Source organism: Pseudomonas sp. GW821-FHT04D07 (assembly GCF_059420225.1).
Genome location: NZ_JBWKTH010000018.1, coordinates 9,155 through 65,484 on the forward strand (window position 1 = coordinate 9,155; position 56,330 = coordinate 65,484).

Consider the following 56,330-nt stretch of genomic DNA (forward strand, 5'->3'; position numbering starts at 1 on the left):
CTCCCGCCCCCCCCCCCCCCCCCCCCCCCCCCCCCCCCCCCCCCCCCCCCCCCCCCCCCCCCCCCCCGCTCCCACAGGTTCAGTGGTGTGCTCAGGATTTCAGCTGAGCACTCAAGATTGCTGTGGCAGTCTCAGGATTTCGGCGTGGATTCCGTTTCCGGACCGCCGCCCGCCGTCACCACCTGCACACTCAACCGCGGCGTCGCCAGATCCAGCCCGGCCTCGTCCATGGTGCGCTTGAGCGCCAGGTTGAAGGCGCGGGAAACCTCCCACTGCTTGATCGGCGCGGTCTTGAACCGAGCACGCAGGATCGCGCTGCCGGACTCGAAACTCTCCACCCCCTGGATCTCCAGCGGCGACCAGATATTGCGCCGTTGCAGCGGGTCGGTGCGCATCTTCTGGCCAACATCGCGCATCAGCTTGATCGCATTGTCGATCGGCATGTTGAACGGGATCGCCACCCGGAAGATCGCGTAGCCGAACTCCCGCGAGTAGTTCTTGATGCTCTTGATCTCGCTGAACGGAATGGTATGGACGATGCCGTCGATATCCCGCAACCGCACCGTGCGGATGGTCAGGCCTTCCACCGTGCCGAGGTGGCCGCCGACGTCGACGTAGTCGTCGATGGCCAGCGAATCCTCGATGATGATGAACAGGCCGGTGATCAGGTCCGCCACCAGCGACTGCGCACCGAAACCGATGGCCAAACCGATCACACCGGCACCGGCCAGCAGGGGCGTGACGTTCATGCCCATGTTCGCCAGGGCGACGATCAGCGCGATGATGAAGATCGCCACGAACAGCACGTTGCGGATCAGCGGCATCATGGTCTGTGCCCGGGCATTCGCCAGGCCTTTGCGCGAGCGGGTCAGGGCGTGGTGCACGGCGGTGTCGCTGAGAATCCACACCAGCCAGGCGAAGATCAGCGTGCCGCCGAGGCTGAACAGCTTGACGCTGACCTCATGGCCCTCGCCCTCGGTGAAGCGGATCAGCGACATACCCCAGACCCGCAGACCCAGTTCGATAAACACCAGCCACACCGCCAGGTGCACCAGGGTGTAGCCGAAATTGGTCAGGCGCTCGGAGTATAGGGCGTGGCGCTTGTGCCCACGGTGGGGCTTGAGGGCGTGACGGCGTACCAGTCCGTTGAGCACCATGCACAACACCACCAGCACGGTGCAGATCAGCGACTGGCGCAGGGCGGTGCTGGTATCGCCGGCGGAGATGAAGGTGGCGAACAGCGAGATCGCCACCAGGATCAGCGCCGGGACGAACCAGAAGGTGCCGAGGATCGCCAGGGTGTCGCTCAGGGCGCGGCGGTTCAGGCGCCGGGACAGCGGCTGGTTGCGGATCAGGTGGGCGACGGGGCGACGGAAGCGCAGGATGAATAGGCCGCTGGACAGCGCCGCCATGACATTGGCAAAGGTCGCGGCGGTGTGCGCCAGGTGGCTGCCGAGGCCGGCGATCATCCGTGGGTCGCTGAGGGCCTCGCCAAAGGCGGCGAAACTGCCGATCAGCCACAGCGGTCGGAAGGCTTGGCGCCGCAGGATGTACAGGGCCTGATGGCGATGCTGGCCGTCGAGCACGGAGAAGGCGATCACGCAGATGGCCGAGAAGCAGGTGCCGACCACCAGGGCATAGGCCAGCACCATCGCCAGGTTCTTGCCCAGGGACGAGGGCAGGGCGTAGCTCATGTACACGGTGATGATCAGGGCGATCAGCCAGGGCCCGAGCTTGCGCAGGGCGAAACGCAGCAGGTCGACGGTACGCGGGTGTTGTGGCAGCTCTTCGCTGAGGCCGAAGCGCAGGCGCACTTGGCGTCCGAGCCAGATCATGGCCCAGGCAAGGAAACTCCAGAGCGCCAGGATCAGGGCGAAGGCCAAGACCATTGGCACCCACTCGCTGGCCGGTAGCATCAGGTCCAGCAGTTCGCCCTTGGCCAGGTCGAATTCTTCCGACCAGCGATTGATCGGGCTGTCGTCCCCGGAAAACTGTTTTTCGAAGCCGGCGAGGGTACTGCCGATCAGCCCCAGCACGCCTTCCTCGGTGGCCGGTTGGGCTTTTTTGGTGCTGTCGCGCAGCTTCTTCAGGTCGCTGAGCAGCTTGGCGCGTTGCTGGTCGTTTTCCAGGTTCTTGATCACTTCATCCAGCGATTGCGCCAGGGGCTCGCTGGGGGCCGGCTGGGTTTTTTCCGCGCTGGCCAGCAGGCTCGGCAGGCCGGCCGCATTGGCGCTGAGCAGCGGCAGGAGGGTCAGCAGACAGATGAAGAAAACGGCAGGCAAGGCGAGGAGACGGGCAAACACTGGGCAGTCAACCATGGACAATACGGGTCGACGAAGTGTACGTCAGGCTTGGGGGCAATGCATTTAATCGCTCAGTTGGGCGAGGATCTTGTAGACCACGGTGCCGAGGATGAACAGCATGCCGACCCAGATCAGCAGGACCCCGGCGTTGCGCTCGCGAAAGTTGAAGCCGATGGCCAACATCAACATACCGCCCACGATGGGAATGAGCATGGTGTGGAAAGCGAAGGGTGTGATCATGACGACGACCTGGTCGGGGGGATACCTTGAGTCTAGGTCGGATTGGCGGGGGTGGGGTCGATGTGTAGCAGGGAGGATTGACGACGTTTAAAACTGTGGGAGCCGGCTTGCCGGCGATGAGGCCTTCAAGAACGATGCAAGCTTCAAGGGCCTCATCGCTGGCAAGCCAGCTCCTACACAGGTGTTGTGTTGTTTTCAGGTCCTATGGCAGCTCGCGGCTGGCGTAGAACGCGCTCAACACTTTCACCAGATGCGCCAGGTCGTGGCTGCCGGCCAACTCGCGGATCGAGTGCATGGCGAAGGTCGGCAGGCCGATATCCACCGTACGCACCCCCAGGTGGCTGGCGGTGATCGGGCCGATGGTCGAGCCACAGCCCATGTCGCTGCGCACCACGAAGCTTTGCACCGGCACTTCCTCGGCCATGCACAGGTGGCGGAAGAACCCGGCGGTTTCGCTGTTGGTGGCGTAGCGCTGGTTGCTGTTGACCTTGATCACCGGACCGGCATTGAGCTTGGGGCCATGGTTGGCGTCGTGCTTGTCGGCATAGTTGGGATGCACGCCGTGGGCATTGTCCGCCGAAACCAGCAGGGATTTCTGGATGGTCCGTACGAACTCATCACCTTCCGGCAGCAGGCGGCGCAGGGTCTGTTCCAGCATCGGGCCGTCGGCGCCGCAGGCGGAGCAGGAACCGACCTCTTCGTGGTCGTTGCAGACCAGCACGCAGGTTTCCTCGCTGTCGGCGCTGAGCAGCGCTTGCAGGCCGGCGTAGCAGGACAGCAGGTTGTCCAGGCGCGCGCCGGCGATAAAGTCGCCGTTCAGGCCGATGACCGCGGCGGCCTGGGTGTCGTAGAAGCTCAGCTCGTAATCGAGCACCACATCGGCATTCAGGCCGTGTTCGCGAGCCAGTTGTTCGGTCAGTACGGCGCGGAAGTCGACCCGTTCGTCACCGGCGAACTGGGCCAGGATCGGCGGCAGCTCGTTCTGCGCATTGATCGCCCAGCCCTGGTTGGCCTCGCGGTTGAGGTGGATCGCCAGGTTGGGGATGGTGGCGATGGGCAGCTTGAAGTCGATCAGTTGGCTTTCGACCTTGCCGTCGCGGCGGAAGGTCACGCGCCCGGCCAGCGACAGGTCGCGGTCGAACCAGGGGGCGAGCAGGGCGCCGCCGTAGACTTCGACCCCCAGTTGCCAGAAGCCCTGGCGTTGCAGCTCCGGTTGCGGCTTGACCCGCAGGCACGGGCTGTCGGTGTGGGCGCCGACCAGGCGGATGCCGCCCAGCAACGGCGAGGCACGGCCGAGCTTGATGGCGATAATCGAAGAGTCATTGCGGGTGACGTAGTAGCGACCGTTGGCCTCGGTGTGCCAGGTCTCGCGCTCGTCGAGACGCTGGTAACCCGCCGCTTCCAGGCGCTGAACCAGGCTGGAAGTGGCATGGAACGGGGTGGGGGAGGCCTTGAGGAAGTCGATCAGGCCTTGGTTCAACTCTTCGCGCATAAGTAGCTCCAGACAGCAGTGTCAGGAGTTTACCGTATCTTGTAGGAGCCAGCTTGTCGGCGATGAGGGCCTTGAGGTGTGCATTGTTCTCACGGGCCCCATCGCCGGCAAGCCAGCTCCTACAGAGGCCGGGGCAATGCCGGGAGTTTGTGCCGGGTTGCCGAAGCAGGACTTGCCCCGATGCCACTCCCAGTGTCTCAGAACGGGGCCGGGCACTCGAAGCGCAGGCGTTCGCCGCTTTGCGGGTGGGTGAAGCTCAGCATGCTCGCATGCAGGCACAGCCGGGGCCAGGCGGCCAGCGCCTGAGGATGGGCGTACAGGCCATCGCCGAGCAACGGGTGACCGATGGACAGCATATGCACCCGCAACTGGTGTGAACGCCCGGTGATCGGGGTCAGTTCCACCCTGCACCAGTCGCCGCAACGCTCCAGGACTTTCCAGAAGGTCAGCGCGTGTTTGCCGAACTCGTGGTCGACCACGTGGCGTGGCTTGGTCGGCGGGTCGTAGCGCAGGGGCAGGTCGATGCTGCCGCTGTCCAACTCCGGTTGGCCCCAGCAGAGTGCGGTGTAGGCCTTTTCGGTTTCCCGGTCGTGGAACTGTCGCGACAGTTCGCGATGGCTATCCGGGTCGCGGGCCAGCAGGATGATCCCGGAGGTTTCCCAGTCCAGCCGGTGGACGATCCGGGCTTCGGGGTAGCCGTTTTCCTGCAGACGGGTAATCAGGCAGTCCTTGTTGTCATCAGCCCGGCCGGGGACGGAGAGCAACAGGGTCGGTTTGTCCACCACCAGTACGGCGGCGTCCTGATGGAGGATGCGGATATTGGACAGCGGCATTAAAACAGTCTCGTAACAAACGCCAACGGCGGCCCGCACCCCGCGCCTTCCTGTAGGAGCAGAGCTTGCTCGCGAATGGATTTCACAGCCGACTCAAGTGTCGACTGATTGATCGCTTTCGCGAGCAAGCTCTGCTCCTACAAAAAGCACAGGCTCCGGGCCGCCGTGGCTCCGGCCGGATCGATCAACGATCGGGCAGGGTGATATTGAGTTCCAGGATCGAGCAGCTGCCCTGGTTTTCCAGCGCCACGTGTACGTCGTCGGATCCGATATTGACGTACTTGCGGATCACTTCCACCAGTTCCTTCTGCAAGGCCGGCAGGTAATCCGGGGTGCTGCGTTGGCCGCGTTCGTGCGCCACGATGATCTGCAGACGCTCTTTCGCGACCGACGCGGTGCTTACTTTTTTGCTGGCACGAAAGAAGTCAAAAAGGTTCATTGCTTAGTTGCCTCCAAACAGGCGCTCGAAGAGTCCTTTCTTCTTCACATCGAGAAAACGATGTTCCACGGTCTTGCCCAGCAGACGGTCGACCGCGTCGCTGTAGGCCTGGCCCGCATCGCTCTGGTCATCGAGAATCACCGGCACGCCCTGGTTGGAGGCCTTGAGCACCGCCTGGGATTCGGGGATCACGCCGAGCAGGGTCACCGCGAGGATTTCCTTGACGTCTTCGACGCCGAGCATCTCGCCGTTGCTGACGCGCGCGGGGTTGTAGCGGGTCAGCAGCAGGTGTTCCTTGATCGGCTCTTCGTTGTTCTCGGCGCGGCGCGACTTGCTCGCCAGCAGGCCGAGCATACGGTCGGAGTCACGTACCGAGGACACTTCGGGGTTGGTCACGACGATGGCTTCGTCGGCGAAGTACATGGCCAGGTGGGCACCGGTTTCGATACCCGCCGGGGAGTCGCAGACGACGAACTCGAAGTCCGCCTTGAGCGCCATCAGGACTTTTTCCACGCCTTCCTTGGTCAGCGCGTCCTTGTCCCGGGTCTGGCTGGCGGCCAGCACGTAGAGGTTTTCCAGGCGCTTGTCCTTGATCAGGGCTTGCTGCAGGTTGGCTTCGCCCTGGACAACGTTGACGAAGTCATACACCACGCGACGCTCACAGCCCATGATCAGGTCGAGGTTACGCAGGCCGACGTCGAAGTCGACGATCACTGTCTTGTGGCCCCGCAGCGCGAGGCCGGTACCGATGGCGGCGCTGGTGGTGGTCTTACCCACACCACCCTTGCCGGATGTAACCACGAGAATCTTGGCCAAGGTGTATCACCCCTAAGGAATAAAGGACTTTCAGCCCCTGAAGAACGTCACTAAAAAAATAACTGTAGTCGTGTAGCGTCGGTTGGGAATCGAGGAAAAGTCTGAAGTACCTCGGGTTTTTCTTACCTTTCGCGATTTCCCACACCATTCGAGCTGTTTTCGCTACGAGAAGGCGACATTTTGGAAATGGCGGCAAGTATCCGTTAAAGCCGGATGATGTTCAACACGTCGCCGGACAAGCTGACTTGAACACCGGCGCCCCACAATGGATCGCGGCGCAAATCTTCGGAGACCTTGTACTGGCCGGCGATCGAGATCAGCTCGGCGCTCAGTTGCTGGCAGAAAATCCGCGCCTTGGTGTCCCCCTTGATGCCGGCCAGGGCGCGACCGCGCATGGGGCCATAAACATGGATGTTGCCATCGGCCAGAAGTTCCGCGCCGGGGCTGACGGAAGCGATGACCACCAGGTCGCCGCCCTGGGCGTAGACCTGCTGGCCACCGCGTACGGGCGAGGTGATGATTTTCGTCGGTTTGATGGTCGGCTCGGGTGGTTTTTCCGGCGCTTTCTTTTCCAGACCTTCCGTCGGGTCGACCGGCCGTTCGCGGGCGCCGGACGGTGGCAGCACCGGCAGGTCAATGGCAATCGCGGCGGCAATGTCTTCGATACGGTTGGCGCGGATCGCCAGGGTGCGCAGGCCGTGTTGACGGCAGACGCGCATCAGCCCGGGCAGGTCGATCGGTCCCTGGCCGTCCGGCAGTTTGTCCAGCGCCAGTACCAGCGGGGTGTTGCTGAAGAAGTTCGGGGCCTGGGCGACCTTGGCCGCCAGTTGCCGATCGAGGGCGTCGAGGTTGTTCTGCGCCAGTTCCAGCACCGTGATGGCGAGCATGCTGCCCTTCAGCTGGAACACGGGATCCTGGTCTAGCAGTTCGGTTTGGCTCATGGTCGGCATAACGCAGCTTGTCACTAAAAGTGCCGAGACTTATAACGAGAACGCCCTCAGGCCGCAAGCCGCCGCGAACCGTTGTAGAATGCGCGGCCCTGTTGTCTGTCCGGAATCACCCATGGATCGCCCGCGTTTTCGAGCTGCTTTTCTTCATCCCCGTTACTGGCTGCTATGGCTGGGGTTGGGTTTGCTGTGGCTGATTGTCCAGTTGCCCTACGGCTGCTTGCTGTCACTCGGGCGTTTGCTCGGTGCGGTGATGTACCGGGTGTCCGCCGACCGACGGACGATTGCCGCGCGCAATCTGCAATTGTGTTTTCCGGCATTGTCCGACGCCGAGCGTGACCAACTGCTACGCAAGAATCTCGCCTCCACCGGGATCGCCTTCTTCGAAATGGCCATGAGTTGGTGGTGGCCCAAGCCGCGCCTGGCGCGCCTGGCCCATATCGAAGGCCTTGAACATCTGCAACAGGCCCAGCGCGAAGGCAAGGGCGTGATCCTGATGGCCCTGCATTTCACCACCCTGGAAATCGGTGCGGCCTTGCTCGGCCAGCGGCACACCATCGACGGTATGTACCGTGAGCACAGCAATGCGCTGTTCGATTTTATCCAGCGCCGTGGCCGCGAGCGGCACAACCTGGATTCCCTGGCGGTCGAGCGCGATGACGTGCGCGGCATGCTCAAGTTACTGCGCGCCGGTCGGGCGATCTGGTACGCGCCGGACCAGGACTACGGGATCAAGCAGAGTGTGTTCGTGCCGTTGTTCGGCATCCCGGCGGCGACGGTCACCGCCACCAGCAAGTTCGCCCGCCTGGGCAAGGCGCTGGTGGTACCCTTTACCCAGGAGCGCCTGGCCGACGGCCGTGGCTATCGGCTGGTGATTCATCCACCGCTGAGGGACTTCCCGGGGGAAACCGAAGAGGTCGACTGCCTGCGGATCAACCAGTGGGTCGAGGTGGTTCTACGCCAATGCCCGGAGCAGTACCTCTGGGCTCATCGCCGCTTCAAGAGCCGACCGCCGGGTGAACCCAAGCTCTACGAAAAGCGCCGATAAACCTGCCCGGGTGTTGCGGCGGGGACCGGGGGTGGTGTATCAGGAAGTTTCCTGATTGACGGAGTGTCGCGATGAGCCCAGCTGAACCGGTCACCGGTCTGATTCTCTCCGGAGGGGGCGCGCGCGCGGCCTATCAGGTGGGGGTGCTGGCGGCGATTGCCGAGCTGTTGCCGCCGGGAGCAGTCAATCCATTTCCAGTGATCGTCGGCACGTCGGCCGGCGCGATCAATGCGGTCAGCCTGGCCAGCGGGGCGATGGACTTTACCGCGGCGATCGAACGCCTGACCGCGTTCTGGCAGGGCTTTCGCAGCCACCTGGTGTTGCGCAGCGACTGGCCGGGAGTGATCCGCCAGGCCAGCCGTTTTGTCGGCCACAGCCTGCTGGGCCTGGGCACGCAGGTCCCGGTGGCGCTGCTCGACAGTTCACCCTTGCGCGATCTGCTCAATGACAAGTTGCACCTGCCGGGTATCGACCATGCCATCGAGCAACAGCGTTTGCACGCCGTGGCAATCACCGCGTTTGGCTATGAGTCCGGCCAGGCGGTGACCTTCTATCAGGGGAAGGGCGCCATTGACTCCTGGTTGCGCCATCGGCGGGTCGGTGTGCCGACCCGGTTGAGCGTCGAGCATTTGCTGGCCAGTTCGGCGATACCGCTGCTGTTTGCTCCGGTCAAGCTCGGCCAGGAGTATTTCGGTGACGGTGCGGTGCGCCAGTCGGCGCCGATCAGTCCGGCGTTGCATCTGGGGGCGACCCGGGTGTTGGTGGTGGGGGTCAGCGGCAACCCGCGGGGTGTCGACACCGCCACCGAGCGGACTTATAGCGGGCAGCAGCCGAGTCTGGCGCAGATCGGTGGGCATATGCTCAACAGCACCTTCATCGACAGCCTGGAAAGCGATATTGAGTTGTTGCAGCGCTTGAATCAGTTCAGCCGGCTGTTGCCGCCCCAACCGAGTAGCTTGGGCTTGGCGCCGGTGGATGTGCTGGTGATCGCGCCGAGTCAGCCGATCGATGAAATCGCCGCACGCCATCGGCATGAATTGCCGGCGGCGTTGCGCTTTTTCCTGCGTGGGCCGGGGGCGACCCGGACCAGTGGCGCGGGGGTGTTGAGTTACCTGTTGTTCGAGGCGTCTTATTGCAGCGAACTGATCGAGCTGGGGCGTCGCGATGCGCTGGCCAAGCGCGAGGAGCTGTGCCGGTTCTTGGGGTTGCCGCAGGTTTCGCTGCTGGCGCAGACGGCGTCGGCGCTGACCTGAGAACACCACACAATCCTTGTGGAGCTGGCTTGTCGAGACGCCGCATCGCAGCGATGGGGCCCTTGAGTCTTGTGGCGTCCAGGTGGACGCCATCGTCAGCAAGCTGGCTCCTACAAGGGACCGTGTTCAGTCTGTGTCTTGGGCCGGCAGCAGATTCGCCGCCAGATAGCGGGCCACCGACTCCTCGCTGCAACTGCCCAGGGTTTCATGCCCCGGCAGGGCCTGGAACACCTTGGCGTGAGCCGTCCCCATCACCAGGCCCTTGCCGATGCTCGAGAGCATCTCGACATCGTTCATCCCGTCGCCGAACGCGATGCATTGGCTCAGCGGCACTTGCAGGAAATCCGCGAGTTTCTTCAGGGCACTGCCCTTGGATACGCTGGCGGCCATCATTTCCAGGCACCAGGGCGAGGAAAAGGTGCTGTGCACCTGATCGCCGACCCGGGCCTTGAGCTGTTCATCGAGACTCGCCAGGGCTTCGTGGTCGTGGTCCTGGTGGATAAAGAAGATCTTCTCCACCACCTCGATCGGGAACTCGTCGATCCCCGCGACCGTGGGCGGGAAGCCCAGGTTCTGCTTGAACTGCTTCAGTTGCTGGCTATCGGCGTTGGTGAACCAGCGGGATTGGCAATACAGGTTGGTCACCAGCTTCGGGTCGTGGCGGGTGGCGTCCAGCAGTGTCCGCACGACCTGCGGTGGCAGGTGCTCGCTGGTGTCGAAGGTCTTGCAGGCACTGCTGATCCGCGCGCCGTTGGCGGTGATCAGGTGAACCGGCAAACCATAGGGCCGCAGGATCGCCTCGACATCGGGCTGGCTGCGCCCGGTGGCGATGACCACGTGCTTGCCGGCCTTCAGCAGACGCTGGAGCACCCCATGCGAATAGTCGCCGATGCGGTCGTTCGGTAACAGCAGGGTGCCGTCCAGGTCGGTAGCGATCAGCTGGTACATGCTTGAGTCCTTGTTGAGCCTGTTTATCGACAATCCCGAGAGCACCGCGTCCCTGTAGGCGCCAGCTTGCTGGCGATGGTCGTCAACGATAACCCGACAAACCTGACGCCCCGCGGTGCCTCGGCCACCATCGCCAGCAAGCTGGCTCCTACAGGGGGAGATGCACGCCGTCCCGATAATCTCCGGGCTTATTCGGCGATCTGCAACTTGCGCGCCTCGGTGTACACGTAGCGGACTTTCTCGTATTCGAACGGCGAGTTCAACTGGCCATAACGGAAGCTGGTGGTGTAGCGCTTGTCGATGGCCTCCAGCAGATAGATTTCCGGATGGTCCGAGCTGACCTGCGAAACATTGAGGAAGTTGATCTGTGATTCGGCGGCGAAGTCGAATACCAGGCCACCGGTATCGCGCAGGTTCGACGGTCCGAAGAACGGCAGCACCAGGTACGCCCCGCCCGGCACGCCATAGAAACCGAGGGTCTGGCCGAAGTCTTCGGTCTGCCGTGGCAGGCCCATCCTGGTCGCTGGATCCCACAGGCCGGCGACGCCGATGGTGGTGTTGAGCAACAGGCGCCCGGTGGTTTCCAGTGCCCGCTTGCCCTTGAACTGGAACAGGCTGTTGAGCAGGTTGGAAACATCTCCCAGGTTACTGAAGAAGTGGCTCACGCCCTCGCGCAGGAAGGTTGGCGTGACGTAGCGGTAACCATCGACCGCTGGCAGAAACACCCATTCGTCGAAGCGGTAGTTGAAGTGGTAGACCCGGCGGTTCCAGGACTCCAACGGGTCGTAGACACTCAGGGCGTTGAGGGTCGAGCGTTCGAATTCACGCTGGTCCAGGCCCGGGTTGAACTTGAGCTTTTTCAACGGTTCGGTGAAGCCGTCCGCGTCCGGCACCACGGAGTCGTGGGCTTTGCTGTTGTCGGCCAGGGCAGGGGTTGCGCAGAGCAAGGCGGCGAGCAACAAAAGAGATTTAGCCACGGAAGAACTCCAGCATGGCGTCGGCGTTGACGCGGTAATTGAGGTTGCCGCAGTGGCCGCCATGGGGGTAGACCGTCAGGCGATTGCCAAAGGTGCTGCGCAGGAAACCGAGGTCGCCAGGGCCGAGGATGACGTCGTCGGCGTTGTGCATCACGGCGATTTTCGGGCTGTCGTGCAGGTAGTCCTTGAGCGCGTAGAGGCTGACCTGGTCGATCAGTTGCAGCAGGCTGCCGCCGTCGCTGCGGGCCCGCCACATCGGAATCACCTGCTCGGTCAGGTAGCAGTCGAAATCGCATTGCAGGGCACGCTTGAACATTGGCGTAAGGCTGGTGCCTTCGCTGATCGGGTACTTCGGTGGGGTGATCAGGCCGCGGCGGTTGATCAGGTCCGAGGTGAAGGCGATGTCCGCCGCCGAAAAGCGGAAGGTGGTGCCGATCAGCATGGCCATCTGTTCGTTGCTCAGATGTTGCTTGGAGTGTTGGAAGTCGTAGAGCAGGGCGTCGTTGAGGTCGATGTAGCCCTTCTGCTGGAAGTAACGGGTCAGCTTGGCCAGCACCAGTTCATAGAAGGAGGTGGTATTGGTGATGCCCTTGACCTCGGTCTGGACCAGCTTGTCCAGGTTGGTGACCGAGGTGTAGAGGTTGACCGGCGGATTGAGCAGCAGGACTTTCTTGAAGTTGAAGCTGCGCCGGGTTTCATCCAGTTTGCTGACAAAGGCCGCGTCGAGGGCGCCGAGGCTGTAGCCGGTGAGGTAGTACTCGGTCACCGGCAATTTCGGTTGCTGGGCACGCACCGCCTGCATGACCCGGTACATGTCCTCGGCGTCTTCCTGGCTGATGCCGGGGGTGGCGAAGCGCGAGGCGGCGCTCATGAAGTCGAAGCTGGTGGGCGACGACAACTGCACGACGTGGTAGCCGGCCTGGTAATAGAGCTTCTTCAGGTATTCGTTGATGCTGCTGTCATAGCGTGCGCCGGTGCCGGAGATCAGGAAGATCAGCGGCGCCGGGTGATCCTGCCGGGCCAGGCGGTAGGTGAGTTTTTTTACCGCCCAGAAATTGTCTGGGAGGATGAAGTCGCGTTCGGGGCGCAGCTTGAGGTTGTAGTCGGCTTGGTGGATGTCGTCGTCATCGGGCAGTGTTGGACGCAGGGCCGGTGGCGTGGTGGCGATGGTCGCTTCGAATGGGTTGGTCAACGGGTAGCCATAGCTGGCGGCGTCGACATCGACTGCCAGGGCGGACGCACTCAAAATGAGACCGCCGATAAAGGCAGCGAGGCGTAGAGAACGGAGCATGACTACATCCCTTTGAAGGAAAGCACTGAATGAGGTTCGCAGGCTATGACCACCGGGGTACTGCCGAAGTGCCATGTTCCGACACTAAAAAAGCATTTTAGACGGGGTTGCCAGGGATATTTCCTTGGCAACGATACACTTTGCCGCAGTTTGCCGAGCAGTTAAGTGTGGCGAACGCTTGCATAGGTGGTTGTGGCGATTATGCTGGTCGCCGTTTTCGCTTATCGGAGTTGTCCATGTCTCGCCGTTTGCCGCTGGTCCTGCTGCTTATTCTCCTGCCGTTGTGGCTGGCTGCCAGTTATGGCGTGCGCTACGGGTTGATGGAGGACGGGCAGTGGGTCGGGGTGTGCGTGGATGAGGCATTGCGTTGGCAGTGCCAGGCGCGTTCCAGCCTGGGCTGGTTGATCCACTTCAAGGCGCTGGGCTGGACGGCGTTGGTCGCGGCGCTGCTGGCGTTTGTCGCGCCGGGGCGTTTGGGCCGAGGCTTGGCGGTATTGGCGCTGCTGGCCGGATTTCCGGCGCTGGCGTTGTACAACACCAGCCTGGCGGTGTTTGCGTTGGTGATTGCGGGGTTGCGGTTGGTGCGGGCGGCTTGATGGCGCGGTAGAGACCGTCTTGACCTTTGTCTCATCGTTACGCTCAACACGGTCATTGTGGAAGCCGGCTTGCTGGCGATGGCGTCCTTATGGGCAGTGCAAGGCTTGCGGGCCTCATCGCCGGCAAGCCGGCTCCCACAGGGTGGTGTTTCAGCGCGCAATAGCGTCGAGCCCTGAAGCAAGGCTTTCCGGTTATTTACAAACCCGCATGCTGCGCCACAGGGCGGCCACCATCAGCCCGTTGACCAACGCCCAGCCCCAGGCCTGCTGGTTGGCCAGGCCCTCGCGATACAGCTGCGGGGCAATGCCGGCGCCGATGATCAGCGCCAGCAGACCGAGCTCCCGACGCGGACCACGGACCGGCCGCACCAGGAATACCAGCGCCGGCAACAGCAAGGCCGCGCTCGGGAAGCTGCGGTAGCGTGGATCGAACACCAGCTCCAGCATCATCACCGCCGCGGCAAAGCCGGCGCCCGCCAGCAACCAGCCGGCGCGTTGTTCCAGCCATTTGCACAGGCCCGCCCGCCCGCCGGCCTGGCTGCCGAGGGTCAACGTGGCATGGGCCAGCACCAACAGGTTCAGCGCCAGCAGCAGGGCGGCCCAGATCCACTCGCCGGGAAACCGGCTGGTCACCCGCGCCAACTCGCCCCAGGCACCGATGGAACAACCCGCCAGTGCTCCCAACAGCGGTAGCAGCAGCGCCGCCCGCGTGCTGCGGACCCGTCCGGCGATCAGCAAGGTGCCGAGGAAAATCAGCCCACCGAACCCCAGCCACTGCGGCCAATGCGGCAAGTTCGAAACCGCACCGGCCAACACCCCCTTGTCCTGGCGATCGGCATCGAACAGGCCCCAGTAACCGCCGACAGCGCCTTCGCTACCGCGTTTCCACGGCTGGTCGAAGGCCTCGATCAGGTTGTAGTGCCAGCCGTTCTGCTCGGCCAGGGTGACAAAACCACGAATGAAGCGGGCTTCGTTGACCCGGCTCGGCAGGGCGGTTTCGCGCTGGCGGCCTTCGCTCGGCCAGCCGGTTTCGCCGATCAGGATGTCCTTGGGCGCGAACTGCTTGCCGAACACCTCGCGGACCTGGGCGACATGTTCGAGCGCGCGGTCGATGCTGGAGGGTTCGTCTTCCCAGTACGGCAGCAGGTGAATGGTCAGGAAGTCCACGGCGGGGGCGATCTGTGGATGCTCGAGCCAGAACACCCAGACGTCGGCATAGGTGACCGGCTGCTTCACCTGGGCCTTGACCTTCTGGATCAGCTTGACCAGTTGGTCGCCGGTCACTTCCTTGCGCAGCAAGGCTTCGTTGCCGACGATCACCGCGCTGACCACGTCGGGGTTGGCGTTGGCCGAGGCGATCAGGGCATCGACTTCCTGTTCAGTGGCCACGGGATCGCTGCTGACCCAGGCGCCGATCATCATCTTCAAACCGTGCTTGCGTGCCAGGTCCGGCAGGGCTTCGAGGCCGGTCATGGAGTAGGTGCGAATGCACTCGAAGTTCGTCGCCAGCAGTGCCAGGTCAGCCTCCATGCGTTCAAGACGTGGCTTGAACGGTTGGTCGAACGGCGATTGGTCCTTGGCGAACGGGGTATAGGAGGCGCATTGCAGCTTGTGCGTCGGCGTCGCCGCATCGGGCAGCAGCACCGGCTGGCCGAGGCCATACCAGAAGCCGCAGAGTGCAAGAAGCCCGAGCAGGCAAGCGAACAAATAGGGGCGGAGCGGGAAACGGGCAGTGGCGGACATGGTCGGGCCGTATGGGAACAAAGCCGCGCATATTACCCGGATTTCCCCAGGCCTTGGGCCCGTGCAGTATTTTGTCATGCAAAGTTCGAGCGCAATAAACGAGGGGGATTTCTCAAGCCCCCGATTGATGGCGTTCTGATGTCGTTTCTCGTTGCCTTGAGGTCGCTGTCAGAGCAGGTCGATGGGCGAGTCGGGTTGATGATCAGGGCGTCAGAACTCCGCTGATGATCGGACGGGTTTACGGGTGAGGCGTGATGGGGGCGCCATGCGCTATAACAATACGTTGACGTCGCCCGGCAGTCGTCGGGTGCAGCATTTCGGGGAAGTAACGATGAAGATGCGACGACTCTTAGGCGCTGGTGCCGTTCTGGCGCTGGCGATCAGCTCCACACTGGTGAGTGCCGCTGGCAAGGAAATCACCATCGGTTATGTCGATGGCTGGTCCGACAGCGTTGCCACCACCAACGTGGCGGCCGAGGTGATCAAGCAGAAGTTGGGTTACGACGTGAAGCTGCAGGCTGTGGCGACCGGGATCATGTGGCAGGGCGTTGCCACCGGCAAGCTCGATGCCATGCTCTCCGCCTGGCTGCCGGTGACCCACGGTGAATACTGGGCCAAGAACAAGGACAAGGTGGTCGACTACGGCCCCAACTTCAAGGATGCCAAGATCGGCCTGATCGTACCGGAGTACGTCACGGCCAAGTCGATCGCCGACCTGAAGGATGACACCACCTACAAGAACAAGATTGTCGGTATCGACGCCGGTTCGGGTGTGATGCTCAAGACCGACCAGGCGATCAAGGACTACGGCCTGGACTACAAGCTGCAAGCCAGTTCGGGCGCGGCGATGATCGCCGAATTGACCCGTGCCGAAGAGAAGCACGAATCCATTGCCGTCACCGGTTGGGTGCCGCACTGGATGTTCGCCAAGTGGAAGCTGCGGTTCCTGGACGACCCGAAAGGCGTCTACGGCGCGGCTGAGACCGTCAACAGCATCGGCAGCAAGGGCCTGGAAGCCAAGGCGCCGGAAGTGGCGGCGTTCCTGAAGAAATTCCAGTGGGCCTCCAAGGATGAGATCGGCGAAGTCATGCTGGCGGTCCAGGACGGCGCCAAGCCGGACGTCGCGGCCAAGGACTGGGTCGCCAAGCACCCGGACCGCGTAGCCGAGTGGACCAAGTAACCCGCTTCCCCGCGTAGTACCCCGAAAAGGCCGCATGACTGCACGTCATGCGGCCTTTTTGCGTCTTGAGGCCAGGTGAGGCGTCCTGCCGGTCGATAGCGTTTTGACCCTGAACGTGCAATGACGGTCGACTCGGTCATTGTGGGAGCCGGCTTGTTGGCGATGAGGCCCGAAAATCTTGCATTGTCTTGCGGACGCCATCGCCGGCAAGCCAGCTCCTACAGGTTTTTTGGCGGTTTCAGGGCTTATTCGGCCAAAAACTGGCGAAACCGTAATGTCGTTCTAATACTAAGGTCGTCTGGAATCCATTCGATAGCCGCCTAAAGTGGAATATGTTCCAACTCATCTGTGCTGCGAGGATAAAAACAATGAACGACAGCATTTACCTCTCGATTCAAAACAGCCCCCGCTTCAAGGAGCTGGTCAAGAAACGAGAACGCTTCGCCTGGACACTTTCGGCGATCATGCTCGGGCTTTACTCGGCTTTCATTCTGTTGATCGCCTATGGGCCACAGATCCTGGGCGCCAAGCTCAGTCCTGGCTCTTCCATTACCTGGGGCATCCCGTTGGGTGTCGGACTGATCGTTTCGGCGTTCGTCCTGACGGCCATCTATGTGCATCGCGCCAATGGCGAGTTCGATGACCTGAATAACGCGATTCTCAAGGAGGCCCAACAATGATCCGGCGTCTATTGGCAGTATTGGCTGGCTCGGCCTTCGCGCCCCTGGTCCTGGCGGCTGACGCCCTGACCGGCGAAGTGCACAAGCAACCTCTCAATGTGGCGGCCATCGCGATGTTCGTGGTGTTCGTCGGCGCAACCCTGTGCATCACCTACTGGGCCTCCAAGCGCAACAAGTCGGCCGCCGACTACTACGCGGCGGGCGGCAAGATCACCGGTTTGCAGAACGGTCTGGCGATTGCTGGCGACTATATGTCGGCGGCGTCCTTCCTGGGGATTTCCGCGCTGGTCTACGCCTCGGGCTACGACGGCCTGATCTACTCGATCGGCTTCCTGGTGGGCTGGCCGATCATCCTGTTCCTGATTGCCGAGCGCCTGCGCAACCTGGGCAAGTACACCTTTGCCGATGTGGCGTCCTATCGCCTCGGGCAAACCCAGATCCGCTCGCTGTCGGCCTGCGGTTCGCTGGTGGTGGTGTCCTTCTACCTGATCGCCCAGATGGTCGGCGCCGGCAAGCTGATCCAGCTGCTGTTCGGCCTGGACTACTACGTGGCGGTGATCCTGGTGGGCATCCTGATGTGCCTCTATGTGCTGTTTGGCGGCATGTTGGCGACCACCTGGGTGCAGATCATCAAGGCGGTGCTGTTGCTGTCCGGTGCCTCGTTCATGGCGCTGATGGTGATGAAGCATGTCAACTTCGACTTCAACACCCTGTTCTCCGAAGCGATCAAGGTTCACCCCAAGGGTGAGGCGATCATGAGCCCCGGTGGTCTGGTGAAGGATCCGGTCTCGGCCTTCTCGCTGGGGCTGGCGCTGATGTTCGGTACTGCCGGCCTGCCGCATATCCTGATGCGTTTCTTCACCGTGAGCGACGCCAAGGAAGCGCGCAAGAGCGTGTTGTATGCCACTGGTTTCATCGGTTACTTCTATATCCTGACCTTTATCATCGGTTTTGGCGCGATCCTGCTGGTCAGCACCAATCCGGCGTTCAAGGATGCGGCGGGCGCATTGCTCGGTGGCAACAACATGGCGGCGGTGCACCTGGCCAACGCGGTGGGCGGCAACATCTTCCTTGGTTTTATCTCGGCGGTGGCCTTTGCCACCATCCTCGCGGTGGTGTCTGGTCTGACCCTGGCCGGTGCCTCGGCGGTGTCCCATGACCTGTATGCCAGCGTGATCAAGAAGGGCAAGGCCAACGAAAAGGATGAGATTCGTGTCTCGAAGATCACCACCATCGCCCTCGGCGTGTTGGCGATCGTCCTGGGTATCCTCTTCGAAAGTCAGAACATCGCGTTCATGGTTGGCCTGGCGTTCTCCATTGCTGCCAGTTGCAACTTCCCGGTGCTGCTGCTTTCCATGTACTGGAAGAAGCTGACCACCCGGGGGGCGATGATCGGCGGCTGGATGGGCTTGATCAGTGCGGTCGGGCTGATGGTTCTGGGGCCAACCATCTGGGTGCAGATCATGCATCACGAGAAAGCCATTTTCCCGTATGAGTATCCGGCGCTGTTCTCGATGGCCATTGCGTTCGTCGGGATCTGGTTCTTCTCCATCACCGACAAGTCGACGGCCGCCGAGAACGAGCGGGCGCTGTTCTTCCCGCAATTCGTGCGTTCGCAGACTGGGTTGGGGGCGAGCGGGGCGGTTTCTCACTGAGGGATGGATACGCTTTATAGATAAGCTGTGTTGCAAGAAAATGCCCCGGTCGAGAGACCGGGGCATTTTTTGTTGGGTTGTCTCGGTCCTTGTAGGCGCGAGCTTGCTCGCGATGGGCGTTAACGATAACGCGGGGCATCTGGGGCTTCACGGTGTGGCGGCTACCATCGCGAGCAAGCTCGCTCCTACAAGGCCGGCATTGAGCCGCTGGATCTCCACAAACAGAAACGGCCTCTATCAAGAGGCCGTTTCCGGTGTAGCCAAGACGCTATTGCAAGGCCGCTGTTACTTGCGGTCTTCCAGCTTGGTGATGTCACGCGACTCGTAGCCGGTGTACAGCTGACGCGGACGGCCAATCTTGTACGGGCTGGAGAGCATTTCCTTCCAGTGGGAGATCCAGCCCACGGTCCGCGCCAGGGCGAAGATCACGGTGAACATGCTGGTCGGGATGCCGATCGCCTTGAGGATGATCCCCGAGTAGAAGTCGACGTTCGGGTACAGCGAGCGCTCGATGAAGTACGGATCGGTCAGGGCGATCTCTTCGAGACGCATGGCCAGTTCCAGCTGCGGATCGTTGTTGATGCCCAGCTCTCGGAGGACTTCGTCGCAGGTCTGCTTCATCACGGTGGCGCGTGGGTCGCGGTTCTTGTAGACCCGGTGACCGAAGCCCATCAGCTTGAACGGATCGTTCTTGTCCTTGGCCTTGGCGATGAACTTGTCGATGTTCGAGACATCGCCGATTTCATCGAGCATGGTCAGGACCGCTTCGTTCGCGCCGCCATGGGCAGGGCCCCAGAGCGCGGCGATACCGGCGGCGATACAGGCGAACGGGTTGGCACCCGAAGAGCCCGCCAGGCGCACGGTGGAGGTCGAGGCGTTCTGCTCGTGGTCGGCATGGAGGATGAAGATCCGGTCCATGGCCTTGGCGAGCACCGGGCTGATCGGTTTGATCTCGCACGGGGTGTTGAACATCATGTGCAGGAAGTTTTCCGCGTACGACAGGTCGTTGCGCGGGTACATCATGGGCTGGCCCATGGAGTACTTGTACACCATCGCGGCCAGGGTCGGCATCTTGGCGACCAGGCGAATGGCGGAAATCTCGCGGTGCTGGGCGTTATTGATGTCCAGCGAGTCGTGGTAGAACGCCGACAGGGCACCGACCACGCCGCACATCACGGCCATCGGGTGGGCGTCGCGACGGAAGCCGTTGAAGAAGGTCTTCAACTGCTCGTGCACCATGGTGTGATTCTTCACGGTGCTGACGAACTGGGCCTTCTGCTCGACCGTCGGCAGTTCGCCGTTGAGCAGCAGGTAGCAGGTTTCCAGGTAGTCCGATTTCTCGGCGAGTTGCTCGATCGGGTAGCCGCGGTGCAGCAGAATGCCGTTATCGCCGTCGATATAGGTGATCTTCGACTCGCAGGAAGCGGTCGACATGAAGCCAGGGTCGAATGTGAACCGGCCCGTGGCCGTCAGGCCCCGCACGTCGATTACATCGGGACCAACGGTGCCGGTTAAAATGGGCAGCTCGACGGGGGCTGCGCCCTCGATGATCAACTGCGCTTTTTTGTCAGCCATGTGGCCTCCTATTTATGCTTGAAATCATCAGACAGGCCCCCCACGCAGGGCCCGCACCACTATAGTGAGATAAATTTGAATGTCAATTTGCCAAAAGTCTTGTCGTAGGCGGCTTTGGGCGGAGCTTTTCCTCGAAATTGACGGCTATTTACGCCTTTTATCCTACTAACGCAATGCGCTATTAGGGGTAGTCCTTTGCGTTGTCATTAGTAGCCTAACTGTCTATACTCGGCAGCCGACCGCCAGGGGCTTTTGGGCCTGTTTTACTGGGGGTCGTCACTCCCTGGGTGGTGGGTACCTGACCAGTGCACTTGCCCAACAACTTTGCCCTGATCGTTAGGGCTCATCAGTGAAAAAAAAGCCGTGAAAAGCCAACGACCTGTAAACCTAGACCTAAGGACCATCAAACTCCCCATAACCGGCGTTACGTCGTTTCTTCACCGTGTATCCGGCATCATCCTGTTCCTCGGCCTGGGCTTCATGCTGTACGCATTGAGCAAATCCCTGGGTTCGGAGGAAGGTTTCGCCGAGGTGAAGGCGTGCTTGACCAGCCCGCTGGCCAAGTTCGTTGGATGGGGGCTTCTGTCCGCCTTGCTGTATCACATGGTGGCTGGCGTGCGCCATCTGATCATGGATATGGGCATCGGTGAAACGCTGGAAGGCGGCAAGCTGGGCTCGAAAATCGTCATCGCCATTTCCGTGGTGCTGATCGTTCTGGCGGGAGTTTGGATATGGTAACCAGCGTTACGAACCTATCGCGTTCGGGCCTCTACGACTGGATGGCGCAGCGCGTGTCTGCCGTCGTTCTCGCGGCTTATTTCATTTTTCTGATCGGATACGTCGTCGCGAACCCTGGCCTGGGCTACGCCCAGTGGCACGGCCTGTTCGCCCACAACGGGATGCGCATCTTCAGTCTGCTGGCCCTGGTGGCCCTGGGCGCTCACGCCTGGGTCGGCATGTGGACCATTTCGACCGACTACCTGACGCCGATGGCGCTGGGCAAGTCCGCGACAGCAGTGCGTTTCCTTTTCCAGGCAGTGTGCGGCGTTGCGATGTTCGCGTACTTCGTCTGGGGTGTGCAGATTCTCTGGGGTATCTGATTCATGGCTAACATTCCAACGATTTCTTTCGACGCCATCATCATTGGTGGCGGCGGCGCGGGCATGCGTGCCGCACTGCAACTGGCCGAGGGCGGTCACAAGACTGCCGTGATCACCAAGGTGTTCCCGACCCGTTCGCACACCGTATCCGCCCAGGGTGGCATCACCTGCGCCATCGCTTCGGCCGACCCGAACGATGACTGGCGCTGGCACATGTACGATACCGTCAAGGGTTCCGACTATATCGGTGACCAGGACGCTATCGAATACATGTGTCAGGAAGGCCCGGCTGCGGTTTACGAGCTGGACCACATGGGCATGCCGTTCTCGCGTACCGAGCAGGGTCGTATCTACCAGCGTCCATTCGGCGGTCAGTCGAAGGATTACGGTAAAGGCGGTCAGGCAGCACGTACCTGTGCCGCTTCCGACCGTACCGGTCACGCGCTGCTGCACACCCTTTATCAGGGCAACCTGAAAGCCGGCACCGTGTTCCTGAACGAGTACTACGCGGTCGATCTGGTGAAGAACCAGGACGGCGCGTTCGTCGGTGTGATCGCCATCTGCATCGAAACCGGCGAAACCAGCTACATCCGCGCCAAGGCTACCGTCCTGGCCACCGGTGGTGCCGGTCGTATCTACTCGTCCACCACCAATGCCCTGATCAACACCGGTGACGGCGTCGGCATGGCTCTGCGTGCTGGCGTGCCGGTACAAGACATCGAAATGTGGCAGTTCCACCCGACCGGCATCGCCGGCGCCGGTGTACTGGTCACCGAAGGTTGCCGCGGTGAAGGCGGTTACCTGATCAACAAGCACGGCGAGCGTTTTATGGAGCGTTATGCGCCGAACGCGAAAGACCTGGCCGGTCGTGACGTGGTAGCACGTTCGATGGTCAAGGAAATCATCGCCGGCAACGGCTGTGGCCCGAACGGCGACCACGTGCTGCTCAAGCTCGACCACCTCGGCGAGGAAGTGCTGCACAGCCGCCTGCCAGGTATCTGCGAACTGTCCAAGACCTTCGCTCACGTTGACCCGGTCGTTGCGCCAGTTCCGGTTGTCCCAACCTGCCACTACATGATGGGTGGTGTTCCCACCAACATCCACGGTCAGGCGATGACTCAGGACGCCAACGGCGTCGACACCATTATCCCGGGCCTGTTCGCGGTCGGTGAAGTGGCCTGCGTATCGGTTCACGGCGCCAACCGTCTGGGCGGCAACTCGCTGCTCGACCTGGTGGTCTTCGGTCGTGCGGCCGGCCTGCACCTGGAAAAAGCCCTGAGCGACGGTATCGACTACGACGACGCCACCGACGCCGACATCACGGCGGCACTGGCACGTCTGTCCGCTCTGAACGAGCGCACCGACGGCGAAGACGTCGCCACCCTGCGTCGCGAGCTGCAAAGCTGCATGCAGAACTACTTCGGTGTATTCCGTACCGGCGAATACATGCAGAAGGGTATCGCCCAGTTGGCTGGCCTGCGCGAGCGTATCGCCAACGTCAAGATCAACGACAAGTCTCAGGCCTTCAACACCGCGCGTATCGAAGCCCTCGAGCTGCAAAACCTGCTGGAAGTGGCCGAAGCCACAGCGATTGCCGCTGAGCATCGCAAAGAGTCCCGCGGCGCCCATGCCCGTGAAGACTTCGAAGAGCGCGACGACGAAAACTGGCTGTGCCATACCCTGTTCTTCCCGGGTGAGAAGCGCGTGACCAAGCGTGCCGTTAACTTCTCGCCGAAGACCGTTCCGACTTTCGAACCAAAAGTCCGGACTTACTAAAGGGTGATCGATATGTTGCAAGTCGAAGTTTATCGTTACAACCCGGACACCGATTCGGCGCCGAAAACCCAGGTTTTCCAGGTCGACACCGGTGGCAAGGACTTGATGGTGCTGGACGTTCTGGCCCTGATCAAGGAACAGGACGAAGGTTTCTCCTATCGTCGCTCGTGCCGTGAAGGCGTGTGCGGTTCCGATGGCATGAACATCAACGGCAAGAACGGCCTGGCGTGCATCACGCCGCTGTCCGCCGTGGTCAAGGGCAACAAGCTGGTGGTACGTCCGCTGCCTGGTTTGCCGGTGATCCGTGACCTGGTCGTCGATATGAGCATCTTCTACAAGCAATACGAGAAGGTGAAGCCATTCCTGCAGAACGACACGCCGGCCCCGGCCATCGAGCGTCTGCAGTCGCCGGCAGAGCGCGAGAAGCTGGACGGTCTGTACGAGTGCATCCTGTGCGCTTGCTGCTCGACTTCCTGCCCGTCCTTCTGGTGGAACCCCGACAAGTTCCTGGGTCCGGCCGCCCTGCTGCAAGCGTACCGCTTCCTGGCAGACAGTCGCGACACCAAGACCAGCGAGCGCCTGGCTTCGCTGGATGACCCGTTCAGCGTGTTCCGCTGCCGCGGGATCATGAACTGCGTCAACGTTTGTCCGAAAGGCTTGAATCCGACCAAGGCCATCGGTCACATCCGTAACATGCTGCTGCAAAGCGGCGTGTGATTCAGCGGCTGTAACCCGGCTGTTGTAAAAGTGCTACCGCTGTAACCGTAGAAAGGCCAGGGCGCGGGCTTCAACCCGCGCCCCGGCTATAACCAGAGCAACGGCTCATAAAGCTGTGGCTCTTATTTTTGAAGAAATGAGACCAGCAGGGGCATCCGGGCTGGTACCCGGACTATCAGCGTGATCCCAAGTGGCTTGTTTTGGTCGCTGCATTCGGACTGTTGCAAGCGTGCGTGGTGTTTTCGTCGATGGTGTCCCCTAACCGAGGGTGACCAAGCATGCAAGAAAGCGTGATGCAGCGCATGTGGAACAGCGGCTATCTTTCAGGTGGTAACGCTGCCTATGTGGAAGAGCTCTACGAGCTCTACCTGCACGACCCTAACGCTGTGCCAGAAGAGTGGCGCACCAAATTTCAGACGTTGCCCGCTGACGGCAACGCTGCCACCGATGTTTCGCACTCGACAATCCGCGATCATTTCGTCTTGCTGGCAAAGAACCAGCGCCGCGCCCAACCGGTTTCCGCCGGCAGCGTGAGCAGTGAGCACGAGAAGAAGCAGGTTGAAGTGCTGCGATTGATCCAGGCCTACAGGATGCGTGGCCACCAAGCAGCCCAGCTCGACCCGCTGGGACTGTGGCAGCGTCCTGCACCCGCAGACCTGTCGATCAATCATTACGGCTTGACCAATGCCGATCTTGATACGACCTTCCGTGCCGGCGACCTGTTCATCGGCAAAGAGGAAGCGAGCCTACGCGAAATTCACGAAGCGTTGCAGCAGACATATTGCCGCACCATCGGCGCTGAATTCACGCACATCGTCGACTCCGAGCAACGCCACTGGTTCCAGCAGCGTCTGGAAAGCGTGCGCGGCCGTCCAACCTTCTCCGCGGACATCAAGAGCCATCTGCTCGAGCGCGTCACCGCCGCCGAAGGCCTGGAAAAGTACCTGGGCACCAAGTACCCGGGCACCAAGCGTTTCGGCCTGGAAGGTGGCGAGAGCCTGATTCCGATGCTCGATGAGCTGATCCAGCGTTCCGGTTCCTACGGCACCAAGGAAATCGTCATCGGCATGGCCCACCGTGGCCGTCTGAACGTACTGGTCAACACCTTCGGCAAGAACCCGCGCGAGCTGTTCGACGAGTTCGAAGGCAAGAAGAAGGTCGAGCTGGGTTCCGGTGACGTGAAATACCACCAGGGCTTCTCGTCCAACGTGATGACCACCGGCGGTGAAGTTCACCTGGCAATGGCGTTCAACCCGTCCCACCTGGAAATCGTTTCCCCGGTGGTTGAAGGTTCGGTTCGCGCCCGTCAGGACCGTCGCAACGATGCGACCGGTGACAAGGTTCTGCCGATTTCCCTCCACGGTGACGCTGCGTTCGCAGGGCAAGGCGTGGTCATGGAAACCTTCCAGATGTCGCAGACCCGCGGTTTCAAGACCGGCGGCACCGTGCACATCGTGATCAACAACCAGGTCGGTTTCACCATCAGCAACCCGCTGGACTCGCGCTCCACCGAGTACGCCACCGACGTTGCGAAGATGATCCAGGCGCCGATCCTCCATGTGAATGGCGATGATCCGGAAGCCGTCCTGTTCGTGACCCAGCTGGCCATCGACTACCGCATGCAGTACAAGCGCGACGTGGTGATCGACCTGGTCTGCTACCGTCGTCGTGGTCACAACGAAGCGGATGAGCCGAGCGGCACCCAGCCGTTGATGTATCAGCAGATCACCAAGCAGCGCACCACCCGTGAGCTGTACGCCGAGCGCCTGGTTCAGTCCAAGGTCCTGGATGAAGCGCGTGTCCAGGCGAAAGTCGACGAATACCGCAACGCCCTGGACAACGGTCTGCACGTGGTAAAAAGCCTGGTCAAGGAACCGAACAAGGAGTTGTTCGTCGACTGGCGCCCTTACCTGGGTCACGCGTGGACCGCACGTCACGACACCCGCTTCGATCTGAAGACCCTGCAGGAATTGTCCGCCAAGCTGCTGGAAATCCCGGAAGGCTTCGTGGTCCAGCGTCAGGTCGCGAAGATCTACGAAGACCGGCAGAAGATGCAAGCCGGCGGCCTGCCGATCAACTGGGGTTACGCCGAAACCATGGCGTACGCGACCCTGGCGTTCGAAGGTCACCCGATCCGCATGACCGGCCAGGACATCGGCCGTGGTACGTTCTCGCACCGTCATGCCGTGCTGCACAACCAGAAAGACGCGGGCACCTACATCCCGTTGCAGAACCTGTACGCAGGTCAGCCGCGCTTCGATCTGTACGACTCGTTCCTGTCCGAAGAAGCGGTGCTGGCGTTCGAATACGGTTACTCGACCACCACGCCGGAAGCGTTGGTGATCTGGGAAGCCCAGTTCGGCGACTTCGCCAACGGTGCCCAGGTGGTTGTCGACCAGTTCATCACCAGTGGCGAGCACAAGTGGGGCCGTCTGTGCGGTCTGACCATGCTGCTGCCGCACGGTTATGAAGGTCAGGGGCCGGAGCACTCCTCGGCTCGTCTGGAACGCTACCTGCAGCTGTGCGCCGAGCACAACGTCCAGGTCTGCGTGCCGACTACCCCGGCACAGATCTACCACCTGCTGCGTCGTCAAGTCATCCGTCCGCTGCGCAAGCCGCTGATCGTGCTGACACCCAAGTCGCTGCTGCGTCACAAGCTGGCCATCTCCACGCTGGAAGATCTGGCCGAAGGTTCGTTCCAGACCGTTATCCCGGAAATCGATGCCCAGGACCCGAAAAAGGTCGGTCGTCTGATTCTGTGCAGCGGCAAGGTTTACTACGACCTGCTGGAAAAACGTCGTACCGAAGGCCGTGACGACATCGCTGTCGTGCGTATCGAGCAACTGTATCCGTTCCCGGAAGACGACCTGATCGAAGTCCTGGCACCGTACAAGAACCTCAAGCACATCGTCTGGTGTCAGGAAGAACCGATGAACCAGGGCGCCTGGTACAGCAGTCAGCATCACATGCGTCGCATCGTTGGCGGGCACAACAAGTCGCTGGTACTTGAGTACGCCGGCCGTGACGCCTCTGCCGCACCGGCTTGTGGTTATGCATCGATGCACGCTGAGCAGCAGGAAAAACTGCTGCAAGATGCCTTTACTGTTTAACGCCTTCGCGCACCTGAAACCGAATTTAAGGAACCACAGATAATGGCTATCGAGATCAAAGCCCCCACTTTCCCGGAATCGGTTGCCGATGGCACCGTTGCCACCTGGCACAAGCAACCGGGCGACGCCGTCAAGCGTGACGACCTGATCGTCGACATCGAAACCGACAAAGTGGTCCTGGAAGTACTGGCTACCGCCGATGGCGTGTTGGGCGCTATCGTCAAGAACGAAGGCGATACCGTTCTGTCCGATGAAGTCCTCGGCTCCATCGTTGCCGGCGGCGCTGCTGCCGCTGCTCCTGCCGCCGCCGCTCCGGCTGCCGCTGCCCAGGCTGCCGCACCGGCTGCGACTGGCGAAGACGATCCGGTGGCTGCACCGGCCGCGCGCAAGCTGGCTGAAGAAAACGGCATCAACATCGCTTCCGTTGCCGGCACCGGCAAAGGCGGTCGTGTGACCAAGGAAGACGTGGTGGCTGCTGTTGCCGCGAAGAAAGCCGCGCCTGCCGCCGCACCGGCCAAGGCTGCCGCTCCGGCTGCCGCCGCGCCGGTGTTCGCTGCCGGCGATCGCGTCGAGAAGCGTGTACCGATGACCCGTGTTCGCGCCACCGTGGCCAAGCGCCTGGTTGAAGCACAGTCGAACATGGCGATGCTGACCACGTTCAACGAAGTGAACATGAAGCCGATCATGGACCTGCGTTCGAAGTACAAGGACCTGTTCGAGAAGACCCACAACGGCGTGCGCCTGGGCTTCATGTCGTTCTTCGTGAAAGCGGCCACCGAAGCGCTGAAACGCTTCCCGGCGGTCAACGCTTCCATCGACGGCGCCGACATCGTTTACCACGGCTACTCCGACGTCGGTGTCGCGGTGTCCAGCGACCGTGGCCTGGTGGTTCCGGTACTGCGCAACGCCGAGCTGATGAGCCTGGCCGAAATCGAAAACGGCATCGCCACCTACGGCAAGAAAGCCCGTGACGGCAAGCTGTCCATCGATGAAATGACCGGCGGTACGTTCACTATCACCAACGGTGGTACATTCGGTTCCCTGCTGTCGACTCCGATCGTCAACCCGCCACAAGCCGCCATCCTGGGCATGCACAACATCAATGAGCGCCCGATGGCGGTCAAGGGTGAAGTGGTGATCCTGCCGATGATGTACCTGGCGCTGTCCTACGATCACCGTCTGATCGACGGCAAGGAAGCGGTGTCTTTCCTGGTGACTATCAAAAACCTGCTGGAAGACCCGGCTCGCCTGCTGCTGGATATCTGATTGCGCCCAAGGGGCAGGGCGCTTGTGCCTTGCCCGCTTAAACGATCAGCTTCGTCCCACGACGGTCCCCACGCGGGGCCGTCCGGTTTGATTCGATAAGGAATGACACATGACTCAGAAATTCGACGTGGTAGTGATTGGCGCGGGCCCTGGCGGCTATGTAGCCGCCATCAAGGCAGCGCAACTTGGTCTCAAGACTGCCTGCATCGAGAAGTACCAGGATAAAGAGGGCAAGCTGGCCCTCGGCGGTACTTGCCTGAACGTTGGCTGCATTCCGTCCAAGGCGCTGCTGGACAGCTCCTGGAAGTACCATGAAGCCAAGGATGGGTTCGCCATCCACGGTATCAGCACCGGCGCCGTGAAAATGGACGTGCCGGCGATGGTCGGTCGCAAGGCCGGTATCGTCAAGAACCTGACCGGCGGCGTGGCCATGCTGTTCAAGGCCAATGGCGTGACTTCGATCGAAGGCCACGGCAAGCTGCTGGCTGGCAAGAAAGTCGAAGTGACCAAGCCTGACGGCACGGTTGAAGTGATCGAAGCCGAGAACGTGATCCTGGCGCCTGGCTCGCGTCCGATCGACATTCCACCGGCTCCGGTTGACCAGAACGTGATCGTCGATTCGACTGGCGCCCTGGAATTCCAGGCCGTACCGAAGCGCCTGGGCGTGATCGGCGCGGGCGTGATCGGTCTGGAACTGGGTTCCGTCTGGTCCCGTCTGGGCGCGGAAGTGACGGTGCTGGAAGCCCTGGACACCTTCCTGATGGCTGCCGACACCGCCATCTCCAAGGAAGCGCTGAAAACCCTGACCAAACAAGGTCTGGACATCAAGCTGGGTGCGCGCGTGACCGGTTCCAAGGTCAACAAGGGCAAGGAAGTGGTTGTTACTTACACCGACTCCGCCGGCGAACAGACCATCACGTTCGACAAGCTGATCGTTGCCGTAGGCCGTCGCCCAGTCACCACCGACCTGCTGTCGGCTGATTGCGGCGTGGTTCTCGACGAGCGCGGTTTCGTGCACGTCGACGACCATTGCGCGACCGCCGTACCGGGCGTCTACGCCATCGGTGACGTGGTTCGCGGCATGATGCTGGCACACAAGGCCTCGGAAGAGGGCATCATGGTCGTCGAGCGCATCAAGGGCCACAAAGCCCAGATGAACTACGACCTGATCCCGTCGGTTATCTACACCCACCCGGAAATTGCCTGGGTCGGCAAGACCGAACAGGCTTTGAAAGCCGAAGGCGTTGAAGTTAACATCGGCACCTTCCCGTTCGCCGCCAGTGGCCGTGCCATGGCAGCCAACGATACCGGCGGTTTCGTCAAGGTCATCGCGGATGCCAAGACTGACCGCGTTCTGGGCGTCCACGTGATTGGCCCAAGCGCTGCCGAGCTGGTACAGCAAGGCGCGATCGGTATGGAATTCGGCACCAGCGCCGAGGACATCGGCATGATGGTTTTCTCCCATCCGACCCTGTCCGAAGCGTTGCACGAAGCGGCACTGGCAGTGAATGGCGGCGCCATCCACATTGCCAACAAGAAAAAACGCTAAGTAGATAATAAGAAACCACGGCGGCCCGCCCGTCGTGAGCCTTGCGCGCAAGACTCACCGCGGAACGTCCGCTGGACGCAGTCTTGCGTCGTCGCGCCGGGCAACCGGAAGACCACGCAAGCAGCAGTCACAGGTGGTGCGGCACTGCAATCAGTGCAGCACCGAATGCGCAGTACCTAACGAAGACGGTAAAAAGCATGAATCTTCACGAGTATCAGGGTAAGCAGCTGTTCGCTGAGTACGGCCTGCCAGTATCCCAGGGTTTTGCGGTAGATACCCCGGAAGCAGCAGCAGAAGCTTGCGACAAGATCGGTGGTACCGAGTGGGTTGTCAAAGCCCAGGTCCACGCGGGTGGTCGCGGTAAAGCGGGCGGCGTCAAGCTGGTTCGCAGCAAAGAAGACGCTAAAGCCTTCGCACAGCAGTGGCTGGGCAAGCGTCTGGTGACCTATCAGACTGATGCCAATGGCCAGCCTGTCACCAAGATCCTGGTTGAATCGTGCACTGATATCGCTAAAGAGCTGTACCTGGGCGCTGTCGTTGACCGTTCGAGCCGTCGCATCGTGTTCATGGCTTCCACCGAAGGTGGCGTGGACATCGAGAAAATCGCGCACGACACCCCTGAGAAAATTCTCAAGGCCACTATCGATCCACTGGTTGGCGCTCAGCCATTCCAGGGTCGCGAGTTGGCATTCCAGCTGGGTCTGGAAGGCAAGCAAGTGACTCAGTTCGCCAAGATCTTCGTCGGTCTGGCCAAGCTGTTCAAGGATCACGACCTGGCCCTGCTGGAAGTGAACCCGCTGGTGATCAAGGCCGACGGCGACCTGCATTGCCTCGATGCGAAGATCAACATCGACGCCAACGCCATGTACCGTCAGCCTAAGCTGAAAACCTTCCACGATCCGTCCCAGGACGATCCGCGCGAAGCGCACGCTGCCAAGTTCGAACTGAACTACGTAGCCCTGGAAGGCAACATCGGTTGCATGGTCAACGGTGCTGGCCTGGCCATGGGTACCATGGACATCGTCAACCTGCATGGCGGCAAACCAGCCAACTTCCTCGACGTGGGCGGTGGTGCAACCAAGGAACGTGTGACTGAAGCGTTCAAGATCATTCTGTCCGACACCAACGTCGCGGCCGTACTGGTCAACATCTTCGGCGGCATCGTTCGCTGCGACATGATTGCCGAAGGCATCATCGGCGCGGTGAAAGAAGTCGGCGTGAAAATCCCGGTTGTTGTTCGCCTTGAAGGCAACAACGCTGAACTGGGCGCTAAAGTACTGGCAGAAAGCGGCTTGAACATCATCGCTGCTACCAGCCTGACCGACGCTGCTCAACAAGTTGTCAAAGCTGCGGAGGGCAAATAATGAGCGTCCTGATCAATAAAGACACCAAGGTTATCTGCCAGGGTATCACCGGTTCGCAGGGTAGCTTCCACACCCAGCAAGCTATCGAATACGGCACCAAGATGGTCGGTGGCGTAACTCCGGGCAAAGGCGGCACCGAGCACCTGGGCCTGCCCGTGTTCAACACCGTGAAAGACGCTGTAGCCGCTACTGGCGCCACCGCCAGCGTGATCTACGTTCCAGCTCCTTTCTGCAAGGACTCGATCCTGGAAGCAGCGTTCGGCGGCATCAAGCTGATCGTCTGCATCACCGAAGGCATTCCTACCCTGGACATGCTGGACGCCAAGGTCAAGTGCGACGAACTGGGCGTGATCCTGATCGGCCCTAACTGCCCAGGCGTGATCACTCCAGGCGAATGCAAGATCGGCATCATGCCAGGTCACATTCACTTGCCAGGCAAGGTCGGTATCGTTTCCCGTTCCGGCACCCTGACCTACGAAGCTGTGAAGCAGACCACTGACGCCGGTTTCGGTCAGTCGACTTGCGTCGGCATCGGCGGTGACCCGATCCCAGGCTCGAACTTCATCGACATCCTGAAGCTGTTCCAGGAAGACCCGAAGACCGAAGCGATCGTCATGATCGGTGAGATCGGCGGTTCGGCTGAAGAAGAAGCGGCGGCCTACATCAAGGCTCACGTGACCAAGCCAGTGGTTTCCTACATCGCTGGTGTGACTGCCCCTGCGGGCAAGCGCATGGGCCATGCGGGCGCAATCATCTCCGGCGGCAAAGGCACTGCGGACGAGAAGTTCGCTGCCCTGCAAGACGCCGGTGTGAAAACCGTGCGTTCGCTGGCAGACATCGGCAAGGCCCTGGCCGAGCTGACCGGTTGGGCAGTCAAGTAAGCCTCGCGCTTAGCTGACGCTTTACCTGCAAAGGCCACCTTCGGGTGGCCTTTGTGCTTTCTGGGTGTCAGGAAGTTTTATGCAATCTGTGCCGGCCTCTTCGCGGGCAAGCTCCGCTCCCACAGGTTTTGTGTCGTACACAGAATTTTGGGTTGACTCGAACATTGTGGGAGCGGAGCTTGCCCGCGAAGGCGTCGGCACGGGCGGCACCGTTTTCATATGAAAACGCGACACGGAAATGTCGCTTATCGGACAATTCGCCCTCTAACAGTGCGTTTTCCGCCCGAATTCGTTAGGCTGGCAGCCATTTTGCGTTGGCTCCCCAAAAGGGATCGGCGCGCTAAACGGGTCAACCCCATACGGGTCGACAGCATTTCCCTCACCCCACGGGAAATCCCTCTCTAAATTCCGATTCAGCAGTGTGGTATTTCCTGAAATGAAAGTGTTGAAAGGCCAGGACATCCTGGCACTTGGCTTTATGACTTTTGCCCTGTTCGTCGGGGCTGGCAACATCATCTTCCCGCCGATCGTCGGTTTGCAGTCCGGGCCCCATGTCTGGATGGCGGCGCTGGGCTTCCTGATCACCGCGGTCGGCCTGCCGGTCATCACCGTGGTCGCGCTGGCCAAGGTCGGCGGCGCCATGGATGCCCTGAGCAGCCCCATCGGCAAAGTCGCCGGCGGCTTGCTGGCCGCGGCCTGCTACCTGGCGGTCGGTCCGCTGTTCGCCACCCCGCGCACGGCCACCGTATCCTTTGAAGTCGGCCTGGCGCCGTTGACCGGTGAAAGCCCGTTGGCGCTGCTGCTCTACAGCTCGGTGTACTTCTTGCTGGTGTTCTTCATCTCCCTGTACCCCGGGCGCCTGCTGGACACCGTCGGCCGTTTCCTCGCGCCACTGAAGATCATCGCCCTGGCGGCCCTGGGGATCGCGGCCTTTGCCTTGCCGGCCGGCGATATCGGCACCGCCACCCCCGAGTACGTCGCGGCACCGTTCTCCCAGGGCTTCATCAATGGCTACCTGACCATGGATACCCTCGGCGCCCTGGTGTTCGGTATCGTCATCGTCAATGCCATCCGCTCTCGTGGCGTCGAATCGCCGCGGCTGATCACCCGCTACGCGATCATTGCCGGACTGATTGCCGGGGTTGGTCTGGCGCTGGTGTACATCAGTCTGTTCCGCCTGGGGTCGGGCAGCCATGAAATCGCGGCCGGTGCCAGTAACGGCGCGGCGGTGCTGCACGCCTATGTGCAACACACCTTCGGCTCCCTCGGTAGCGGTTTCCTCGCGGTGCTGATCTCCCTGGCGTGCCTGGTGACGGCGGTGGGCCTGACCTGCGCCTGCGCCGAGTATTTCAGCCGCGTCCTGCCGCTGTCCTACAAGAGCCTGGTGATCATCCTGGCAGCGTTCTCGCTGCTGGTGTCGAACCTGGGGCTGACCAAGCTGATTGCCTTCTCGATCCCGGTCCTGACCGCGATCTACCCGCCGTGCATCGCCCTGGTGGCCCTGAGCTTCTGCCAGTCGTTCTGGCATGCGCAGGGGCGTATCGTCGGGCCGGTGATGCTGGTGTCGTTGCTGTTCGGCATGATCGACGCCCTTAAGGGCGCCGGGCTGGCGGACTGGATGCCGGCTCAGCTGTCGCACCTGCCGCTGAGCGAGCAGGGCCTGGCGTGGCTGGTGCCGTCGGTGGTGATGCTGGCGGTTGCGGTGCTGATTGACCGCGTGCTCGGCAAACCTAGCGAAGTCCTGGCCTGATCGCGACCTCTGTGTGCCGGCTTGCTGGCGATGCGATCTGTTAGTCGAGGTCGTTGTCGCCTGGAATATCGCTATCGCGAGCAGGCTGGCTCCTACAGGGGGAGATGGCAGGCCGGTGTCAGAAAAAATAAAACCCGCACTAGGCGGGTTTTATTTTGCGTGAAGGTTTTTGCCGTTGGGTCTTTGCAAGAACCTCCAGGGCAATCAGGAGCCGGTGGCTTCCTTGGACTGCTCTTGTGCCGCTGCTTTGCTGGAATCAACCTGAGCTTTGGCAGCATCGGCGTTTTCCTTGGCGGCCTCGTTCACCTTATCCTGAGCTTGGCTCATGCTCTTCTGAGCTTCCTGAGCGTGTTGGTTGGCGTCTTGAGCTTTGTCCTCGGATTTTTTATCGCAGGCGGCGAGACCGAGGGTAGCGGTCAACATCAAGGCAATAGCTAAAGTCTTACGCATGGGGGTGTTGCTCCTGTGTGGATATCACTGACTACTGGCCTTCAGAACACGCCCCCAAGGGTTAAGTTCCTTGATTTTAAAAGATATATAAGTACCGACCGAACGGAACTTTTTCTCTATGTTTCGTTTTTTCGGACGTATTTCTCCCGGACGAGAGCCATAAGTTCATGACCCAGAACCCTATTTTCGAGCGCGCTACGCGCTTTCTCGGCGCTATCCGGCACTGCCAGGTCCTCGGGCTGCGCTTGCACAGCGCCGATGCCCAGGGCCTGACCGTGCTCCTGCCGTACAGCGCCGAGATCGTCGGTGATCCGCAGAGCGGGGTGATCCATGGCGGGGCACTGACGACCCTGATGGACACCGCCTGTGGCATGGCCACCCTGTGTGTGTTGCCCGAGTTCGAGGTCTGTCCGACCCTGGATCTGCGCATCGACTATATGCACCCGGCAACGGCGCAGCAGGATGTCTATGGTTTCGCCGAGTGCTACCGGGTGACCCGCGACATCATCTTCGCCCGCGGCTTTGCCTATCAGGATGACCCGCAGCGGCCCATCGCCCATGTGGTCGGGACCTTCATGCGCATGGGCAAGGGAATCAAGGGCGCCCACGGTTTCAGCGGCGCGATCAACGGTGGTGCGGCATGAGCGAGGACTTCAAGACGCTGCTGCAGCAGGCCCACCAGCAGGGTGACTACGGGCAATTGCTGCAGCTTATCCCCTACGCCAAGCTGATCGGCATCCAGTGCTCACGGCTCGGCGATGAGCTGTTGTTCTGCCTGCCGGCGAACAAGGACAACATCGGCAACCCGTTGCTCCCGGCGATTCACGGCGGGGTGATCGCCGGTTTTATGGAGCTGGCCGCCGCCCTGCACCTGCTGGTGTTTACCGGCTCGCCAGGGGTGCCCAAGGTCATCGACTTTTCCGTCGATTACCTGCGCGCCGGGCAATACCGTGACACTTACGCCAAATGCCAGGTCTGTCGCCAGGGCCGGCGGGTGGCGAACGTCGCCGTCACCGCCTGGCAAAGAACCGAGGCCGAGCCGATTGCCACCGCCCGGGCCCACTTCAAGATCGAGGAAACGCTCCCGGGCACTTGAAATCGCCGTCACCGCCCCCAACTTTGATGACAACCCGCCGCCAACCCTTTCGGGGGCGGCCACTGCCATCCAATTGGAGTTTGATGACCATGAGTGTGGAAACTCAAAAGGAAACCCTGGGCTTCCAGACCGAGGTGAAGCAACTGCTGCACCTCATGATCCATTCGCTGTATTCCAACAAGGAAATTTTCCTTCGCGAATTGATCTCCAACGCTTCCGACGCTGTCGACAAATTACGTTTCGAAGCCCTGTCCAAGCCTGAGTTGCTGGAAGGTGGCGCGGAACTGAAAATCCGTGTGAGCTTCGACAAAGAGGCCAACACCGTCACTCTCGAAGACAACGGTATCGGCATGAGCCGTGACGATGTGATCACCCACCTGGGGACCATCGCCAAGTCCGGCACCGCCGATTTCATGAAGAACCTCTCGGGCGACCAGAAAAAGGACTCGCACCTGATCGGTCAGTTCGGGGTGGGCTTCTATTCGGCCTTTATCGTCGCCGACCAGGTTCAAGTGTTCAGCCGTCGTGCCGGCCTGGCCGCCAGCGAAGGCGTGCACTGGTCGTCCAAGGGCGAGGGCGAGTTTGAAGTCGCCACCGTCGAGAAGGCCGACCGCGGTACCCGTATCGTCCTGCACCTGAAGTCGGGCGAGAACGAATTCGCCGACGGCTGGCGCCTGCGCAACATCATCAAGAAGTACTCCGACCATATCGCCCTGCCGATCGAGCTGCCGAAAGAAGTGGCTGCGGTTGAGGGCGAAGAGAAGCCGGCGCTGGAGTGGGAAACCGTCAACCGCGCCAGCGCCCTGTGGACCCGTCCGCGCACTGAAGTGAAGGACGAGGAATACCAGGAGTTCTACAAGCACATCGCCCATGACTTCGAGAACCCGCTGAGCTGGAGCCATAACAAGGTCGAAGGCAAGCTGGAATACAGCTCGTTGCTCTACGTACCGGCCCGTGCGCCGTTCGACCTGTACCAGCGTGAAGCGCCGAAGGGCCTCAAGCTCTACGTGCAGCGCGTGTTCGTCATGGATCAGGCCGAGTCCTTCCTGCCGTTGTACCTGCGCTTCATCAAGGGTGTGGTCGACTCCAACGACCTGTCCCTGAACGTGTCGCGGGAAATCCTGCAGAAAGATCCGATCATCGATTCGATGAAGTCGGCGCTGACCAAGCGTGTCCTCGACATGCTGGAAAAACTGGCGAAGAACGAGCCTGAGCAATACAAGGGCTTCTGGAAAAACTTCGGCCAGGTCATGAAAGAAGGCCCGGCTGAAGACTTCGCCAACAAGGAAAAAATCGCCGGCCTGCTGCGTTTCGCCTCCACCCTGGGTGACGACGGCGAGCAAGTGGTGTCCCTGGCCGAATACCTGGCTCGCGGCAAGGAAGGCCAGGACAAGATTTACTTCCTGACTGGTGAAACCTACGCCCAGGTCAAGAACAGCCCGCACCTGGAAGTCTTCCGCAAGAAAGGCATCGAAGTGCTGCTGCTGACCGATCGTATCGACGAGTGGCTGATGAGCTACCTCAACGAATTCGACGGCAAGAGTTTTGTCGATGTGGCACGGGGCGACCTGGACCTGGGCAACCTGGACTCGGAAGAGGACAAGAAGGCTGCCGAGGAAGTCGCCAAGACCAAAGAGGGCCTGGTGGAGCGGATCAAGACCGCCCTGGGCGACGCAGTCAGCGAAGTGCGGGTTTCCCACCGCCTGACCGACTCCCCGGCGATCCTGGCCATCGGTGAGCAGGACCTGGGCCTGCAGATGCGCCAGATCCTCGAAGCGAGCGGGCAGAAGGTGCCGGACTCCAAGCCGATCTTCGAATTCAACCCGGCGCACCCGCTGATCGAGAAACTCGATGGCGAACCGGATGAAGACCGCTTTGGCGATCTGTCGCACATCCTCCTCGACCAGGCGGCCCTGGCGGCCGGTGACAGCCTGAAGGATCCGGCGGCTTATGTGCGCCGTCTGAACAAGTTGCTGGTTGAGTTGTCGGTTTAAGCACGCTGTACGAAAACCCGCTTCGGCGGGTTTTTTTATCCTTGAATGTTTTTATCGGAGTCCGAAATGAGCCAAGTTACTGTGAGTTCGGTGGTCTATCAGATCGATGGCCAGTCCTATGAGAGTCGCCTGGCTTTTGACGCCGGCCACAAGGGGCCGCGTCCGGGCCTGTTGATGGCGCCGAACTGGATGGGCGTCAGCGCTGGTGCCGAGAAGATCGCTGAAGCGGTCGCGGCCAAGGGGTATGTGGTATTGATCGCCGACCTTTATGGTCAGTCGGTTCGCCCGAGCAATAACGACGAAGCCGGCGCGGCGATGATGCCATTGAAAAATGATCGTGCGTTGTTGCGCAAACGCATGCAGGCGGCGTTCGAAGCGCTGCAAGGCCAGGAACTGGCTGTGGTGGACACGACTAGGCTGGCGACCTTCGGTTTCTGCTTCGGCGGTTGCTGCTCGTTGGAACTGGCTCGCGCCGGCGCGTCGTTGAAAGCGACCGTGTCGTTCCATGGCACGCTGGATACGCCGAACCCGGCGGATGCGAAGAACATCAAAGGCTCGGTACTGGTGCTGCATGGCGCGGCCGATCCCCTGGTGTCGAAAGAGCAGTTGCCGGCATTCGAGGAGGAAATGAATGCGGCGGGTGTCGATTGGCAGTTGCTGAGCTATGGCGGCGCGGTGCATTCCTTCACCGATCCGCACGCCAATGTGCCGGGCATGATGATGTATGACGCGAAGACGGCGGGCCGTGCGTTTGTGTCGATGCACAATCTGCTGGAAGAAGTGTTCAAGGGCTGAGAGGGCCTCTAACCTCTGACCCGGTCCCGTGTCGGAGCCGGCTTGCTGGCGATGGCGGCGGTGAGTTTTACATCGCCATCGCTGATGGGCTGTGTTGTTCTGGCGGCCGCTATCGCCAGCAAGCCGGCTCCTACAGGTTTGTGCTTGTCCTTCAGGGCCGTGTCGGCAACTCGATCCGCTCGCTTTCCCCCGGCACCTTCGGCCAATCCCCGGCCGCCCAGCGCTGACGGGCGCTATCGATCAAGGCCGGATCACTGGCGACAAAGTTCCAGTTCATCCGCCGCGGCCCATCCAGTGGCGCGCCCCCGATCACTACCAGGTGACACTCACTCTCGGCGAATAGCGTGAGGCTTTCCCCTGTCGGCAGCACCACCAGGCTGCGCGGCTCCAGCGCTTCACCCTCCAGTTGTGCCTCGCCTTCCAGCACATACACCGCACGTTCCGCATACTCATTCGCAATCAGCAGGGTGGTTGCGCTGTCCATGTGGATATCGGCATACAGCGTGGGTGACAGCACCGGCACCGGTGAGGTCAGGCAAAAACCGCTGCCGGCCACCAGGCGGATTCGCACCCCGAGATTGTCACTGCAGGGCAGGCTGGCAGCGGGGTGATGGCTGTAATGGCCGGGCCCCTGTTCCAGGGCCTTGGGCGATGCCAGCCAGATCTGCAGGCCATGCAGGCTGGAACCGCTGGCGACCAGTTCGGCCGGGGTCCGTTCGACATGGGCAATAGCGCTGCCGGCGGTCATCCAGCTGACATCGCCGGGTTTGACCTGCTGCTCGGAGCCGAGGCTGTCCTTGTGCACGATCTCGCCGGTGAACAGGTAGGTCAGGGTCGACAGGCCGATATGCGGGTGTTGCCGCACATTCATTCCGTGCCCCGGCGCATAGCGGGTTTCCAGCATATGGTCGAAAAACACGAAAGGCCCGACGCTGCGGCATTGGGCCGAGGGCAGGGGGCGCAGGATCGGTTGACCTTCGACCTCCTCGGCGCGAGGACGGATCACCAGTGGTGTGTTCATGGGGGGCTTCCTGGCTCGGCGGGCGATGGGCAAAGCATAACCCGCTTTTTCGCCGCCGCCCTTACTGGCTCAAAGCGTCTTCGGCCAGCAGGCCGTACTTGCCTTTCTGTTCCTGGCTGTTGTCGCGCTTGACCTCGACGGTGACTCCGGTCAGCGGGATGGTTTTTTTCGCGCTCGCGCCCTGGCGGGCCGATCGAGCGGCCTCTCAGCACAGGAGTGGTACTTTCCGGCAGGCAAAAAAAGCCCCGAACCAGTCGGGGCGTTTTTCATCTGGCGATCAAGCCGGGCTTACTTGCCCTGCCAGCGCTTCAGGACCAGGGTGGCATTGGTGCCGCCGAAGCCGAAGCTGTTGCTCATCACGTTGTTCAACTCAACATTTTCGCGGGTCTTGGTCAGGACCGGCATGTCAGCGACTTCCGGGTCCAGCTCTTCGATGTTGGCGGAACCGGCAATGAACTTGCCTTCCATCATCAGCAGGCAGTAGATCGTTTCGTGAACGCCAGCGGCGCCCAGGGAGTGACCGGACAGGCTCTTGGTCGAACTGATGACCGGGGCCTTGTCGCCGAAGACTTCACGCACACCTTTCATTTCCGCGACATCGCCGACCGGAGTCGAGGTGCCGTGGGTGTTCAGGTAGTCGATCGGGCCGTCGACGGTGGCCATGGCCATCTGCATGCAACGCACCGCGCCTTCGCCGCTTGGCGCGACCATGTCGTAGCCGTCGGAGGTTGCACCGTAGCCGACGATTTCCGCGTAGATCTTCGCGCCACGGGCCAGAGCGTGCTCCAGCTCCTCGACCACCACCATGCCGCCGCCGCCGGCGATGACGAAACCGTCACGCTTGGCGTCGTAGGCGCGGGAGGCCTTTTCCGGGGTTTCATTGTACTGGGTGGACAGCGCGCCCATGGCATCGAACAGGAACGACTGGCTCCAATGTTCTTCTTCACCGCCACCGGCGAAGACGATGTCCTGCTTGCCCATCTGGATCTGCTCCAGGGCGGTACCGATGCAGTGAGCACTGGTGGCGCAAGCGGAGGAGATCGAGTAGTTCAGGCCCTTGATCTTGAACGGCGTGGCCAGGCACGCGGAAACGGTGCTGCCCATGGTGCGGGTCACGCGGTACGGCCCGACGCGCTTGACGCCCTTTTCGCGGAGGATATCCAGCGCTTCCATCTGGTTCAGGGTCGAGGCGCCGCCGGAGCCAGCCACCAGGCCAGTACGCGGGTTGGACACCTGCTCTTCGCTCAGACCGGAGTCGGCGATGGCGTCTTTCATGGCCAGGTAGGCGTAAGCCGCCGCGTGGCCGACGAAGCGATAGATCTTGCGATCGATCAGCTCTTCGAGATTGAGGTCAATGGAGCCGGAAACCTGGCTACGCAGACCCATTTCGGCATATTCCGGGTTGAAGCGGATGCCAGGGCGGCTTGCACGCAGGTTAGCGGAGACGGTCTCTTTGTCATTGCCCAGGCACGAAACGATGCCCAGACCAGTGATAACGACGCGGCGCATGCGAATAACCCTTAGAAGTTGTCAGTGGAAGTAAAAACGCCGACCCGAAGGCCTTCGGCGGTGTAGATCTCGCGACCGTCGACCGTCACCGAACCATCGGCAATGGCCAAGTTCAGCTTGCCTTTGAGGACGCGCTTGATCTGAATGTTGTAGGTCACTTTCTTGGCGGTCGGGAGGACCTGGCCGAAAAATTTCACTTCGCCCGAACCCAGCGCACGACCACGGCCCGGCAGACCCTGCCAGCCGAGGAAGAAACCGACCAGTTGCCACATGGCGTCGAGGCCCAGGCAGCCTGGCATCACCGGATCGCCCTCGAAGTGACAAGCGAAGAACCACAGGTCCGGAGTGATATCCAGTTCGGCGACCAATTCACCCTTGCCGTACTTGCCACCCTCTTCGCTGATATGGGTGATGCGATCGACCATCAGCATGTTGGGGGCGGGCAGTTGCGCGTTACCTGGGCCGAACAGCTCGCCACGACTGCAGCGCAGCAGATCTTCCCGGGTAAAGGCGTTTTGTTTGGTCATGCGAGCTCCTCAATAGTCCCATGCGGCAGGTGGGGCAAATCTTCCCGGCCGATCGAAGCGTTCATGCCTCGAATCGACAGCCTACTCATAGACTATTGCGTTGTGGTGAAAGTCACAGCACCAAGGACATGAATGTACACTTGTGCACTGAAATTTTTATTCAAGCCGGTTTTCCAGCTCATTCGGGTGCCTAAGACTGCCGCACTTTCGTCTTTCACGCCAGTCGCACATCGTATTCAGGGCAGCCATTTCCGGAGAATCTGCTGTAAGTCCACACGTTTGAAGGGCTTGGCCAGGTAGTCGTTCATGCCCGCCCGCAGGCAGCTTTCGCGATCGCCCTGCAAAGCGTTGGCGGTCAGGGCGATGATCGGTACCTGAGCGTACTCGGGCAGTTGGCGGATTTGTCGGGTGGCTTCGTAGCCGTCGACAATCGGTAGCCGGCAGTCCATCAGGATCGCCGCGAACAGGCCGTTGCGAGCCCGGTCGATGGCCTGGGCGCCGTCGGTGGCCAGGCTGACGTCGAAGCCGAGGCCGCGCAACATGGCGTCGATCACGGTCTGGTTGACCGGGTTGTCCTCCACCAGCAGCACCTTGCGCCCTTCGCCATGACCGCTCGACATGGGCGCCGAGGCGGCGGTTTCGGTCGGATGATGCAGGGCCAGGGGGATTTCCAGGGTGAACACCGAACCCAGGCCTTCTTCGCTGTGGGCGTGCAGGGTGCCGCCCATGCGCTCGGCCAGGGTTCGTGCAATGGGCAGGCCCAGGCCGGTGCCGCCGTAGCGCCGGGAGATCGAGCTGTCGGCCTGCTGGAAGGCATCGAACATCAGTTCCAGGCGTTCGCTGGAAATGCCGATGCCGCTGTCGCGTACCGTGCAGGTGAACCACAGCACATCGTCGTCCAGCGCCTGCCAGTGCGGTTCGATGCCGACGCTGCCGTGTTCGGTGAATTTCAGCGCATTGCCGATCAGGTTGACCAGGATCTGGCGGATCCGTGTCGGGTCGCCCTTGACCTGCAGGGCCAGCATGTCCGTGGGGATCTGCAGGTCCAGGTGCAGGCCGCGTTGGCTGGCATTGTGCTGGAAGGCCTGGGCGCAACTGTTGAGCAGTTCCGCGAGGTTGAACGGAATATGTTCCAGCTCCAGGGCCGAACGTTCGATCCGTGAGAAGTCGAGGATATCGTTGATCACCTTGAGCAGGTGCTCGGTGGACTCCGAGGCCAGGGCCGCGTATTCGCTCTGTTCCTCGGTCATTTCGGTGGTTTCGAGCAATTGCAGCATGCCCAGTACACCGTTCATCGGCGTGCGCAGTTCATGGCTCATCATGGCCAGGAAGTCCGACTTGGCATTGTTCGCCCGTTCCGCTTCCTCACGGGTCTGGATCAGTTGGGCGATGGCCTGGTGCTGTTCGCGGCTGGCCTGTTCCAGGGCGCCGGCAAGGTTATTGATATGTCGCGACAGGGCCCCGAGCTCGGCGTCGTCGACCACCGGCAGTTGGGTCTTGTAGTCGCCCTGTTGAATGGCCTTGACCGCCAGGCCCATGGCGCTGATCGGTTGCGCCAGGCTGGCCGCCAGTCGCCGGGCCAGGAGAAAGGTGAAGAGCAGGGCGAACAGCGCCAGGATCCCGGCCTTGAGCAGGATTTCCTGTTGCCGCTGGCTGAAGGCGTCATTGGACATGCCGACAATCACCCGCCCCAGATAGTCCTCGCTCGGCGCCACGCTGGGGGCGCTGCCTTCCTGCAGGAAGTCGTTGTCCAGTTGAATGCGTTGCAGGCGCACCGGCGCCAGGAACAGTTTCAGCGACTGTGGCCGGGCGAGCTCCGGCGCGGGTTGTTCGACATGGACCAGGATATTGTTGCTACGGTCCTGGACCTCGAGGAAGCGTACGTGGGGTGTGGCCAGGGTCGCCCGCATCAGGCTCTCGAGGACTTCGCTGTTGCCGGAAATCACCCCGTATTCGGTGGCCGGGGCCAATTGGTTGGCGATCAGTTGGCCGGTGTGGTCGAGTTCCTGGCGCAGGTCCTGGATCCGCACGAAGGTGAAGAAACTGATCAACAGCAACGTCAGTAACAGCGCGGGGCCGAGGCTGATCATCTGGGTCCGGGCACTGATGCCCCAATACCGGCGCAGGGTCATGGGCGGGTTTCTCCTTCGGCCAGCCGGATGGCGAGCGAGGCTTCGTCGATCGGCTCGATACCCAGGGCGCGGGCGACTTGCGGGTTGCTCAGAACCTTGAAACGGTGCGGGTACAGGTTGCCCGGCCAGCTGGACGGGGCACGGTCGAGCAATTCGTCGAGGATCGCCAGCCAGTCGCTCTGGTCGCTGTAGGTGCTGGCCAGGCTGCCGGCCTTGACGAAACCGGCGTTGGGGCCGATCAGCGCCAGTTGCCGGGCATAGCTGCTGAGCAGCAGGTTCTTCGCGGTCCGGGGGTTATACAAGGTCGGATCGTCCAGCCCCAGCAAGACGTCGCTGCTCTTGAGCAGGGTTTGCAGCGGACGACTGTCGCTGGTGTCGTCCCAGCGCTGGGTGACGATCTCCAGCCCCAGAGGCCGGGCCGCCTGGTTCAGTTCGGTGAGCAGGAATTCGCTGCCCTGGGTATACAGCACGCCGATCCGCCGGGCCTGGGGCATGACTGCGCGGATCAGGCGCAGTTGGCGCGACAGCGGCGGATCGCTCCACAGCAGGCTCAAATTGGCCGGCAAGCTGTTGCCCAGGCGCTGCATCGCCTGCAGGCGGCTGATGCGCAAGACCAGGGTCGCCGGCCCCTGTTTATCCTTCAGCCGCCAGTCGAGGCTCGGCGGGTCCAGCAGGATCAGCCGGGTGGCGGGGGGCAGGTGGCTGGGGGCGGGCATCTGGGCCAGGGGCACGAAGCGTATCTGGTCGCTCGGGCGCTGTTGTGCCAGGGCGGCGGTAAAGACCCGGACCCCGGGGCTGTCCTCCAGGCCGGTCAACAGCACCTCGGCCGAGCGCGCCGGGACGCTCGACAACAGCACGAACAGGGCCAGGCCCAGTCGCCTCAGGCGTCGGTTCCATGCAGATGTCATCCTTGACCTCGGGTGGCTCATGCTCAGAACTCCAGTTCTGCGCTGAAGTAGACGGCGCGGCGCTGGTTGTAGTTGTTGTCGATCCAGGTAACGGGTTGGTCGTCGAGGCGTTGTTGCAGCATCCCGGCCAGTTCCAGGCTGGCCTTGTTAAAGGGAATACGCTTGGCCAGGCGCAGGTCGACCCGTTCGAAGCGGTACTGGTTGATGGCCGCGTCGCCATAGTAGAAGGCCGAGCTCGACCAGCCGCCGCCCCAGTCGCGCATCCAGCCGGCCGAGCCGCTGTTGCGGGCGGTGAACTGCTCGTCGACCGGGTTGCTGGCCTGGACATCGACATAGGCATAGGTCAGGCGCAGGCGGTCGGCGCTGCCCAGGCGCCAGTCGAACTGGGCTTCGCTACCGGTGAAGCGGGAGCTGTTGGCGTTGCTGGCGATAAACTGGTTGTTGCGCAACGGCGTGCTGATCATGTCGCTGATTTCGTCGTAGAACAGTTTCACGTCGAGGCTCAGGCCGATCTCGGCGAAGAAACCGTTATAGCCCAGTTCCCGCGAGCGCATCCGCTCCTTGTCCAGGTTTCCCGGGCCGCGGGTCTGGACAAAATACTGGCCGCTGCTCTGGCCGTAGGTGGGCGAGCTCAGGTTGGTGACCTTGTAACTCCAGTTGACGTTGTTCTCGAACATGTCCGGCGAGCGTATGGCTTCGGAATACACCGCGCGTAAGCCATGCCGGGGATTGATCAGGTAGTTGACCGCAAAGCGCGGGGTCAGGGAGGCGCCGGTCAGTTGCGCGTCTTCGTACATGGCGCCGCCCTGCACCAGCCAGTGTTCGCTGGCACGCCATTCGAGCTGGCCGAACAGGCGCCAGGTGCTGTCGTCGATGGTGCCGTTGAAATAGGTCTCGGAGTCGGCCTTGTCATAACGATAGTTCATGCCGCTGACCAGGCGCAGGCTGTCCGACAGGCTCAGGGTGTCCTGCAGTTCGAGATCGTAGCGGGTTTCGCGGGTGCTCTGGTCGATATCGCCGCAGACGGTCTGGCTGGCCCCGCCGGCCCATTGGCCGAGGACCTGGCTGGCCAGATCCTGCTCCGCCGTGCTGCCTGCCGGCGGGCTTCCGGCATTAGAGTATTGTTTTATATTGCGCGCCAGGTTTTCGGCATAGTTGGGATTCAACTGCCACAACTGGGTCAGTTGCGGACTGAACGAGATCTTGGCATCGCAGGCGCGCCAGACCTGCTGGCGATCCCAGTGCTGGGCCGAACCCTGGATATACAGGCTGTGCTGGGGATTGAGGTCGAGGTTCCAGCGCAGCGAGCCGGCGTAGTCCTTGGCGACCACATCGGAGTTGTCGCCGGCCGCCGTGATATCGGGAAACACGGCCTTGTAGGTATAGGGTCGCTGGTTGGTGCCGTCCTTGACGTTCAATTGCCAGTCGATGCTCTGTTGTTCGTTGAGCGTCTGGCTGACCGAGAGATTGACGCGGGTGATGCGCCGGCCATCGCGGTAGTCATTGCCCAGGTGGTCACTCTGGAACCCGTCGTCGTCCTGGCCGGACATCGACAGGCGCAGGTCGCCGGTGCCCCAGCCGCTGCCCTGGCTGGCGTACCAGTCATTGATGCCACGTTCGCCACGGGTGATCTTCAGGGTCGCGCCGTGGGTACTGCCCGGTGACTTGGTGAGGATATTGACCACCGCCATCAGCGCATTGGCGCCGTAGCTGACGGTGTTGGGGCCGCGAAACACCTCGATGCGCTCGATATCCTCAAGGGCCACCGGGATATCGCTCCAGTCCACGGTCGCCAGGCCCGCGCGATAGACCGAGCGGCCATCGATCAGCACCTGCATGCGTCGGGCGTTGCTGGCATCGGTACCGTGGTAGTTGATGCTGGCCTGGTTGCCGTTGGTGTAGCCGACCATCATGCCCGGCACCAGGCGCAGCAGCTCGCTGATATCCCGGGCGCCGCTGGCCTTGATCAGTTCATTGTCGATGACCGTCATGCTGCCGGGTACCGCGGCCGGCGATTGTTTCAGACGGGTGGCGGTCAGCACCTCGGGCAAGGGCTGGTTTTCCAGAAACAGGTCGTCAGCCAGCAGCGGGCCGCTGAATATCAGGGCCAGGACGACGGAGGAGCGCGTGGTGGGGGGGCCAAAGGACACGGCACAGCCTTGAAAAAAATAATAGCCGTGCATGTTAACCGAGCTTGCCAGGTTTGCCATGGCGTATGGCCGTCATTGTATAGGCTGAATCGGTCAAGCGTCCGAAACCCAGGGCACGCCACCAACTTGTGGGAGCCGGCTTGCCGGCGATGGCGTCGGTAAGGACGCTGCAAGGCTCAAGGGTCCCATCGCTGGCAAGCCGGCGCCTAAAAGGATTGCGTCCGTTTAGAGGATTTGTATTGGGGCTGGCTGCCGGTGGCGTGCTCCGTATAATGCAGCCATCGCCATTGGTAGGGATAGACGGGTTACATATGACTGAACAGTACCCAATCGCGGTTCTGGGTGGCGGAAGTTTCGGCACTGCCATCGCCAATCTGCTGGCCGAGAACGGTCACCGGGTGCGCCAATGGATGCGTGATCCCGAGCAGGCCGAATCGATTCGCGTCAATCGCGAGAATCCGCGTTACCTCAAGGGCATCAAGGTGCACGCGGCGGTCGAGCCGGTCACCGACCTGGTCGCGACCCTTGACGACTGCGAGCTGTTTTTTGTCGCCTTGCCCTCCAACGCCTTGCGCAGTGTGCTGGCGCCCCATGCCGAACGCCTGGGCGGCAAGCTGCTGGTGAGCCTGACCAAGGGCATTGAGGCACAGACCTTCAAGCTGATGAGCGAGATTCTCGAAGATATCGCGCCACAAGCACGGATTGGCGTGTTGTCCGGGCCGAACCTGGCCCGCGAAGTGGCCGAGCACGCCTTGACCGCCACGGTGGTCGCCAGCGAAGACGAGGCACTCTGCAGCCGCGTCCAGGCCGCGCTGCATGGCCGGACCTTCCGCGTCTATGCCAGCGCCGACCGCTTTGGCGTCGAGCTGGGCGGGGCGTTGAAGAATGTCTACGCGATCATTGCCGGCATGGCGGTGGCGCTGGGCATGGGTGAGAACACCAAGAGCATGCTGATTACCCGGGCCCTGGCGGAAATGACCCGCTTTGCCGTCAGCCAGGGCGCCAACCCCATGACTTTCCTTGGCCTGGCCGGGGTCGGCGACTTGATCGTCACCTGTTCCTCACCGAAGAGCCGCAACTACCAGGTCGGTTTCGCTCTCGGCCAGGGCCTGAGCCTGGAAGAGGCGGTCACCCGCCTGGGCGAGGTCGCCGAAGGGGTCAATACCCTCAAGGTATTGAAGGTCAAGGCGCAGGAAGTTGGAGTCTATATGCCCCTGGTGGCCGGTTTACATGCCATTCTGTTTGAAGGGCGGACCCTGAACCAGGTGATCGAGCTGCTGATGCGCGGCGAGCCGAAAACCGATGTCGATTTTATTTCCACCAGCGGTTTCAACTGATATTCAGCGCCACGGGAGCGAGTCATGAACGAGTCCAAGTACGAATCCATTGTGTTGCGCATTGTCTGGATGCTGGTGTTCCTGCTGGTCTGGCAGGTCGCCCAGTTCATCCTCGGCGGAGTCGTGCTGGTGCAGTTGGGCTATCGGCTGTTCTATGGCGCGCCGAGTGCCAACCTGATGAACTTCGGCGACAGCCTGAGCCAGTTCCTCGCCCAGATCGGTCGTTTCGGCAGTTTCCATAGCGAACAGAAGCCCTGGCCGTTCGCCGATTGGCCGGCACCACGGGCTCCGGAAGGCGAAGCCGCGCATGTGGTGCCGCCGGCGCCGCATCCGGCCCGTGACGAGGAGCCCAAGCTATGAAAGTCTGGGTTCTGCGTCATGGCGAAGCCGAACCCCAGGCCCGCAGTGATGCCGAACGGGTGCTGACCGCCCATGGCCGCGAGCAGGTCCTGCGCAGCGCCGCCCAACTGATCGGCCAGCCGTTGCAGGCGATCTACGCCAGCCCTTACCTGAGGGCGCAACAAACCGCGCAGCTGGTGCGTGATGTGCTGGGTTTCGAGGCCGAGATCATTACCGTGCCCTGGCTGACCCCGCAGAGCAATCCGCGCGATGTCAGCCTGCGGCTCGACACGGGGCAGAACCTGTTGCTGGTCAGCCATCAGCCGCTGGTGGGCAGTCTGCTCAGCTTGTTGCTGCACGGCCATCTGCACCAGCCGGAGCCCATGGGCACGGCCAGCCTCGCCGAGCTGGAAGGGGAGTTGCCGCTGGACGGGTCGATGACGCTGTTGGGCGTCAGGCACCCCTGAGGGTCAGTGGCTCAACACCGCACCGAGCAAATCGGTGCGGGTGTTTTTCAAGGTGGCGGCGTTGACCCTGGCGCCCTTGAACAGGCAGGCCTCAAAGTGACCGGAGAGCACGGTGTTCCTCAGGTCGCAATGGCTGAAGTCGTTGCTTTTGAAACCACTGGAGAGCAGCGCCGCGTTGAGATTGGCGGCTCTGAAGTCGGCCTCCTGATATTGCCCGAAAAATCTCACCCCGCGTAAATCCCCGCCGCTCAGGTCAACGCCGATCATATTGACGTTGGTCACCTGCAAGGCCCTTAACGCCTGGCAGATGGATGCCTTGCTCCAGTACCTGAACGCGCGGCGGGTATCCTCGTCCTGGAATGGCAGGTCCTGGATGGCCTGGTGATCCCGGGCGGCGATGTTCAGGGCGCAGCGCTTCAGGGCGTTGGTCAGTTGCGGTGATAGCGAGGGCGGTACCCGCAAGTCGAAGAGTTTCTTCTGCACATGCAGGGACACCCGGCCGCCACCGTCCAGGTGAACACCGTCCCAACTGTTCAGGATGCCAGGGAAGCGGGCGGCGGCGGCCACCATCAATTCCAGCAGGTCGGCCAACGGGTACTGGCGCAGGGACGGCGCGCTGCCGAGGAACAGCCGCGCCTGGAGCAGCGAGTCCTTCAAGCCGAGCAGGGTCAGGTCGCGTTCGCTCCGCGAGAAATCGTCTGACATCAGCTCGCGGACCGCGCCGCTGTGCGGTTCGCCCGGGCTGGTGTTTGTGAGAACGGGGAGCTGGGCGTTGACCTGGGCGTTACCCGAGGGCATGAAGCGGCGAAGAAGACGGCCTATCGTTGCCATGGAAATCTCTTGCAAGGGCTGGAAGGCGGAAATTCGACGCGATATGCCCCGTGGCGACTATCAGATTCCGCCCGGCTTTCCTGGCGCGGGCTGCTGCCTCCTGCACTTGATGGGGGCTTTTTCAGCTTGCGAGCTTCTGTTCTTCCGTGAAATAGTCGACCGAGCGTCTGCTTGGTTGGTCGGACCTTGGCCGTGTGGCGCCTGAGGTGAACACGGGGCGAGGGTAGGGCCGCGGCTAAGACGAATAATCAGCGTAGGGGAATCAATAATGGCTTTGTGGCGCACCGTACCGAATCTCGAACAACTCAATGCCTTGCAGAAAAACACCATCGGCGAACTGCTGGATATCCGCTTCGAGACCTTTGATGAGGAATCGCTGACCGCCAGCATGGTCATCGATCATCGCACCCATCAACCCTACGGGCTGTTGCACGGTGGCGCCTCGGTGGTGCTGGCCGAAAGCGTCGGTTCCATGGCCAGCTACCTGTGCATCGACGCGAGCAAGTTCTATTGCGTGGGCCTGGAAATCAACGCCAACCACCTGCGCGGCCTGCGCAGCGGGCGGGTCACCGCCGTGGCCAAGGCCATCCATATCGGCCGTACCACCCATGTCTGGGATATCCGCCTGAGCAGTGACGAAGGCAAGGCCAGTTGCGTGTCGCGCCTGACCATGGCCGTGGTGCCGCTGGGGCAAACAGCGCCGGCGCGCTGAGTCGAACCATAGCGATGGCCGGACTGTCATCATTCCTGGCAGTTACGGTCATTGCCGTCGGGCCGGCGCCTGCCGACAATGAACACCTGTCTTTTTCGAGATGTGCCCGGTATGTCGCAGCCTGTGTTCTTCGCCCACGCCAACGGTTTTCCCTCGGGCACCTACGGCAAATTGTTCGCCGCGCTGGCGCCGGAGTATCAGGTGGCGCATCTGCAACAGCATGCCCACGACCCGCGTTTTCCGGTGGATGACAACTGGCGCAACCTGGTCGACGAACTGATTCATCATCTGCAGCAACAGCCCGAGCCGGTTTGGGGCGTCGGCCACTCCCTGGGCGGCGTCCTGCACCTGCACGCGGCCCTGCGTTGCCCGTGGCTCTACAAGGGCGTGGTGATGCTCGACTCGCCGGTGCTGACCCGCGCCGACCAGTGGCTGATCCGCGCGGCCAAGCATCTGGGCTTTATCGATCGTCTGACGCCGGCCGGCCGTACCCTCGGGCGACGGGAAGAATTTGCCGATCTGGAGTCCGCGCGCCGCTACTTTGCCGGCAAGAGCCTGTTTCGCGGTTTCGATCCGGAGTGCTTCGATGCCTATCTGCAACACGGTCTGCGCCAGGACGGCGACCGCCTGCGCCTGAGTTTCGATCCGGCCACGGAAATCCGCATCTATCGTGGTGTGCCCCATACCAGCCCGGGGTTGGCCCGGCATTTGAAGGTACCGCTGGCGGTGGTCCGTGGTCAGCAGAGCCGTGTGGTCATGCGCCATCACACCCGCAGTGTCGGCCGCCTGCCCCATGGCGAATCCCTGAGCTTGCCCGGCGGCCACATGTTTCCCCTGGAGCGTCCGCAGGACACCGCGCGCTTGCTCAAGGATATTTTCGCCCGCTGGGAACGCCAGGCCGGGCAGGGGTGCTGCGCATGAGCCATGCCGTTGAAGAGGTGCGCCTGAGCCTGCCACATATCGAGTTGGCGGCTCATCTGTTCGGTCCCGAGGATGGGCAGCCGGTGATTGCCTTGCACGGCTGGCTGGACAACGCCAACAGTTTCGCGCGTCTGGCGCCGAAGCTCCACGGCCTGCGCATCGTCGCCCTGGACATGGCCGGGCACGGGCATTCCGGGCATCGACCGGTGGGGGCCGGGTATGCGCTGTGGGACTACGTCTACGACGTCTTGCAGGTCGCCGAACAGTTGGGTTGGAAGCGCTTCAGCCTGTTGGGGCATTCGCTGGGCGCGATCGTCTCCATCGTGCTGGCCGGTGCCTTGCCGGACCGGGTGACGCGCCTGGCCCTGATCGATGGGGTGATTCCACCCACCGGCAGTGGCGAAAACGCCGCCGAGCGCCTGGGCATGGCCTTGCAGGCGCAGCTGGCGTTGCAGGACAAGCGCAAGTCGGTGCATTCGACCCTGGACCGGGCCATCGAGGCGCGGATGAAGGGGTTGGTGGCGGTCAGCCGCGAAGCCGCCGAACTGCTGGCCCAGCGCGGCCTGATGCCGGTGCCCGGTGGTTACACCTGGCGTAGCGACAATCGCCTGACCTTGCCGTCGCCGTTGCGCCTGACCGAGGAGCAGGCCATGGCCTTTATCCGCCGCATCGTCTGCCCGACCCAACTGGTGGTGGCCGAGCAAGGCATACTGGCCCAGCACAAGGACTTGCTCGATCGTCTACCCTTCAGTCTGGAACGCCTGCCGGGTGGGCACCATCTGCACCTGAACGACGAGGCCGGCGCCCTCCTTGTCGCAGACTGTTTCAATCGCTTTTTCTCCACGCCTTGACTTGTCGCCTGCAACTGTCGAGGCTTGGTGGGTTGAAAGGGAGACAACCATGCCAGACCTCGACCTCCACACGACCTTGAGTCGTCCTGTTCCGGCACGTCCTGTTCCGGTTATCGCGCTTACCGTTCAGGCCCTGTCTATCCGATGATGAAGTTATCCACAGCCCTGGCCTGCGCCGTTGGGATGGCCTGTTGCAGTTCGCCGCTTTTCGCCGCCGATGTCCCGGGTAGCCATGATCTGGCGCTGGTGCCGCGCCTGGCCGATGCGCAGATCGTCGACTATCGGGCGCCCGCCGAACTGGAGCGGATTTATCCACAGAGCGCGATCCGCAAGATCAGCAACCGCCTGCGCACCGATGCCCAGGTCAGTGCCCGTGGGCAGATGACCTCGGTGACCTACGAATTGCCCCCTGAACACGGTGCCGACGAAGCCTTCACCGCGGCGCGCGAAGCCTTGCAGAAGCAGGGTGCGCAGCTGCTGTTCTGGTGCCAGGCCCGCGATTGCGGGGAAAACAGCCTGTGGGCCAATGAAGTGTTCGGCAACTCCACGTTGTCCGGTGCCGACGATCAGCAGGCTTACCTGCTGCTGCGCCTGGCGGCCCCGGCGGATAATTCACTGGTGGCCTTGTACAGCATCACCCGTGGCAACCGCCGCGCCTACCTGCATGTGGAGCAGTTCGCCGCCGCTTCACCGCTGGGCGAATTGCTGCCCACCTCGGCGACCTTGCTGCGGGAACTGCGCGATACCGGCAAGCTCGACTTCCCGATGTTGGCCGGTGCGCCCCAGGACACCTGGGTCACCCTGATTTCCCGCGGCCTGAACCTGGACGCTACCTCGCGGGTCAGCCTTTCGGGGGCCTCCGCCGAGGCCTGGCGCCAGGCGCTGATGGCCCAGGGTGTGAGGGCCGCACGCCTGGAGGTTGGCGGCGCCGCTTCCAGCGGTTTGCATATCGAATTGCTGCGCTAGAGGCTGTACGAAAGGCCCCCGAGAGACGATCATGCGCGTTTACGGCTGAACCCCGGTCGTCTGTCGGTAAAAAACGCCCGGCCCTGGCTTCGCCTACGCTTTGATTGCCTCTCTTTGTCTGGAATACCGATGCCCAATAATGATCGTCTGCTGGTGCAGATACTGCTCCTGGTGCTGTTCGGTGCCACCTTGTGGGTGCTGGCACCGTTCTGGTCGGCGCTGTTCTGGGGCGCCGTGCTGGCGTTTGCCAGTTGGCCGCTGATGCGCCTGTTGACCCGCGTGCTCGGCCACCGCGAATCCCTTGCGGCCGGGCTGCTGACCCTGGGCTGGATGCTGCTGGTGGCCGTGCCCCTGGTCTGGCTGGGGCTCAACCTGGCGGACCATGTGCGCGATGCGGTGACCTTTATCAAGGATGTCCAGGTCGACGGGCTGCCGGCGGCACCGGCCTGGCTGGGCACCTTGCCGATCGTCGGCGAACGCCTGGTGGGCATCTGGAACACCATCGACCAGCAAGGCGCGGCCATGCTGGTGGCGATCAAGCCTTATCTGGGGCAGGTCGGCAACTGGCTGCTGGCGCGCAGTGCGCAGATCGGCGGCGGGATCCTCGAACTGACCCTGAGTATCGTCTTCGTGTTCTTTTTCTATCGCGACGGTCCGCGGCTGGCGACCTTTATCCACGGCTTGCTGGAACGGTTGATCGGCGAGCGTGCCGATTACTACCAGGAACTGGTGGCCGGTACGGTGCAGCGGGTGGTCAACGGTGTGATCGGCACGGCGGCGGCCCAGGCGGTGCTGGCGCTGATCGGTTTCCTCATCGCCGGTATCCCCGGCGCCCTGGTGCTGGGCATCGCGACCTTCCTGCTCAGCCTGATTCCGATGGGGCCGCCGCTGGTCTGGATTCCCGCCACGGCTTGGCTGGCCTGGAAAGGCGAGTACGGCATGGCGGTGTTTCTCGGGATCTGGGGCACCTTCATCATCAGCGGCGTGGACAACGTGCTCAAGCCGTACCTGATCAGCCGTGGCGGCAACCTGCCGTTGGTGATTGTGTTGCTGGGAGTGTTCGGCGGCTTGATCGCCTTCGGCTTTATCGGCCTGTTTATCGGCCCGACCTTGCTGGCGGTGGCCTACAGCCTGTTGATCGACTGGAGTACCAGCCAGTCGCGGCGGTAGGAGCGAGCTTGCTCGCGATGGACCTCAACGATGACATGGGGTACCTGACGCCCTGCGGTGTCAGGACCACCATCGCGAGCAATCGAGCGTCGACCGGCTGCTCCTACAAGTAGGTGGATCAGGCAGCGGCGGCGACGCTGCTGCTGTTCTGTGCCACGGTCTGGCTCTTGAGGTTGACCATCAACCGACTCAAAGCCTCGGCGATGTTTTCCTGGGCAGTCTGGCTGTTGGTGCCCGACCCTGTACCCGAGCCGCTACCGGTGTTGCTGCTACCGCTTGCACTGGCCAGAGCCTGGAGCAGCAGCGTGGTGGCGTTGAGGCTGGCGCTGGTGCTTGTGCTGCTGGTGCTGCTTGTCGTGCCAGTGGTCGAACTGCTGGTCGAGGTGCCCTGCAAGGCGCTGGTCAACTCGGCCTGACTGATGCTGCCGCCACCATTGCTGTCCAGTGCGCTGAACAGGTCGCTGGCGGACATCGAGGGTGGCGGTGCTGGCGGTTGGTTCGCGGCCAGGGCCGAGGCCAGCTCGCTGGTGCTGATGCTGCCGCTGTTGTCGGTGTCCAGGGCGCTGAATATCGAGGCACTGTCGGCGGTGCTGCCGGCGTTGGTCAGCCCGGTGGCCAGTTCGCTGCTGCTGATGGAACCGTCACCGTTGGTGTCCAGGGCCTTGAGCAGGGCATCGGCCAGTTGGGTATCGGGCTTGCCGTCGCCACCGCCATGACCGTGCGGCTTCATCGCCGACAGTTCAGTGGCGCTGATGGTGCCGCTGCCGTCGGTGTCCAGGGCGCTGAAATTCTGGCTCAGGTCATTGAGCACTTTGCTGCCGCTGTTCTGCGACAGGGCCGCGTTCAGTTCGTCTTTGCTGATGGAGCCGTCACCATTGGTGTCGAGCTTGGCCAGCAGTTGCTTCTGGAACTGTTGCTGGCGTTGCGTCGCCGTCGTGCTGCTGGTGTTGTAACCGGTATAGCTCGAGTAGTTGCTGACGCTACTGATCGTGCTCATAAGTGCACACTCCCTAAGTGTTGGCAAAGCCGATGACAGTGCACCGGCTTGTGCAGACTCCAAGGCTAAGGTGTCGAGGGTGTGTGGGCTTTGTACCGGCGGTTACACAGAGTGCTCAGGCCCGGGGTAGACGCACCACCGCGGTCAGGCCGCCGCCCGGGGTTTCTTCCAGGGTCAACTCGCCACCCAGGCGCTGGGCCGCTTCCCGGGCAATGGTCATGCCCAGGCCGACGCCGCCGGAGTTGCGGTTGCGCGAACCTTCCAGGCGAAAGAAGGGTTCGAACACCGCTTCGCGTTTCTCCGCGGCAATCCCCGGACCATGGTCGATGACCCGGATCAGCAGTTGTCGACGGTTGTCTTCCAGGGTGATCAGGGCATCGCCGGCGTAGCGCAGGGCATTGTCCAGCAGGTTGTTCAGGCACGAACGCAACGCCATGGGTTGCACCAGCAACGGCGCGCAATGGCCGCTGGCCTGGACCTGCGAGCCCTGGTCCTGGGCGTTTTCGCACAGTGACTCGACCAGGGCCTGGACGTCCATCCATTGCATGGCTTCGCTGGTGCGCTGTTCATGCAGGTAGCTGAGGGTAGCGTCGAGCATGCTGATCATGTCGTCCAGGTCCTGGCGCATCTGGCCCTGGAGTTTCATGTTGTCGACCTGTTCAAGCCGCAGCTTGAGGCGGGACAGCGGCGTGCGCAGATCATGGGACACGGCGCCGAGCATGCGTCCACGCTGTTGCACCTGTTCCCGGATGCGTTGCTGCATCAGATTGAACGTGTTGGCCGCCAGCCGCGCCTCGCGCGGGCCGGTTTCATCCAGTGGCGGGCTGTTGAGGTCTTCGCTGAGGCGCTCGGCGGCATCGCTCAGGCGCTGGATCGGTCGGGACAGCAGTTTGGCGCCATACCAGGCGACAATCACCAGGGAAATCACCTGGAATGTCAGCGGCACCAACGGTCCGCCAAACCAGGGCCGGGGCGGGCGACGATGGGGCGGCGGATGGTCGGGGTCGAAATTCTCCATCATGCCGGGAGGGGGCGGTGGCGGCGGTGGGCCGCCGTAATGATGAAACCAGAGAAAACCCAGCAAGTGGGCGAGGATGATCGCCACCAGCGACACGCCGAACAGGCGACCGAACAGCGTGTCGAGGCGGGTGCGCATCAGCCGATTTCTCTCGCGTCGAACAGGTAGCCTTCACCCCGCACGGTCTTGATCAGTTGCGGTGATTTCGGATCGTCGCCGAGTTTCTGCCGCAGGCGTGAGACCAGCAGGTCGATGCTGCGGTCGAACGCTTCGATGGAGCGACCCCGGGCGGCATCGAGCAACTGCTCACGGCTGAGCACCCGGCGCGGGCGTTCGATAAACACCCAGAGCAGCCGGAACTCGGCGTTGGACAGCGGCACCACCAGCCCGTCGTCGGCGATCAATTGGCGCAGCACACTGTTCAGGCGCCAGTTGTCGAAGCGGATATTGGCCCGCTGTTCGGTCCGGTCGTCGCGCACCCGGCGCAGGATGGTCTGGATGCGGGCCACCAGTTCACGGGGCTCGAAGGGCTTGGCCATATAGTCGTCGGCGCCCAGCTCCAGGCCGATGATGCGGTCGGTGGGTTCGCAACGGGCGGTGAGCATCAGGA

Annotated in this window: 51 protein-coding genes and 1 pseudogene (1 of these 52 cut by a window edge); 28 read left to right on the forward strand and 24 right to left on the reverse strand. The window is 61.9% G+C overall.

Annotation, left to right across the window (positions count from 1 at the left end; translation table 11 throughout):
- Positions 1-131 precede the first annotated feature (131 nt).
- The 7 genes from AC07T0_RS20135 to minC form a co-directional block, all read right to left on the reverse strand.
- Positions 132-2,303: a mechanosensitive ion channel family protein gene (locus AC07T0_RS20135; RefSeq protein WP_495002973.1), complete on the reverse strand. Its 2,172-nt coding sequence runs from the start codon at positions 2,301-2,303 to the stop codon at positions 132-134.
- Positions 2,304-2,366: 63 nt separating this feature from the next.
- Positions 2,367-2,543, reverse strand: coding sequence for a hypothetical protein (locus AC07T0_RS20140; RefSeq protein ID WP_495002875.1), 177 nt, complete (start codon positions 2,541-2,543; stop codon positions 2,367-2,369).
- Positions 2,544-2,745: 202 nt separating this feature from the next.
- Positions 2,746-4,035: a M18 family aminopeptidase gene (locus tag AC07T0_RS20145; protein WP_495002876.1), complete on the reverse strand. Its 1,290-nt coding sequence runs from the start codon at positions 4,033-4,035 to the stop codon at positions 2,746-2,748.
- A gap of 197 nt (positions 4,036-4,232) precedes the next feature.
- Positions 4,233-4,868, reverse strand: a complete 636-nt coding sequence (locus tag AC07T0_RS20150) for an RluA family pseudouridine synthase (RefSeq protein ID WP_495002877.1) — start codon at positions 4,866-4,868, stop codon at positions 4,233-4,235.
- 184 nt (positions 4,869-5,052) lie between these two features.
- Positions 5,053-5,307, reverse strand: coding sequence for a cell division topological specificity factor MinE (minE, locus tag AC07T0_RS20155; RefSeq protein WP_007898843.1), 255 nt, complete (start codon positions 5,305-5,307; stop codon positions 5,053-5,055).
- A 3-nt stretch (positions 5,308-5,310) separates the two neighbouring features.
- Positions 5,311-6,123 carry a septum site-determining protein MinD gene (minD, locus tag AC07T0_RS20160; protein ID WP_495002878.1) on the reverse strand — a complete coding sequence of 271 codons (813 nt, stop codon included), beginning with the start codon at positions 6,121-6,123 and terminating at the stop codon, positions 5,311-5,313.
- A gap of 203 nt (positions 6,124-6,326) precedes the next feature.
- Complete coding sequence (gene minC, locus AC07T0_RS20165; protein ID WP_495002879.1) at positions 6,327-7,064, reverse strand: septum site-determining protein MinC; 738 nt, start codon at positions 7,062-7,064, stop codon at positions 6,327-6,329.
- A gap of 121 nt (positions 7,065-7,185) precedes the next feature.
- On the opposite strand from minC, the gene AC07T0_RS20170 reads away from it, so the two are divergent.
- A complete protein-coding gene (locus tag AC07T0_RS20170; RefSeq protein WP_495002880.1) occupies positions 7,186-8,118 on the forward strand; it encodes a lipid A biosynthesis lauroyl acyltransferase in 933 nt (310 codons plus the stop codon).
- Between the two features lie 71 nt (positions 8,119-8,189).
- The gene (locus AC07T0_RS20175) at positions 8,190-9,371 is read left to right on the forward strand and encodes a patatin-like phospholipase family protein (protein WP_495002881.1); all 1,182 of its coding nucleotides are present in this window, start codon (positions 8,190-8,192) and stop codon (positions 9,369-9,371) included.
- Positions 9,372-9,497: 126 nt separating this feature from the next.
- On the opposite strand, the gene AC07T0_RS20180 is transcribed toward AC07T0_RS20175, so the two are convergent.
- The 3 genes from AC07T0_RS20180 to AC07T0_RS20190 form a co-directional block, all read right to left on the reverse strand.
- Positions 9,498-10,319 (reverse strand): Cof-type HAD-IIB family hydrolase, encoded by an 822-nt coding sequence (locus AC07T0_RS20180; protein ID WP_495002882.1) that lies wholly within the window; start codon positions 10,317-10,319, stop codon positions 9,498-9,500.
- Between the two features lie 188 nt (positions 10,320-10,507).
- A complete protein-coding gene (locus tag AC07T0_RS20185; protein WP_495002883.1) occupies positions 10,508-11,296 on the reverse strand; it encodes an MlaA family lipoprotein in 789 nt (262 codons plus the stop codon).
- Positions 11,289-12,587 (reverse strand): serine/threonine protein kinase, encoded by a 1,299-nt coding sequence (locus AC07T0_RS20190; protein ID WP_495002884.1) that lies wholly within the window; start codon positions 12,585-12,587, stop codon positions 11,289-11,291. The genes AC07T0_RS20185 and AC07T0_RS20190 overlap by 8 nt, the downstream gene beginning before the upstream one ends.
- 236 nt (positions 12,588-12,823) lie before the next feature.
- Between AC07T0_RS20190 and AC07T0_RS20195 the strand changes: the two genes are divergently transcribed.
- Entirely contained in the window at positions 12,824-13,183 is a 360-nt protein-coding gene (locus AC07T0_RS20195) for a hypothetical protein (protein WP_495002885.1), read from the forward strand.
- 192 nt (positions 13,184-13,375) lie between these two features.
- Here AC07T0_RS20195 and AC07T0_RS20200 read toward each other — a convergent pair whose 3' ends face one another.
- Complete coding sequence (locus AC07T0_RS20200) at positions 13,376-14,926, reverse strand: glycoside hydrolase family 17 protein (RefSeq protein ID WP_495002886.1); 1,551 nt, start codon at positions 14,924-14,926, stop codon at positions 13,376-13,378.
- Positions 14,927-15,257: 331 nt separating this feature from the next.
- Here AC07T0_RS20200 and AC07T0_RS20205 point away from each other — a divergent pair, with 331 nt between their 5' ends.
- The 3 genes from AC07T0_RS20205 (at position 15,258) to AC07T0_RS20215 (ending at position 18,441) form a co-directional block, all read left to right on the forward strand.
- The gene (locus AC07T0_RS20205) at positions 15,258-16,106 is read left to right on the forward strand and encodes a glycine betaine ABC transporter substrate-binding protein (protein ID WP_495002887.1); all 849 of its coding nucleotides are present in this window, start codon (positions 15,258-15,260) and stop codon (positions 16,104-16,106) included.
- Positions 16,107-16,474: 368 nt separating this feature from the next.
- The gene (locus AC07T0_RS20210) at positions 16,475-16,786 is read left to right on the forward strand and encodes a DUF485 domain-containing protein (RefSeq protein WP_495002888.1); all 312 of its coding nucleotides are present in this window, start codon (positions 16,475-16,477) and stop codon (positions 16,784-16,786) included.
- Positions 16,783-18,441, forward strand: coding sequence for a cation acetate symporter (locus AC07T0_RS20215; RefSeq protein WP_495002889.1), 1,659 nt, complete (start codon positions 16,783-16,785; stop codon positions 18,439-18,441). Before AC07T0_RS20210 ends, AC07T0_RS20215 begins: the two co-directional genes overlap by 4 nt.
- A 285-nt stretch (positions 18,442-18,726) precedes the next feature.
- On the opposite strand, the gene gltA is transcribed toward AC07T0_RS20215, so the two are convergent.
- Entirely contained in the window at positions 18,727-20,016 is a 1,290-nt protein-coding gene (gene gltA / locus AC07T0_RS20220; protein ID WP_191485189.1) for a citrate synthase, read from the reverse strand.
- Positions 20,017-20,379: 363 nt separating this feature from the next.
- Between gltA and sdhC the strand changes: the two genes are divergently transcribed.
- The 10 genes from sdhC to brnQ all read left to right on the forward strand — a co-directional run bounded on the left by sdhC (position 20,380) and on the right by brnQ (position 33,529).
- Positions 20,380-20,754 (forward strand): succinate dehydrogenase, cytochrome b556 subunit, encoded by a 375-nt coding sequence (gene sdhC / locus AC07T0_RS20225; protein ID WP_338523070.1) that lies wholly within the window; start codon positions 20,380-20,382, stop codon positions 20,752-20,754.
- Entirely contained in the window at positions 20,748-21,116 is a 369-nt protein-coding gene (sdhD, locus tag AC07T0_RS20230) for a succinate dehydrogenase, hydrophobic membrane anchor protein (RefSeq protein ID WP_103498762.1), read from the forward strand. Before sdhC ends, sdhD begins: the two co-directional genes overlap by 7 nt.
- A gap of 3 nt (positions 21,117-21,119) precedes the next feature.
- Positions 21,120-22,892 carry a succinate dehydrogenase flavoprotein subunit gene (gene sdhA, locus AC07T0_RS20235; protein WP_495002890.1) on the forward strand — a complete coding sequence of 591 codons (1,773 nt, stop codon included), beginning with the start codon at positions 21,120-21,122 and terminating at the stop codon, positions 22,890-22,892.
- Between the two features lie 12 nt (positions 22,893-22,904).
- A complete protein-coding gene (locus tag AC07T0_RS20240) occupies positions 22,905-23,609 on the forward strand; it encodes a succinate dehydrogenase iron-sulfur subunit (RefSeq protein WP_495002891.1) in 705 nt (234 codons plus the stop codon).
- A 278-nt stretch (positions 23,610-23,887) separates the two neighbouring features.
- On the forward strand, positions 23,888-26,719 hold the full coding sequence (locus tag AC07T0_RS20245; protein ID WP_495002892.1) for a 2-oxoglutarate dehydrogenase E1 component: 2,832 nt from the start codon (positions 23,888-23,890) through the stop codon (positions 26,717-26,719).
- A gap of 42 nt (positions 26,720-26,761) precedes the next feature.
- Complete coding sequence (odhB, locus tag AC07T0_RS20250) at positions 26,762-27,985, forward strand: 2-oxoglutarate dehydrogenase complex dihydrolipoyllysine-residue succinyltransferase (protein ID WP_495002893.1); 1,224 nt, start codon at positions 26,762-26,764, stop codon at positions 27,983-27,985.
- A gap of 109 nt (positions 27,986-28,094) precedes the next feature.
- Positions 28,095-29,534, forward strand: a complete 1,440-nt coding sequence (lpdA, locus tag AC07T0_RS20255) for a dihydrolipoyl dehydrogenase (protein WP_495002894.1) — start codon at positions 28,095-28,097, stop codon at positions 29,532-29,534.
- Positions 29,535-29,731: 197 nt separating this feature from the next.
- On the forward strand, positions 29,732-30,898 hold the full coding sequence (gene sucC / locus AC07T0_RS20260; RefSeq protein WP_103498765.1) for an ADP-forming succinate--CoA ligase subunit beta: 1,167 nt from the start codon (positions 29,732-29,734) through the stop codon (positions 30,896-30,898).
- Positions 30,898-31,779 (forward strand): succinate--CoA ligase subunit alpha, encoded by an 882-nt coding sequence (sucD, locus tag AC07T0_RS20265; RefSeq protein ID WP_019692317.1) that lies wholly within the window; start codon positions 30,898-30,900, stop codon positions 31,777-31,779. The genes sucC and sucD overlap by 1 nt, the downstream gene beginning before the upstream one ends.
- Before the next feature lie 436 nt (positions 31,780-32,215).
- On the forward strand, positions 32,216-33,529 hold the full coding sequence (gene brnQ, locus AC07T0_RS20270) for a branched-chain amino acid transport system II carrier protein (protein WP_495002895.1): 1,314 nt from the start codon (positions 32,216-32,218) through the stop codon (positions 33,527-33,529).
- 204 nt (positions 33,530-33,733) lie between these two features.
- Here the strand turns inward: brnQ and AC07T0_RS20275 are convergent, their stop codons facing one another.
- Positions 33,734-33,979 (reverse strand): hypothetical protein, encoded by a 246-nt coding sequence (locus AC07T0_RS20275; protein ID WP_495002896.1) that lies wholly within the window; start codon positions 33,977-33,979, stop codon positions 33,734-33,736.
- 167 nt (positions 33,980-34,146) lie between these two features.
- Here AC07T0_RS20275 and AC07T0_RS20280 point away from each other — a divergent pair, with 167 nt between their 5' ends.
- The 4 genes from AC07T0_RS20280 (at position 34,147) to AC07T0_RS20295 (ending at position 37,864) form a co-directional block, all read left to right on the forward strand.
- Positions 34,147-34,623, forward strand: a complete 477-nt coding sequence (locus AC07T0_RS20280; protein ID WP_495002897.1) for a PaaI family thioesterase — start codon at positions 34,147-34,149, stop codon at positions 34,621-34,623.
- Positions 34,620-35,075: a PaaI family thioesterase gene (locus AC07T0_RS20285; RefSeq protein ID WP_495002898.1), complete on the forward strand. Its 456-nt coding sequence runs from the start codon at positions 34,620-34,622 to the stop codon at positions 35,073-35,075. Before AC07T0_RS20280 ends, AC07T0_RS20285 begins: the two co-directional genes overlap by 4 nt.
- An 89-nt stretch (positions 35,076-35,164) precedes the next feature.
- A complete protein-coding gene (gene htpG, locus AC07T0_RS20290) occupies positions 35,165-37,069 on the forward strand; it encodes a molecular chaperone HtpG (protein ID WP_495002899.1) in 1,905 nt (634 codons plus the stop codon).
- A 66-nt stretch (positions 37,070-37,135) separates the two neighbouring features.
- On the forward strand, positions 37,136-37,864 hold the full coding sequence (locus tag AC07T0_RS20295; protein ID WP_495002900.1) for a dienelactone hydrolase family protein: 729 nt from the start codon (positions 37,136-37,138) through the stop codon (positions 37,862-37,864).
- A 151-nt stretch (positions 37,865-38,015) separates the two neighbouring features.
- On the opposite strand, the gene AC07T0_RS20300 is transcribed toward AC07T0_RS20295, so the two are convergent.
- From AC07T0_RS20300 to AC07T0_RS20330, 7 genes and pseudogenes are all read right to left on the reverse strand, one after another.
- Entirely contained in the window at positions 38,016-38,885 is an 870-nt protein-coding gene (locus tag AC07T0_RS20300) for a pirin family protein (protein WP_495002901.1), read from the reverse strand.
- An 88-nt stretch (positions 38,886-38,973) separates the two neighbouring features.
- Positions 38,974-39,054 (reverse strand): annotated as a pseudogene (locus AC07T0_RS20305) (OsmC family protein); the annotation flags it as partial.
- Positions 39,055-39,173: 119 nt separating this feature from the next.
- Positions 39,174-40,394 carry a beta-ketoacyl-ACP synthase I gene (gene fabB, locus AC07T0_RS20310; protein ID WP_495002902.1) on the reverse strand — a complete coding sequence of 407 codons (1,221 nt, stop codon included), beginning with the start codon at positions 40,392-40,394 and terminating at the stop codon, positions 39,174-39,176.
- Positions 40,395-40,405: 11 nt separating this feature from the next.
- The gene (gene fabA / locus AC07T0_RS20315) at positions 40,406-40,921 is read right to left on the reverse strand and encodes a 3-hydroxyacyl-[acyl-carrier-protein] dehydratase FabA (protein WP_017127984.1); all 516 of its coding nucleotides are present in this window, start codon (positions 40,919-40,921) and stop codon (positions 40,406-40,408) included.
- 236 nt (positions 40,922-41,157) lie between these two features.
- Positions 41,158-43,053 (reverse strand): ATP-binding protein, encoded by a 1,896-nt coding sequence (locus tag AC07T0_RS20320; protein WP_495002903.1) that lies wholly within the window; start codon positions 43,051-43,053, stop codon positions 41,158-41,160.
- Positions 43,050-43,961, reverse strand: coding sequence for an ABC transporter substrate-binding protein (locus tag AC07T0_RS20325; protein ID WP_495002904.1), 912 nt, complete (start codon positions 43,959-43,961; stop codon positions 43,050-43,052). The genes AC07T0_RS20320 and AC07T0_RS20325 overlap by 4 nt, the downstream gene beginning before the upstream one ends.
- Before the next feature lie 23 nt (positions 43,962-43,984).
- Positions 43,985-46,111, reverse strand: a complete 2,127-nt coding sequence (locus tag AC07T0_RS20330; protein WP_495002905.1) for a TonB-dependent receptor plug domain-containing protein — start codon at positions 46,109-46,111, stop codon at positions 43,985-43,987.
- Between the two features lie 311 nt (positions 46,112-46,422).
- Between AC07T0_RS20330 and AC07T0_RS20335 the strand changes: the two genes are divergently transcribed.
- Genes AC07T0_RS20335 through sixA form a run of 3 tightly spaced genes read left to right on the forward strand, consistent with a single transcriptional unit; the run spans position 46,423 to position 48,254 of the window.
- Positions 46,423-47,448 (forward strand): NAD(P)H-dependent glycerol-3-phosphate dehydrogenase, encoded by a 1,026-nt coding sequence (locus AC07T0_RS20335; protein WP_495002906.1) that lies wholly within the window; start codon positions 46,423-46,425, stop codon positions 47,446-47,448.
- A 24-nt stretch (positions 47,449-47,472) separates the two neighbouring features.
- On the forward strand, positions 47,473-47,808 hold the full coding sequence (locus AC07T0_RS20340) for a DUF4389 domain-containing protein (RefSeq protein WP_495002907.1): 336 nt from the start codon (positions 47,473-47,475) through the stop codon (positions 47,806-47,808).
- On the forward strand, positions 47,805-48,254 hold the full coding sequence (gene sixA / locus AC07T0_RS20345) for a phosphohistidine phosphatase SixA (protein ID WP_495002908.1): 450 nt from the start codon (positions 47,805-47,807) through the stop codon (positions 48,252-48,254). The genes AC07T0_RS20340 and sixA overlap by 4 nt, the downstream gene beginning before the upstream one ends.
- Positions 48,255-48,257: 3 nt before the next feature.
- Here the strand turns inward: sixA and AC07T0_RS20350 are convergent, their stop codons facing one another.
- Entirely contained in the window at positions 48,258-49,085 is an 828-nt protein-coding gene (locus AC07T0_RS20350) for a pentapeptide repeat-containing protein (protein WP_495002909.1), read from the reverse strand.
- Between the two features lie 268 nt (positions 49,086-49,353).
- Here AC07T0_RS20350 and AC07T0_RS20355 point away from each other — a divergent pair, with 268 nt between their 5' ends.
- From AC07T0_RS20355 to AC07T0_RS20375, 5 genes are all read left to right on the forward strand, one after another.
- The gene (locus tag AC07T0_RS20355; protein WP_495002910.1) at positions 49,354-49,797 is read left to right on the forward strand and encodes a hotdog fold thioesterase; all 444 of its coding nucleotides are present in this window, start codon (positions 49,354-49,356) and stop codon (positions 49,795-49,797) included.
- Positions 49,798-49,908: 111 nt separating this feature from the next.
- Complete coding sequence (locus AC07T0_RS20360) at positions 49,909-50,718, forward strand: alpha/beta fold hydrolase (RefSeq protein WP_495002911.1); 810 nt, start codon at positions 49,909-49,911, stop codon at positions 50,716-50,718.
- Positions 50,715-51,569: an alpha/beta hydrolase gene (locus tag AC07T0_RS20365; protein ID WP_495002912.1), complete on the forward strand. Its 855-nt coding sequence runs from the start codon at positions 50,715-50,717 to the stop codon at positions 51,567-51,569. Before AC07T0_RS20360 ends, AC07T0_RS20365 begins: the two co-directional genes overlap by 4 nt.
- A 147-nt stretch (positions 51,570-51,716) precedes the next feature.
- On the forward strand, positions 51,717-52,535 hold the full coding sequence (locus AC07T0_RS20370; RefSeq protein WP_495002974.1) for a DUF4892 domain-containing protein: 819 nt from the start codon (positions 51,717-51,719) through the stop codon (positions 52,533-52,535).
- Between the two features lie 129 nt (positions 52,536-52,664).
- Positions 52,665-53,705, forward strand: coding sequence for an AI-2E family transporter (locus AC07T0_RS20375; protein ID WP_495002913.1), 1,041 nt, complete (start codon positions 52,665-52,667; stop codon positions 53,703-53,705).
- A 118-nt stretch (positions 53,706-53,823) separates the two neighbouring features.
- Here AC07T0_RS20375 and xopAW read toward each other — a convergent pair whose 3' ends face one another.
- The 3 genes from xopAW to AC07T0_RS20390 all read right to left on the reverse strand — a co-directional run.
- On the reverse strand, positions 53,824-54,702 hold the full coding sequence (gene xopAW, locus AC07T0_RS20380) for a XopAW family type III secretion system calcium-binding effector (protein WP_495002914.1): 879 nt from the start codon (positions 54,700-54,702) through the stop codon (positions 53,824-53,826).
- Positions 54,703-54,817: 115 nt separating this feature from the next.
- Positions 54,818-55,858 (reverse strand): ATP-binding protein, encoded by a 1,041-nt coding sequence (locus tag AC07T0_RS20385; protein WP_495002915.1) that lies wholly within the window; start codon positions 55,856-55,858, stop codon positions 54,818-54,820.
- Positions 55,858-56,330: the 3' portion of a response regulator gene (locus tag AC07T0_RS20390; protein ID WP_218225209.1), read on the reverse strand. The gene runs 292 nt beyond the window's last position; the window shows 473 of its 765 coding nt (coding positions 293-765); its start codon lies off the right edge, out of view; its stop codon occupies positions 55,858-55,860. The genes AC07T0_RS20385 and AC07T0_RS20390 overlap by 1 nt, the downstream gene beginning before the upstream one ends.

Excerpts from the sequence above, each read along its gene's own strand:
- AC07T0_RS20205 (WP_495002887.1), top strand. The coding sequence starts at position 15,258 with ATGAAGATGCGACGACTCTTAGGCGCTGGTGCCGTTCTGGCGCTGGCG.
- AC07T0_RS20285 (WP_495002898.1), top strand. The coding sequence starts at position 34,620 with ATGAGCGAGGACTTCAAGACGCTGCTGCAGCAGGCCCACCAGCAGGGT.
- AC07T0_RS20215 (WP_495002889.1), top strand. The coding sequence starts at position 16,783 with ATGATCCGGCGTCTATTGGCAGTATTGGCTGGCTCGGCCTTCGCGCCC.
- AC07T0_RS20350 (WP_495002909.1), bottom strand. The coding sequence starts at position 49,085 with ATGGCAACGATAGGCCGTCTTCTTCGCCGCTTCATGCCCTCGGGTAAC.
- AC07T0_RS20245 (WP_495002892.1), top strand. The coding sequence starts at position 23,888 with ATGCAAGAAAGCGTGATGCAGCGCATGTGGAACAGCGGCTATCTTTCA.
- sucC (WP_103498765.1), top strand. The coding sequence starts at position 29,732 with ATGAATCTTCACGAGTATCAGGGTAAGCAGCTGTTCGCTGAGTACGGC.
- sucD (WP_019692317.1), top strand. The coding sequence starts at position 30,898 with ATGAGCGTCCTGATCAATAAAGACACCAAGGTTATCTGCCAGGGTATC.
- lpdA (WP_495002894.1), top strand. The coding sequence starts at position 28,095 with ATGACTCAGAAATTCGACGTGGTAGTGATTGGCGCGGGCCCTGGCGGC.
- AC07T0_RS20300 (WP_495002901.1), bottom strand. The coding sequence starts at position 38,885 with ATGAACACACCACTGGTGATCCGTCCTCGCGCCGAGGAGGTCGAAGGT.
- AC07T0_RS20200 (WP_495002886.1), bottom strand. The coding sequence starts at position 14,926 with ATGTCCGCCACTGCCCGTTTCCCGCTCCGCCCCTATTTGTTCGCTTGC.
- fabB (WP_495002902.1), bottom strand. The coding sequence starts at position 40,394 with ATGCGCCGCGTCGTTATCACTGGTCTGGGCATCGTTTCGTGCCTGGGC.
- AC07T0_RS20150 (WP_495002877.1), bottom strand. The coding sequence starts at position 4,868 with ATGCCGCTGTCCAATATCCGCATCCTCCATCAGGACGCCGCCGTACTG.
- AC07T0_RS20385 (WP_495002915.1), bottom strand. The coding sequence starts at position 55,858 with ATGCGCACCCGCCTCGACACGCTGTTCGGTCGCCTGTTCGGCGTGTCG.
- sixA (WP_495002908.1), top strand. The coding sequence starts at position 47,805 with ATGAAAGTCTGGGTTCTGCGTCATGGCGAAGCCGAACCCCAGGCCCGC.
- gltA (WP_191485189.1), bottom strand. The coding sequence starts at position 20,016 with ATGGCTGACAAAAAAGCGCAGTTGATCATCGAGGGCGCAGCCCCCGTC.
- AC07T0_RS20360 (WP_495002911.1), top strand. The coding sequence starts at position 49,909 with ATGTCGCAGCCTGTGTTCTTCGCCCACGCCAACGGTTTTCCCTCGGGC.
- xopAW (WP_495002914.1), bottom strand. The coding sequence starts at position 54,702 with ATGAGCACGATCAGTAGCGTCAGCAACTACTCGAGCTATACCGGTTAC.
- AC07T0_RS20175 (WP_495002881.1), top strand. The coding sequence starts at position 8,190 with ATGAGCCCAGCTGAACCGGTCACCGGTCTGATTCTCTCCGGAGGGGGC.
- AC07T0_RS20295 (WP_495002900.1), top strand. The coding sequence starts at position 37,136 with ATGAGCCAAGTTACTGTGAGTTCGGTGGTCTATCAGATCGATGGCCAG.
- odhB (WP_495002893.1), top strand. The coding sequence starts at position 26,762 with ATGGCTATCGAGATCAAAGCCCCCACTTTCCCGGAATCGGTTGCCGAT.
- AC07T0_RS20365 (WP_495002912.1), top strand. The coding sequence starts at position 50,715 with ATGAGCCATGCCGTTGAAGAGGTGCGCCTGAGCCTGCCACATATCGAG.
- AC07T0_RS20240 (WP_495002891.1), top strand. The coding sequence starts at position 22,905 with ATGTTGCAAGTCGAAGTTTATCGTTACAACCCGGACACCGATTCGGCG.
- sdhA (WP_495002890.1), top strand. The coding sequence starts at position 21,120 with ATGGCTAACATTCCAACGATTTCTTTCGACGCCATCATCATTGGTGGC.
- minE (WP_007898843.1), bottom strand. The coding sequence starts at position 5,307 with ATGAACCTTTTTGACTTCTTTCGTGCCAGCAAAAAAGTAAGCACCGCG.
- fabA (WP_017127984.1), bottom strand. The coding sequence starts at position 40,921 with ATGACCAAACAAAACGCCTTTACCCGGGAAGATCTGCTGCGCTGCAGT.
- AC07T0_RS20355 (WP_495002910.1), top strand. The coding sequence starts at position 49,354 with ATGGCTTTGTGGCGCACCGTACCGAATCTCGAACAACTCAATGCCTTG.
- AC07T0_RS20340 (WP_495002907.1), top strand. The coding sequence starts at position 47,473 with ATGAACGAGTCCAAGTACGAATCCATTGTGTTGCGCATTGTCTGGATG.
- AC07T0_RS20210 (WP_495002888.1), top strand. The coding sequence starts at position 16,475 with ATGAACGACAGCATTTACCTCTCGATTCAAAACAGCCCCCGCTTCAAG.
- brnQ (WP_495002895.1), top strand. The coding sequence starts at position 32,216 with ATGAAAGTGTTGAAAGGCCAGGACATCCTGGCACTTGGCTTTATGACT.
- AC07T0_RS20190 (WP_495002884.1), bottom strand. The coding sequence starts at position 12,587 with ATGCTCCGTTCTCTACGCCTCGCTGCCTTTATCGGCGGTCTCATTTTG.
- AC07T0_RS20335 (WP_495002906.1), top strand. The coding sequence starts at position 46,423 with ATGACTGAACAGTACCCAATCGCGGTTCTGGGTGGCGGAAGTTTCGGC.
- AC07T0_RS20325 (WP_495002904.1), bottom strand. The coding sequence starts at position 43,961 with ATGACATCTGCATGGAACCGACGCCTGAGGCGACTGGGCCTGGCCCTG.
- AC07T0_RS20275 (WP_495002896.1), bottom strand. The coding sequence starts at position 33,979 with ATGCGTAAGACTTTAGCTATTGCCTTGATGTTGACCGCTACCCTCGGT.
- AC07T0_RS20195 (WP_495002885.1), top strand. The coding sequence starts at position 12,824 with ATGTCTCGCCGTTTGCCGCTGGTCCTGCTGCTTATTCTCCTGCCGTTG.
- htpG (WP_495002899.1), top strand. The coding sequence starts at position 35,165 with ATGAGTGTGGAAACTCAAAAGGAAACCCTGGGCTTCCAGACCGAGGTG.
- AC07T0_RS20180 (WP_495002882.1), bottom strand. The coding sequence starts at position 10,319 with ATGTACCAGCTGATCGCTACCGACCTGGACGGCACCCTGCTGTTACCG.
- AC07T0_RS20145 (WP_495002876.1), bottom strand. The coding sequence starts at position 4,035 with ATGCGCGAAGAGTTGAACCAAGGCCTGATCGACTTCCTCAAGGCCTCC.
- minC (WP_495002879.1), bottom strand. The coding sequence starts at position 7,064 with ATGAGCCAAACCGAACTGCTAGACCAGGATCCCGTGTTCCAGCTGAAG.
- AC07T0_RS20140 (WP_495002875.1), bottom strand. The coding sequence starts at position 2,543 with ATGATCACACCCTTCGCTTTCCACACCATGCTCATTCCCATCGTGGGC.
- AC07T0_RS20320 (WP_495002903.1), bottom strand. The coding sequence starts at position 43,053 with ATGACCCTGCGCCGGTATTGGGGCATCAGTGCCCGGACCCAGATGATC.
- sdhD (WP_103498762.1), top strand. The coding sequence starts at position 20,748 with ATGGTAACCAGCGTTACGAACCTATCGCGTTCGGGCCTCTACGACTGG.
- AC07T0_RS20370 (WP_495002974.1), top strand. The coding sequence starts at position 51,717 with ATGAAGTTATCCACAGCCCTGGCCTGCGCCGTTGGGATGGCCTGTTGC.
- AC07T0_RS20170 (WP_495002880.1), top strand. The coding sequence starts at position 7,186 with ATGGATCGCCCGCGTTTTCGAGCTGCTTTTCTTCATCCCCGTTACTGG.
- AC07T0_RS20280 (WP_495002897.1), top strand. The coding sequence starts at position 34,147 with ATGACCCAGAACCCTATTTTCGAGCGCGCTACGCGCTTTCTCGGCGCT.
- AC07T0_RS20375 (WP_495002913.1), top strand. The coding sequence starts at position 52,665 with ATGCCCAATAATGATCGTCTGCTGGTGCAGATACTGCTCCTGGTGCTG.